Origin of the sequence: Elstera cyanobacteriorum (assembly GCF_002251735.1) — a bacterium.
Classification (GTDB): domain Bacteria; phylum Pseudomonadota; class Alphaproteobacteria; order Elsterales; family Elsteraceae; genus Elstera; species Elstera cyanobacteriorum.
Genome location: NZ_NOXS01000033.1, coordinates 277438 through 331961, shown reverse-complemented (window position 1 = coordinate 331961; position 54524 = coordinate 277438). Strand labels below are relative to the sequence as shown.

At 63.5% G+C, this 54524-nt stretch carries 58 protein-coding genes and 1 other RNA gene (2 of these 59 only partly in view); 30 read left to right on the top strand and 29 right to left on the bottom strand.

What is annotated here, in order from left to right; genetic code table 11:
• Positions 1 to 195: the 5' portion of an RNase adapter RapZ gene (gene rapZ, locus CHR90_RS13785; RefSeq protein WP_229671497.1), read on the bottom strand. Its footprint begins 732 nt before the window's first position; the window shows 195 of its 927 coding nt (coding positions 1-195); it begins with the start codon at positions 193 to 195; the stop codon falls past the left edge of the window.
• Between the two features lie 85 nt (positions 196 to 280).
• Complete coding sequence (locus tag CHR90_RS13780) at positions 281 to 847, bottom strand: HPr kinase/phosphorylase (protein WP_094409592.1); 567 nt, start codon at positions 845 to 847, stop codon at positions 281 to 283.
• Positions 848 to 1041: 194 nt separating this feature from the next.
• Here CHR90_RS13780 and CHR90_RS13775 point away from each other — a divergent pair, with 194 nt between their 5' ends.
• Positions 1042 to 1311, top strand: a complete 270-nt coding sequence (locus CHR90_RS13775) for a ribbon-helix-helix domain-containing protein (protein WP_094409591.1) — start codon at positions 1042 to 1044, stop codon at positions 1309 to 1311.
• Complete coding sequence (locus CHR90_RS13770; protein ID WP_094409590.1) at positions 1308 to 1613, top strand: type II toxin-antitoxin system RelE/ParE family toxin; 306 nt, start codon at positions 1308 to 1310, stop codon at positions 1611 to 1613. Before CHR90_RS13775 ends, CHR90_RS13770 begins: the two co-directional genes overlap by 4 nt.
• 9 nt (positions 1614 to 1622) lie before the next feature.
• Here the strand turns inward: CHR90_RS13770 and CHR90_RS13765 are convergent, their stop codons facing one another.
• Together CHR90_RS13765 and CHR90_RS13760 are read right to left on the bottom strand one after the other, a co-directional pair.
• Positions 1623 to 3329 (bottom strand): sensor histidine kinase, encoded by a 1707-nt coding sequence (locus CHR90_RS13765; RefSeq protein WP_094409589.1) that lies wholly within the window; start codon positions 3327 to 3329, stop codon positions 1623 to 1625.
• On the bottom strand, positions 3301 to 3984 hold the full coding sequence (locus CHR90_RS13760) for a response regulator transcription factor (RefSeq protein WP_094409588.1): 684 nt from the start codon (positions 3982 to 3984) through the stop codon (positions 3301 to 3303). Before CHR90_RS13760 ends, CHR90_RS13765 begins: the two co-directional genes overlap by 29 nt.
• A gap of 79 nt (positions 3985 to 4063) precedes the next feature.
• Here CHR90_RS13760 and CHR90_RS13755 point away from each other — a divergent pair, with 79 nt between their 5' ends.
• Positions 4064 to 4504, top strand: a complete 441-nt coding sequence (locus tag CHR90_RS13755; RefSeq protein ID WP_170941412.1) for a pyridoxamine 5'-phosphate oxidase family protein — start codon at positions 4064 to 4066, stop codon at positions 4502 to 4504.
• Between the two features lie 70 nt (positions 4505 to 4574).
• On the opposite strand, the gene CHR90_RS13750 is transcribed toward CHR90_RS13755, so the two are convergent.
• The 6 genes from CHR90_RS13750 to CHR90_RS13725 all read right to left on the bottom strand — a co-directional run bounded on the left by CHR90_RS13750 (position 4575) and on the right by CHR90_RS13725 (position 12488).
• Complete coding sequence (locus CHR90_RS13750) at positions 4575 to 6530, bottom strand: PhoX family protein (protein WP_094409586.1); 1956 nt, start codon at positions 6528 to 6530, stop codon at positions 4575 to 4577.
• Between the two features lie 266 nt (positions 6531 to 6796).
• Positions 6797 to 7780, bottom strand: coding sequence for a dipeptide ABC transporter ATP-binding protein (locus tag CHR90_RS13745; RefSeq protein ID WP_094409585.1), 984 nt, complete (start codon positions 7778 to 7780; stop codon positions 6797 to 6799).
• Between the two features lies 1 nt (position 7781).
• Positions 7782 to 8795 carry an ABC transporter ATP-binding protein gene (locus CHR90_RS13740; RefSeq protein WP_094409584.1) on the bottom strand — a complete coding sequence of 338 codons (1014 nt, stop codon included), beginning with the start codon at positions 8793 to 8795 and terminating at the stop codon, positions 7782 to 7784.
• Positions 8792 to 9691, bottom strand: coding sequence for an ABC transporter permease subunit (locus CHR90_RS13735; protein ID WP_094409583.1), 900 nt, complete (start codon positions 9689 to 9691; stop codon positions 8792 to 8794). The genes CHR90_RS13740 and CHR90_RS13735 overlap by 4 nt, the downstream gene beginning before the upstream one ends.
• A 12-nt stretch (positions 9692 to 9703) precedes the next feature.
• Entirely contained in the window at positions 9704 to 10714 is a 1011-nt protein-coding gene (locus CHR90_RS13730; RefSeq protein WP_094409582.1) for an ABC transporter permease subunit, read from the bottom strand.
• Positions 10715 to 10886: 172 nt separating this feature from the next.
• Entirely contained in the window at positions 10887 to 12488 is a 1602-nt protein-coding gene (locus CHR90_RS13725; RefSeq protein ID WP_276526805.1) for an ABC transporter substrate-binding protein, read from the bottom strand.
• 246 nt (positions 12489 to 12734) lie between these two features.
• Here CHR90_RS13725 and CHR90_RS13720 point away from each other — a divergent pair, with 246 nt between their 5' ends.
• Entirely contained in the window at positions 12735 to 13760 is a 1026-nt protein-coding gene (locus CHR90_RS13720) for an asparaginase (protein WP_094409580.1), read from the top strand.
• A 527-nt stretch (positions 13761 to 14287) separates the two neighbouring features.
• Here the strand turns inward: CHR90_RS13720 and queF are convergent.
• Both queF and ffs read right to left on the bottom strand, forming a co-directional pair.
• Positions 14288 to 14746, bottom strand: coding sequence for a preQ(1) synthase (gene queF, locus CHR90_RS13715; RefSeq protein ID WP_212668687.1), 459 nt, complete (start codon positions 14744 to 14746; stop codon positions 14288 to 14290).
• Positions 14747 to 14789: 43 nt separating this feature from the next.
• Positions 14790 to 14887: signal recognition particle sRNA small type (ffs, locus tag CHR90_RS13710), an RNA gene on the bottom strand.
• 114 nt (positions 14888 to 15001) lie between these two features.
• On the opposite strand from ffs, the gene nudC reads away from it, so the two are divergent.
• Positions 15002 to 15898, top strand: coding sequence for an NAD(+) diphosphatase (gene nudC, locus CHR90_RS13705; protein WP_094409579.1), 897 nt, complete (start codon positions 15002 to 15004; stop codon positions 15896 to 15898).
• Entirely contained in the window at positions 15891 to 16691 is an 801-nt protein-coding gene (locus tag CHR90_RS13700) for an alpha/beta fold hydrolase (RefSeq protein WP_094409578.1), read from the top strand. The genes nudC and CHR90_RS13700 overlap by 8 nt, the downstream gene beginning before the upstream one ends.
• Here the strand turns inward: CHR90_RS13700 and phhA are convergent.
• On the bottom strand, positions 16688 to 17560 hold the full coding sequence (gene phhA, locus CHR90_RS13695) for a phenylalanine 4-monooxygenase (protein WP_094409577.1): 873 nt from the start codon (positions 17558 to 17560) through the stop codon (positions 16688 to 16690). The two genes, CHR90_RS13700 and phhA, sit on opposite strands and share 4 nt — an antisense overlap.
• A 49-nt stretch (positions 17561 to 17609) precedes the next feature.
• On the bottom strand, positions 17610 to 18377 hold the full coding sequence (locus CHR90_RS13690; RefSeq protein ID WP_094409576.1) for a class I SAM-dependent methyltransferase: 768 nt from the start codon (positions 18375 to 18377) through the stop codon (positions 17610 to 17612).
• Positions 18378 to 18437: 60 nt separating this feature from the next.
• Here CHR90_RS13690 and CHR90_RS13685 point away from each other — a divergent pair, with 60 nt between their 5' ends.
• Complete coding sequence (locus CHR90_RS13685; protein WP_094409575.1) at positions 18438 to 19148, top strand: transporter substrate-binding domain-containing protein; 711 nt, start codon at positions 18438 to 18440, stop codon at positions 19146 to 19148.
• On the opposite strand, the gene CHR90_RS13680 is transcribed toward CHR90_RS13685, so the two are convergent.
• The 3 genes from CHR90_RS13680 to CHR90_RS13670 form a co-directional block, all read right to left on the bottom strand.
• Positions 19145 to 19591 carry a CBS domain-containing protein gene (locus CHR90_RS13680; RefSeq protein WP_094409574.1) on the bottom strand — a complete coding sequence of 149 codons (447 nt, stop codon included), beginning with the start codon at positions 19589 to 19591 and terminating at the stop codon, positions 19145 to 19147. The genes CHR90_RS13685 and CHR90_RS13680 overlap by 4 nt on opposite strands.
• 98 nt (positions 19592 to 19689) lie before the next feature.
• The gene (gene aroB, locus CHR90_RS13675; protein WP_094409573.1) at positions 19690 to 20823 is read right to left on the bottom strand and encodes a 3-dehydroquinate synthase; all 1134 of its coding nucleotides are present in this window, start codon (positions 20821 to 20823) and stop codon (positions 19690 to 19692) included.
• A 4-nt stretch (positions 20824 to 20827) separates the two neighbouring features.
• On the bottom strand, positions 20828 to 21421 hold the full coding sequence (locus CHR90_RS13670) for a shikimate kinase (protein WP_094409572.1): 594 nt from the start codon (positions 21419 to 21421) through the stop codon (positions 20828 to 20830).
• A 176-nt stretch (positions 21422 to 21597) separates the two neighbouring features.
• Here CHR90_RS13670 and CHR90_RS19455 point away from each other — a divergent pair, with 176 nt between their 5' ends.
• The 5 genes from CHR90_RS19455 (at position 21598) to grpE (ending at position 25993) form a co-directional block, all read left to right on the top strand.
• A complete protein-coding gene (locus tag CHR90_RS19455) occupies positions 21598 to 21738 on the top strand; it encodes a hypothetical protein (RefSeq protein WP_170941411.1) in 141 nt (46 codons plus the stop codon).
• On the top strand, positions 21719 to 23341 hold the full coding sequence (locus tag CHR90_RS13665) for a hypothetical protein (RefSeq protein ID WP_094409571.1): 1623 nt from the start codon (positions 21719 to 21721) through the stop codon (positions 23339 to 23341). The genes CHR90_RS19455 and CHR90_RS13665 overlap by 20 nt, the downstream gene beginning before the upstream one ends.
• Positions 23338 to 24276 carry a tyrosine recombinase gene (locus tag CHR90_RS13660; RefSeq protein ID WP_094409570.1) on the top strand — a complete coding sequence of 313 codons (939 nt, stop codon included), beginning with the start codon at positions 23338 to 23340 and terminating at the stop codon, positions 24274 to 24276. The genes CHR90_RS13665 and CHR90_RS13660 overlap by 4 nt, the downstream gene beginning before the upstream one ends.
• A 67-nt stretch (positions 24277 to 24343) precedes the next feature.
• Complete coding sequence (hrcA, locus tag CHR90_RS13655; RefSeq protein WP_094409569.1) at positions 24344 to 25399, top strand: heat-inducible transcriptional repressor HrcA; 1056 nt, start codon at positions 24344 to 24346, stop codon at positions 25397 to 25399.
• Positions 25400 to 25426: 27 nt separating this feature from the next.
• The gene (grpE, locus tag CHR90_RS13650; RefSeq protein ID WP_094409568.1) at positions 25427 to 25993 is read left to right on the top strand and encodes a nucleotide exchange factor GrpE; all 567 of its coding nucleotides are present in this window, start codon (positions 25427 to 25429) and stop codon (positions 25991 to 25993) included.
• 59 nt (positions 25994 to 26052) lie between these two features.
• Here grpE and CHR90_RS13645 read toward each other — a convergent pair whose 3' ends face one another.
• On the bottom strand, positions 26053 to 26466 hold the full coding sequence (locus CHR90_RS13645; protein WP_094409567.1) for a type II toxin-antitoxin system VapC family toxin: 414 nt from the start codon (positions 26464 to 26466) through the stop codon (positions 26053 to 26055).
• Positions 26463 to 26711 (bottom strand): type II toxin-antitoxin system VapB family antitoxin, encoded by a 249-nt coding sequence (locus tag CHR90_RS13640; RefSeq protein WP_094409566.1) that lies wholly within the window; start codon positions 26709 to 26711, stop codon positions 26463 to 26465. The genes CHR90_RS13645 and CHR90_RS13640 overlap by 4 nt, the downstream gene beginning before the upstream one ends.
• A gap of 154 nt (positions 26712 to 26865) precedes the next feature.
• On the opposite strand from CHR90_RS13640, the gene CHR90_RS13635 reads away from it, so the two are divergent.
• From CHR90_RS13635 to sugE, 3 genes are read left to right on the top strand one after another with little or no spacing between them, the layout of a single operon-like run.
• On the top strand, positions 26866 to 28242 hold the full coding sequence (locus CHR90_RS13635; protein WP_094409565.1) for a DUF1800 domain-containing protein: 1377 nt from the start codon (positions 26866 to 26868) through the stop codon (positions 28240 to 28242).
• Between the two features lie 11 nt (positions 28243 to 28253).
• Positions 28254 to 29492: a DUF1501 domain-containing protein gene (locus tag CHR90_RS13630; RefSeq protein WP_141210957.1), complete on the top strand. Its 1239-nt coding sequence runs from the start codon at positions 28254 to 28256 to the stop codon at positions 29490 to 29492.
• Positions 29493 to 29520: 28 nt separating this feature from the next.
• Positions 29521 to 29835 carry a quaternary ammonium compound efflux SMR transporter SugE gene (sugE, locus tag CHR90_RS13625; RefSeq protein WP_094409563.1) on the top strand — a complete coding sequence of 105 codons (315 nt, stop codon included), beginning with the start codon at positions 29521 to 29523 and terminating at the stop codon, positions 29833 to 29835.
• Here sugE and ygfZ read toward each other — a convergent pair.
• Entirely contained in the window at positions 29824 to 30612 is a 789-nt protein-coding gene (gene ygfZ, locus CHR90_RS13620) for a CAF17-like 4Fe-4S cluster assembly/insertion protein YgfZ (protein WP_170941410.1), read from the bottom strand. The genes sugE and ygfZ overlap by 12 nt on opposite strands.
• A gap of 80 nt (positions 30613 to 30692) precedes the next feature.
• Here ygfZ and CHR90_RS13615 point away from each other — a divergent pair, with 80 nt between their 5' ends.
• Positions 30693 to 31703 (top strand): hypothetical protein, encoded by a 1011-nt coding sequence (locus CHR90_RS13615; protein ID WP_094409561.1) that lies wholly within the window; start codon positions 30693 to 30695, stop codon positions 31701 to 31703.
• Between the two features lie 18 nt (positions 31704 to 31721).
• On the opposite strand, the gene pyrH is transcribed toward CHR90_RS13615, so the two are convergent.
• Entirely contained in the window at positions 31722 to 32456 is a 735-nt protein-coding gene (pyrH, locus tag CHR90_RS13610) for a UMP kinase (protein ID WP_094409560.1), read from the bottom strand.
• A gap of 126 nt (positions 32457 to 32582) precedes the next feature.
• On the opposite strand from pyrH, the gene CHR90_RS13605 reads away from it, so the two are divergent.
• A complete protein-coding gene (locus CHR90_RS13605) occupies positions 32583 to 33875 on the top strand; it encodes a lipopolysaccharide biosynthesis protein (RefSeq protein WP_094409559.1) in 1293 nt (430 codons plus the stop codon).
• A 23-nt stretch (positions 33876 to 33898) separates the two neighbouring features.
• Here the strand turns inward: CHR90_RS13605 and CHR90_RS13600 are convergent, their stop codons facing one another.
• The 4 genes from CHR90_RS13600 to CHR90_RS13585 are packed head-to-tail and all read right to left on the bottom strand — an operon-like array spanning position 33899 to position 38527.
• Entirely contained in the window at positions 33899 to 34909 is a 1011-nt protein-coding gene (locus CHR90_RS13600; protein WP_094409558.1) for a DUF4340 domain-containing protein, read from the bottom strand.
• 13 nt (positions 34910 to 34922) lie between these two features.
• Positions 34923 to 36836: a GldG family protein gene (locus CHR90_RS13595; protein WP_094409557.1), complete on the bottom strand. Its 1914-nt coding sequence runs from the start codon at positions 36834 to 36836 to the stop codon at positions 34923 to 34925.
• A 3-nt stretch (positions 36837 to 36839) separates the two neighbouring features.
• The gene (locus CHR90_RS13590) at positions 36840 to 37574 is read right to left on the bottom strand and encodes an ABC transporter permease subunit (protein ID WP_094409556.1); all 735 of its coding nucleotides are present in this window, start codon (positions 37572 to 37574) and stop codon (positions 36840 to 36842) included.
• Between the two features lie 14 nt (positions 37575 to 37588).
• Complete coding sequence (locus CHR90_RS13585; RefSeq protein WP_094409555.1) at positions 37589 to 38527, bottom strand: ABC transporter ATP-binding protein; 939 nt, start codon at positions 38525 to 38527, stop codon at positions 37589 to 37591.
• 146 nt (positions 38528 to 38673) lie between these two features.
• On the opposite strand from CHR90_RS13585, the gene CHR90_RS13580 reads away from it, so the two are divergent.
• Both CHR90_RS13580 and CHR90_RS13575 read left to right on the top strand, forming a co-directional pair.
• Positions 38674 to 40392, top strand: coding sequence for an adenylate/guanylate cyclase domain-containing protein (locus tag CHR90_RS13580; protein WP_094409554.1), 1719 nt, complete (start codon positions 38674 to 38676; stop codon positions 40390 to 40392).
• A 14-nt stretch (positions 40393 to 40406) separates the two neighbouring features.
• Complete coding sequence (locus CHR90_RS13575) at positions 40407 to 41456, top strand: COX15/CtaA family protein (protein WP_094409553.1); 1050 nt, start codon at positions 40407 to 40409, stop codon at positions 41454 to 41456.
• Here CHR90_RS13575 and CHR90_RS13570 read toward each other — a convergent pair.
• The gene (locus tag CHR90_RS13570) at positions 41437 to 42207 is read right to left on the bottom strand and encodes a substrate-binding periplasmic protein (protein WP_170941409.1); all 771 of its coding nucleotides are present in this window, start codon (positions 42205 to 42207) and stop codon (positions 41437 to 41439) included. The genes CHR90_RS13575 and CHR90_RS13570 overlap by 20 nt on opposite strands.
• A gap of 250 nt (positions 42208 to 42457) precedes the next feature.
• On the opposite strand from CHR90_RS13570, the gene ileS reads away from it, so the two are divergent.
• From ileS to CHR90_RS13555, 3 genes are all read left to right on the top strand, one after another.
• Positions 42458 to 45283, top strand: a complete 2826-nt coding sequence (gene ileS / locus CHR90_RS13565; RefSeq protein ID WP_094409551.1) for an isoleucine--tRNA ligase — start codon at positions 42458 to 42460, stop codon at positions 45281 to 45283.
• Positions 45283 to 45774: a signal peptidase II gene (gene lspA / locus CHR90_RS13560; RefSeq protein ID WP_094409550.1), complete on the top strand. Its 492-nt coding sequence runs from the start codon at positions 45283 to 45285 to the stop codon at positions 45772 to 45774. The genes ileS and lspA overlap by 1 nt, the downstream gene beginning before the upstream one ends.
• Positions 45775 to 45897: 123 nt before the next feature.
• Positions 45898 to 46671 carry a ferredoxin--NADP reductase gene (locus CHR90_RS13555; protein WP_094409549.1) on the top strand — a complete coding sequence of 258 codons (774 nt, stop codon included), beginning with the start codon at positions 45898 to 45900 and terminating at the stop codon, positions 46669 to 46671.
• Here the strand turns inward: CHR90_RS13555 and CHR90_RS13550 are convergent, their stop codons facing one another.
• On the bottom strand, positions 46672 to 47268 hold the full coding sequence (locus CHR90_RS13550; protein WP_094409548.1) for a J domain-containing protein: 597 nt from the start codon (positions 47266 to 47268) through the stop codon (positions 46672 to 46674).
• A gap of 95 nt (positions 47269 to 47363) precedes the next feature.
• Here CHR90_RS13550 and CHR90_RS13545 point away from each other — a divergent pair, with 95 nt between their 5' ends.
• The 7 genes from CHR90_RS13545 to CHR90_RS13515 all read left to right on the top strand — a co-directional run bounded on the left by CHR90_RS13545 (position 47364) and on the right by CHR90_RS13515 (position 52733).
• A complete protein-coding gene (locus CHR90_RS13545) occupies positions 47364 to 47666 on the top strand; it encodes a BolA family protein (protein ID WP_094409547.1) in 303 nt (100 codons plus the stop codon).
• A 45-nt stretch (positions 47667 to 47711) separates the two neighbouring features.
• Positions 47712 to 48050, top strand: a complete 339-nt coding sequence (locus tag CHR90_RS13540) for an ArsR/SmtB family transcription factor (protein WP_094409546.1) — start codon at positions 47712 to 47714, stop codon at positions 48048 to 48050.
• 2 nt (positions 48051 to 48052) lie between these two features.
• Positions 48053 to 48715: an MIP/aquaporin family protein gene (locus CHR90_RS13535; protein ID WP_094409805.1), complete on the top strand. Its 663-nt coding sequence runs from the start codon at positions 48053 to 48055 to the stop codon at positions 48713 to 48715.
• The gene (gene arsC, locus CHR90_RS13530; protein WP_094409545.1) at positions 48712 to 49122 is read left to right on the top strand and encodes an arsenate reductase (glutaredoxin); all 411 of its coding nucleotides are present in this window, start codon (positions 48712 to 48714) and stop codon (positions 49120 to 49122) included. The genes CHR90_RS13535 and arsC overlap by 4 nt, the downstream gene beginning before the upstream one ends.
• 78 nt (positions 49123 to 49200) lie before the next feature.
• Complete coding sequence (locus CHR90_RS13525; protein ID WP_094409544.1) at positions 49201 to 50205, top strand: YeiH family protein; 1005 nt, start codon at positions 49201 to 49203, stop codon at positions 50203 to 50205.
• 165 nt (positions 50206 to 50370) lie between these two features.
• On the top strand, positions 50371 to 51666 hold the full coding sequence (locus tag CHR90_RS13520; protein WP_094409543.1) for a hemolysin family protein: 1296 nt from the start codon (positions 50371 to 50373) through the stop codon (positions 51664 to 51666).
• A 2-nt stretch (positions 51667 to 51668) separates the two neighbouring features.
• Positions 51669 to 52733 (top strand): S1C family serine protease, encoded by a 1065-nt coding sequence (locus CHR90_RS13515; RefSeq protein WP_094409542.1) that lies wholly within the window; start codon positions 51669 to 51671, stop codon positions 52731 to 52733.
• Between the two features lie 3 nt (positions 52734 to 52736).
• Here the strand turns inward: CHR90_RS13515 and ada are convergent, their stop codons facing one another.
• Positions 52737 to 53813: a bifunctional DNA-binding transcriptional regulator/O6-methylguanine-DNA methyltransferase Ada gene (gene ada, locus CHR90_RS13510; RefSeq protein ID WP_212668686.1), complete on the bottom strand. Its 1077-nt coding sequence runs from the start codon at positions 53811 to 53813 to the stop codon at positions 52737 to 52739.
• Between the two features lie 75 nt (positions 53814 to 53888).
• A complete protein-coding gene (locus tag CHR90_RS13505) occupies positions 53889 to 54242 on the bottom strand; it encodes a hypothetical protein (protein ID WP_094409541.1) in 354 nt (117 codons plus the stop codon).
• A gap of 180 nt (positions 54243 to 54422) precedes the next feature.
• Between CHR90_RS13505 and thrS the strand changes: the two genes are divergently transcribed.
• A protein-coding gene (gene thrS / locus CHR90_RS13500) for a threonine--tRNA ligase (protein ID WP_094409803.1) crosses the window boundary here: on the top strand, positions 54423 to 54524 show its beginning. The gene runs 1827 nt beyond the window's last position; the window shows 102 of its 1929 coding nt (coding positions 1-102); it begins with the start codon at positions 54423 to 54425; the stop codon falls past the right edge of the window.

Sequence of the window (54524 nt, the reverse complement as noted above, 5' to 3'; positions counted from 1 at the left end):
GCGCGTGCGAATATCGATGCCGATGGCCAAGGGTTCGGCGATCCGGTCGTGCAACTGGGCCACCATCGGCAGCAGCGGCAGCGGCAGATTATCGACGGCCTCGAAGCCGATATCCTCCAACGCCCGCAGCGCGGTGGATTTCCCCGCGCCGGACATGCCCGAAACCACGAGGATTGGTGACTCTTTTCCGCTCACGACATCCCCATCGGTCTCGCAGGCTCCCTATCAACCGGCATCTTGCGCGACGATAGCCTATTCGCCCGCCGCACAAAAGCGCTCGTCATACGGTTGGCGGCGCCAACAGCTTCGGGCTGCGTTCCGTCAGAATGCGCACCGCCAGCCGCACCTTGGCGGGGGCGGAGGGTTCGAGCGCATTCAGGCACCAGCGCGGCAAGGTCACCCCCAGCAGCGTTTCCGTATCGGGATCGGGCAGCCGGTCCGGTCGGTCTTCCGGCGGCAGGACGTCGACGATCATCTGGACCGGGCACAGGCTTTGATACGGCAGGCGTACAAGGCCAAGCCCCCGAACCTCCAGCAGCCCCGCCAGGGCGGGCGGCGGCGCCGCCACCAGGATCGTTCCGCCTGCTGTAATCGCCGTTGAAATCAGCGTGCGGTCATCGGCCACCAAGGTCGCCCCGCCATCGATCAGCCGCAGGGCAAGATCGGATTTACCGAGGCCTGACGCCCCGCGCAGCAGCAAGCCAACCCCGTGCAGGGCAATGCAGGTGGCATGCAGGCTGGGCGCTTCGGGCGACAAATCGAGCGGCTGCACCTCCGTTCCCCGCCGTGCGGGTGGCGACGCCTCGGTATGGGGATCGACCGGCAGGGGGGCAGGGGATTCGGGCATGGCGCGGCTCCTCCGGGGGTCTTGTTGCTGGTTCTCAAACCATACACTGCCCTTCTCTAGGGGAAAATCGCAGCGGAAATAAGGCGTTCAATCTTAGGAACAGCCCAGCCACCCCCCTTGAGTTCGCGTTGCTAGACTCCCTCGCCTCCTTATAGATAAGATTAAATCCTACTTTGCTTAGGAAGGTCGCCGCGATGCGCACAACGCAGCAACTGAGCATCACCCTACCCAATGAGATGGCCGATATGGTGAAAGCCAGGGTACGGACCGGGGAATATGCGTCCGAGAGTGAAGTGATCCGGGATGGCTTGCGGGTGCTCCTGGCCCGTGACCGCGCGGTCGAAACTTGGCTGAATGCACAAATTGGCCCGGCCTATGATGCGCTGAAAGCCGATCCATCCCGCGCCCTGACAGCCGATGAACTCCGAACCCGCCTCACCCGCGAGCACGCGAAATCGGAATGACCTATCGCGTCGTCTTCGCCCCTGAGGCGGAAGCGCAATTGATCGACCTTTACCGCTTCATCGCTGAGGCCGCCGCGCCAAGCATTGCCGCCGCCTATACGGAAGCAATCATCCGATCTTGTGAAACGCTGGCACATTTTCCCCAGCGCGGCATCGCACGCGATGATATTCGCCCCGGTTTGCGGATGACCCATTTTAAGAAGAAAACGATGATCGCCTATTCGATCATGGACGAAACGGTCGCGGTAATCGGCATTTTCTATGGCGGCCAGGATTACGGCGCACTGCTTGGAGGCACTTAACCCCGCAAGCTACCCCTTCAACCCGCGCGCCACCGGCAAGGTGACGGTGAAGACCGCCCCCAGGATGCGCCCGTCGAAATCATGGGCATTGCTGGCCTTCAGCGTTCCGCCGTGCGCTTCGATGATCTGGCGAGAGATGGAGAGGCCGAGGCCGGAGTGGGTGCCGAAATGCTCGGACTTCGGGCGTTCGGAATAAAAGCGCTGGAAAATCGCTTCCTCCTTCCCCGGCGGAATGCCAGGGCCATCGTCTTCGACAGTAGCGATCACCCGGCTGCCTTCGCGGCGCACGGTCAGGCGGAGGCTGCCGTTTTCCGGGCTGAAGCTGCGGGCGTTATTGATCAGATTGCGGAAGACCTGCACCAGCCGGTCTTCGATCCCGAGGATCGTCAGCAGCCCGCCGCCACGCGCGACGCTCAGACGGATCGGCACCGCGCCTTCCGGGTCGGTTTCCTCATAGACGGCGACCAGCGCCCCCATCAGCCGCCCGAAATCCAGCGGCACCGGTTCGGCGCGGGCCAGTTCGGCATCAACGCGGGAGGCGGCGGCGATATCGGTGATCAGCCGGTCGATGCGCTGCACGTCGAGTTGAATGATCTTCAGCAGCTTGGCCCGTTTCTCAGGGTCTTCGATCCGCCCGACGACATCGACGGCGGAGCGGAGGGAGGAGAGCGGGTTCTTGATCTCGTGGCTCACGTCCGCCGCGAAACGCTCGATGGCTTCAAGCCGCTGGTGCAGCGTGTCGGTCATCGCCTTCAGGGCCACCGACAGATCGCCAATCTCATCGCGCCGCTTGCTGAAATCGGGAATACCGGTGTTCGACCGGCCCTGGCGCACCCGTTCCGCCGCCAGCGCCAGCCGCCGGATCGGCCGCCCGATGGTTCCGGCGAGATAAAGCGACATCAGGATCGTCACCAGCAGCACCGCGCCGCCGAGGATCATAATATCCGTGCGTACCCGGCGCAGGGATTCGTCGATCTCGGTCGAGGCGCGGGAAAGCATCAGCACGCCCACCACTTCGCGATAGCGCTGGATCGGCATGGCGATGGTGAAGATGAAGTGCCCGTTTTCGCTAATATAAGCCGCCGCCGCCGGTTCCCCCAGCAGGGCGCTGGCGCCTTCGGGATAATCGGACGCGCGGCGCAGCGGGCGTATATCATAGCGCGGAAAATTATCGCGCCGAGGCAGGGCGTTGAACACCCAATCATAAAGGCGCAGCAAGAGCGGGCCGACGCCGTCCGGCTCCCCCGGTAAGGGCGCGACGCTGATCATACCATTGGGGTGCAAGACCAACTGACTGTCGATCAGCGGTGAACCGTCGCGTTCGAACACCTGGGCGCGGGCGCGGGTTTGCAGGGCAAAGCGGCGCACCATCGGGCGGGCGACCGATTCGACGATGCGGATTTGTTCCTGCGTCGTAATCCCTGTCGCGCCTTCGCCGATCGCCCCCGCCATCAGCCCCGCTTGCATGCTCAGCGCCTCGATCTCTGCCCGCACCAGGGCTTCCTGATAGCGGTCGAGATAGAGCAGCCCGGCCCACAGCATCAGCGGCGCCAGCAGGTTCACCGCCAAAATGCGCACCGTCAGCGTCGAAATTCGGCGCTTTTTGACCGGCGCATCGCGCACCTCGGCGGCGGCTTTCTGCTCGCCGACGAGCGCGATATGCGCCGGAGCCACGCCGCGCGGCGGCTCAGGCGGAGAAACGGTATCCGACGCCATAGAGGGTTTCGATTTCGGAAAAATCGTCGTCGGTCGCTTTGAACTTTTTGCGCAGGCGCTTAATGTGGCTGTCGATGGTGCGGTCATCGACGAAGGCGCTTTCGCCATAGGCGGCATCCAGCAACTGATCGCGGCTTTTCACATGGCCGGGGCGCTGGGCCAGTGCCTTCAGGATCAAGAATTCCGTCACCGTCAGGTCGATGGGCAGGCCCTTCCAGGTGCAAAGATGGCGCTTTTCATCGAGCGCCAGATTGCCGCGCACCATCATCGCCGGATCGCTGGCCGCCGCCGCTTCCCGCCGCCGCAGCACCGCGCGGATACGGGCGAGCAGCAGGGTTTGGCTGAAGGGCTTACGGATATAATCATCCGCCCCCAGCGACAGGCCGGTCAATTCATCCTCGTCGTCGTCCTTCGAGGTGAGGAAGATCACCGGCAGCGTGCTGGTCTTGCGCAACCGCTCCAGCACCTCAAGCCCATTGAGGCGCGGCATTTTAATGTCGAGCACGGCCAATTCGGGCGGCTTGCCGAGGATGCCCTGCAACCCCGCTTCGCCGTCGGAATAGGTCCGCACCTCAAAGCCTTCCGCTTCCAGCAGCATGGAAACAGAGGTGAGGATGTTCTGATCGTCGTCGATCAACGCAATGGTCTGCGGCATTCTCTGCCCTTCTTGTTGCCCGAGGATCACACTAGCTTGGGTCTCGCATCAGTTTACGGCAAAAAAAGGAAGCATCACCATGGATCTCACCGCCGAAGCCCGCCGCATTCTGCTCGGCGCCCGCCGGGGTGCGCTGGCAACCCTGTCTGGGGAGGCCAAAGATCCTTACGCTTCGCTGGTTTCGACCGTCGCGGGGGAGGATTTGGCCCCGCTGCTGCTGCTCTCAACCTTGTCACAGCACGCGCAGAATTTAGCGGCCGATCCGCGCGCCTCGCTGCTGCTGGAATCGCCGGAAGTCGCCACCGCGCCAGACGCTCTCGCCGCCGGGCGGGTGACGCTGCAAGGCACGGTAGAGAAAGCCGATAAAGACGGGCTACGCGCCGCCTATCTCGCCGCGCACCCGGAGGCGGAGATGTACTATCAGTTCACCGATTTTCACCTCTACCGCCTCGTCGCCCCGCGCCTGCATTTTGTGGCGGGGTTTGGGCGGGTGGTGTGGCTCGAAACGGCGATGCTGTAACCAAAACGCCGGGACCATCGGCCCCGGCGTTCGGTCAGGATGGGGGCCGAAGCCCCCGCCCCTATTTGTCTTAGGCGTGCGGCAGCGTGATCGCCGTGGTCGCCAGCGTCAGATAACCGACGGCGGCGCCGTAGCGGTCCTTATAGTTGGCACGGACCAGCGGATCGAGCGTGGCTTGCACTTTGGCGTGCAGGCTCTTGCTCCAGTCACCGACGTGCTGGAAGTTGCTCATGATGTAGGTCCAACCGTTGAGTTCATCGACGGCATGCAGACCGGTCGACTCGCCGCCCGCCGGGACCGACAGCAGACGCGACAGTTCCTTGGTATCGACGTTATAGGCCCAGAGGAAGTTGTTCACGTGGCTGCCGCTGTCTTCGCCGATGAAGAGGGTGCGCAGCTTTTCCGAGAACTTCAGATTATCCGGGTTGCCGACGATGTTCGGGTTCGACAGGTTGCCGAGGTCATCGGCCTTAATGTCTTCGCCGATCAGCAGCATCTTGCTGCTCTGCGGTACCCAGTCGCTGTTGATCTTGGCGCCCGTGCTGTCGGTCGTATTACCGCCCAGCTTATGCTCCATGACGCCGCCGGCGTTCAGGGCCTTCTCGAGGGTAATATTGCTGTCCTCGTGATGGCCCTTGCCGCCCTTCACCATCGAATCGACGATGTTCTGCAGCGCCGAGTAAGCGACCTTATCCTTCGCGTTGACCGTCGTGCCTTCCATCTTGGTGAAGGCCATCGAGCCGCCGACGTAAGAGGCATAGCGGTGGGTTTCGAGGAAGGCGGCCGCCTTTTCCATACCCGGCTTAATCTTCATCCAATTGGCCGCGCCGCCGATCCAGACCTTCTTGTAGGAAGCATCGTTCGGATCTTCCTTCTTCACATCCAGAATATCGGTCGGCTTCAGGCTGTTCGCCATCGCTTCGATTTCAGCGCTGGTGGCATGGCCCAGCTTAATCCAGGTGATCTTCGTGCCCGGCGCATTGGTATCGAGCGAGAAGCCCGGCGCGTATTTGGCGACATAGAGCGTGCCCGCCGACAGATCCTTCGCCTTATCGGCAACGAACAGGAACAGGCCGGAGTTGGTGGCATCGTCGCCCATCAGCACGGTGCGATTGTCCGGCATCACCTGCACGAGTTCGTGCGAGATGCGGCCCATATTGTAGTGCTTCTTGATCGACCCGGTGCCGTCGGCGTGAACAGTCACTTCCGGCAGATGGCCGTAGTGATAGGGGTTCGCCTTATTTTCATCCCCGAAGGTGTTCTTGCTGAACGCCTTAAAATATTTCACGCTGTCGATAAAATACGCATCGGGTTCATATTCTTCCGACGACAGATGCGTACCCCAGGGCGACAGGCTGGCGCCGCAGGTGATCCACAGACCGTGAACCTTCGAGGTATCGACATTGTGATACTTCACCAGCGACAGTTTGCCGGTCTGCGGGTTTTGGTCGAGCGTCAGCACGGCGATCGGCGACGGCAGGGCGCCATAAGCATCCTTCCCGGCCTGATCCCAGGTGGTGTATTCGAACTGCACGACGGCGAAAACCGTATTGCCCTTCACGCCCTTCACTTTGGCGCCGGGAACCTTCAGCAGCGAGGTTCCGTCCGGGCTGTCGGAGAAGAAATGGCGTTCCTTGCCCGGCACCGAGCGGTCGATGATCGGCTGATTGTTGATGTCGTAATAGCCACCCGCCAGGATCTTGCCGCCCTTGCCATCGGGAACCATGTCGCCGGTAATGAAGAACGGCTCGTAGCTCAGCGGGAACTGCTTACGGCTCTTGTCCGACAGTTCGAATTCGATGGCCGAATTCACATAGGTGGTAGCCATCGCCTGCGGATTGGACAGGGTCGGCGCCGCCATGCTGACGAAGCGCGCGGTATTCGGACGGATCGTCGCGGCCAGGGCGGTATTATTGCCGAGGCCCGCCAGGAAAGACCCGACGGTCCCGACCGCCAGCGGCAGCAGCGGCACACCGGCGGCAAATTTCAGGGCCTGGCGACGGGACGTATTGATCGTTTCAGTCATGGCTGAGCATCCATTCGGCTGGGCATCAAATAGGGAGGGCGGCCAACCGGATTATTCCGGCATGCCGTCCCACGCCGCCGGACTTTAGTGGCTGCGAATGACTGTTTTATGACTACCGGCACCCTGACAGGGGCGTCTTGCCGGAACGATATTTACTTCCTGATACTTTATACAGGGCTGTCGATCATTCGAGACTGGGCCGTCATACGCGCGCAGGCAGGGGGCTTTTCCGACGGTCCCGTGGCAAAGCCCCCTTACGCCTGGACCTAAGCCGCCTCGCCCCGCAAGACCACCGGGCAAGCGACCGTGCGGTTGCCGACCAAGACCGGATCAGGGCGGGTTTCACTGCACGAAGGCTGCACCAGCGGGCAGCGCTTGTGGAAGGCGCAGCCGGAAGGCGGGTTGAGCGGCGAGGGCAGTTCGCCCGAGAGTTTCGGGCGGTCCTCGACGGCATGGCCCGCCAGCCGCAGGCGCGGACGGCTGCCCAGCAGGGCTTGGGTATACGGGTGGCGCGGATCTTCGAAAATCTGCTCCACCGGCCCATATTCCACCGGGCGCCCGAGGTACATGACCATCACGTCCGAGGCAATATGCCGGACGACGCCGAGGTCATGGGAGATGAAGACATAGGCCAGATCCAGCTCGTCCTGCAAATCCATCAGCAGGTTCAGTACCTGCGCCTGGATCGACACATCGAGCGCCGACACTGGCTCGTCCGCCACCACGACGCGCGGGTTCAGCATCAGCGCGCGGGCAATGGCGATGCGCTGACGCTGCCCGCCGGAAAACATATGCGGATAACGGCCATAGAAGTCGGGCCGCAGCCCGACCTTCGCCATCATCGCTTCCGCCGCCGCGCGCCGGTCCGCTGCGCTCATCTCCGGGCGGTTGATCGCCAGCGGTTCTTCCAGCGCCTTGCCGATGGTATGGCGCGGATTCAACGAGCCGTAGGGGTTCTGGAACACCATCTGCACACTTTGGCGCAAGCGCTTGCGCGTGGCAGCATCGGCCTGGGTCACCGGCTTGCCGTCGATGAACAATTCGCCGTCCGACGGCTCTTCGAACAGCGCCAGCATGCGCGCGAGCGTGGATTTGCCGCAGCCGCTTTCCCCAACAATAGCGAGCGTTTGCCCGGCATTGAGGGTGAAGGACACGCCATCCACCGCCTTCACCGTGGCGGTCGGCTTCAGGAAGCCCCGGCTGACGCTATAATGGCGGCGCAGATCGACCGCCTTCATCAAATCGGTCATCTTACACAGCCTCCACGGCCATCGGTTTGCCGTCAGCATCGAGCGGCGAATGGCAGCGAACAGCCCCACCCGCGAACTCCGGGCGCAGGGCCGGGCCGTCGATCCGGCAGCGGTCGGACACAAAACCGCAGCGCGGGTTGAACAAGCAGCCCTTCGGCCGGTCGCCAATCCCCGGCACAACCCCTGGGATCGTCGGCAACCGCTGCCGCCGCCCGCCGTGGGCCGTAACCGCCGCATGTTCGGGCAAGGCATTCAGCAGCGCCGCCGTATAGGGGTGACGGGGCGCCGAAAACAGCCGTTCGACCGGCGCCTGCTCCACCACCTGCCCCGCGTACATCACCTGCATGCGGTGCGCGGCTTCGGAAACGACAGCCATATCGTGGGTGATCAGTACCATCGCCATATTCTGATCGCGCTGGAGATTGGTCAGCAGGTCCATGATCTGGGCCTGGATGGTCACATCCAACGCGGTCGTCGGCTCGTCGGCAATCAGCAGACGCGGACGGCAGGAAATCGCCATCGCGATCATAACGCGCTGGTTCATCCCGCCCGAAAGCTGGTGCGGATAGGCCGAGAGGCGCGAGATTGGGTCAGGAATGCCGACTTGGGTCAAAAGCTCCAGGATACGCTCGCGCCGCTGCGCCTTGCTGCCACCCATATGGACTTGCAGGGCCTCGTCGATCTGATGACCGATAGTGAAGCAGGGGTTGAGGCTGGTCGTCGGTTCCTGGAAGATCATGGCAATATCTTTGCCGACGATCGCCCGGCGCTGCGCCGGGGTCAGGGACAGAAGATCGCGCCCATCAAACGCCAGCTTATCGGCGCGGACGATGGCGTAATCGGGCAGTAGCCCCATCGTCGCCAGCATCGACACCGACTTCCCGGAGCCGGATTCGCCCACGACGCCCAGCACTTCGCCAGCGGGAACGGAAAGGTCGATCCCATCCACTGCGCGGAACAAGCCGCGCGAGGTGGGAAATTCGACGGTGAGATTGCGGATTTCAAGCAGGCTCATGAGCGTTTCAGCTTCGGATCGAGGGCATCGCGCAGACCGTCACCGATCAGGTTAAAGGCCAGAACCGCCAGAAGAATGGCGACCCCCGGCAGCGTCACCCACCAGGCGCTCTGCAAATATTGCGTGGCATCAGACAGCATCGTGCCCCATTCCGGCGTCGGCGGCTGGGCGCCTTGGCCGAGGAAACCCAAGGCCGCCGTATCGAGAATGGCGGTCGAGAGGCTGAGGCTCGCCTGCACGATCAGCGGCGCCAGACAGTTCGGCAGTACCGTGCGGATCATCAGCCGGGTTTTCGACGAGCCGATCATGCGCGCGGCCAGCACATAATCCTTCGACATTTCGGAAATCACCGCCGCATGGGTCAGTCGCACGAAGCTGGGCAACAGCACGATACAGACGGCGACCATCGCATTATTCAGCCCAGGCCCCAGGATCGCGACAATGGTCAGCGCCAGCAGCAGCGTTGGCATGGACTGAAGAATATCCATAAACCGCAGCAGCGCGGTTTCGACCAGCCCCCGGAAGAAACCCGCGATCAGGCCGATAGCGATCCCAACGACGATGGACGCGGCCACCACCGCAACGGCGATGACCAAGGACACACGGGCGCCGTGCAGAATGCGCGACAGGATATCGCGGCCAATATCATCCGTGCCGAGGATATGGCGCCAACTGCCGTCGGCGTACCAAACCGGCGGCTTCAACAGCGCATCGCGGAACTGTTCGATGGGGCTATGGGGCGCCACCCAGGGGGCGAAGATCGCCAAAAACACCATCGTTAAAATCAGGATCAGCCCGGCCAGCGCCCCTTTATTGCTGGAAAATTCCAGCCAAAATAGGCGCAGCGGCCCCGGCGGGGCAGCGGTGGGCGCGGAAGTGGATGAAACGGCGGTCATCGCGTCGCTCTCCTAGCGCTTATGGCGGATGCGCGGGTTGATGATGCCATAGGTCAGCGTCATCACGAGATTAACCAGAATCGTCGTGGTCGCGATCAGCATCAGCGCCCCTTGCAAAATGGGATAGTCGCGGCGCGACAGGGCTTCGATCAGCCATTTACCGATCCCTGGCCAACTGAAGATCGTTTCCGTCAGCACCGCTCCGGAAAACAGCGTTGAAACCTGTAAGCCGATGACGGTCACGACCGGGATCAGGGCATTGCGCAGGGCATGGACGGCGACGACGCGGAAGGGCGACAGCCCCTTGGCGCGCGCCGTGCGCACATAATCTTCCTGCAACACTTCCAGCATGGCGGAGCGCGTCATGCGGGCGATCACCGCCATCGGGATCGTGCCAAGCGCGACCGCTGGCAGCGCCAGATGGCGCAAGGCCGACCAGAAGGCGTCATATTCCCCCAGGATCAGCGTATCGATCAGCACGAACCCGGTGATGGGTTGAAAGAAATAGATCAGCCCCATGCGGCCCGAGACCGGTGTCCACCCGAGGGTCATGGAAAAGATCAAGACCAGGATCAGCGCCCACCAGAAAACCGGCATGGAATAACCCGCAAGCGCCACGGTCATCACGGAATAATCGGTGACCGATTTTCGGCGCACCGCCGCGATCATTCCTGCGGGCAATCCGACGCCGACCGCAAAAATAATTGCTGCGACCGCAAGCTCCAATGTTGCCGGAAAGCGCGAGATGAATTCGCTCAGGACCGATTCTTTAGTATACATCGACCGGCCAAGGTCCCCCTGGGCCATTTTGACAATATAGTCGGTATATTGTTCCCAAATCGGCCGATCGAGACCCAGGGCCGCCATGCGTTCCGCATAGACTTCCGGAGACAATCCTCTATCCCCCGACATGATCTGGACCGGATCACCCGGAACGATCCGTATCATGACGAAGGCCAAGAGGGTCACCCCAATGAAGGTCGGGATGGTTAAGAGGATTTGGCGAAAGAAGAAGGACAACATGGATGTTTTAGTCCAAAAGAAACTCTGTCCCCGTTTCGGTTGAAACGGAAGAGAGAGATACCAGACCCGGAAACAAAGAGAAGCAATGCGCAGGCCCACAGGGTGAAATAACCAAAGGGTCGAAGGCGCCTTCAAGCACCCTCGACCCAGGTTAGATCAAACTTCGGCAGGTTTACTTCATCGAGACGCCGTAGAACTTAAAGCGTCCCAGCGGATCAACCTTAAATCCATCGACATTTTTCGACATGGGCACGGTCTGCACCGCATGGGCAACGGTAACCCAGGGGGCTTCATCCTTGAAGATGACCTGGGCTTCTTTATACAGCTTGCCGCGCTCCGCACGGTCGGACGTCTTGCGCGCCTTCTGAATCAGATCTTCGAAGGCCTGATTGCACCAGCGGGCACGATTACCGCCCGATTTGGCCGACCCGCACCCCAGCAGCTCGTACAGGAAGTTATCGGGATCGCCAGTATCGCCGGTCCACCCCAGCATCATGGTCTGATGCTCGCCTTCACGGGTACGGTTCAGATATTCGGCCCAATCGAAGGAGACGATCTTTGCCTTAATCCCAACCTTCGCCCAATCGGCCTGGACGATTTCGGCCATGCGCTTGGCGTTGGGGTTGTAAGGACGCGCGACCGGCATAGCCCAAAGATCGACTTCCGTATCAGCCGGCACACCCGCTTCGGCCAGAAGCTTCTTCGCCGCTTCCGGATCGAACGCATAGTCTTTCACGTCGTTATTATAGGCCCAGCCGATCACCGGCGGCAGCGGGTTCTTGGCAGTTTCACCAATGCCACCCGGATAGACCGCCTCGATGATGGTCTTTTTGTTGATCGCCAGATTCAGGGCCTGACGAACGCGCTTATCGTCGAACGGCTTCTTCTGAACGTTAAAGGCGATGTAACCGACGTTAAGACCCGCCTGCTGCAGAACCTTCAGATTCGTATCTTTTTTCAGGTTCTCGATATCGGCGGGATTGGGGTAGGCGGCAACATTGCATTCCCCAGCCTTCAACTTGTTAACACGCTGGGCGCTATCGGGCGTAATGGCGAAAACAAGACCATCCAGGCTGGACTTGCCTTCAAAATAGTCCGGATTGGTTTTATAGCGGATTGTCGAGTCTTTTACGTAATCGACAAAAATAAACGGCCCCGTACCGACCGGCTTCAGGTCGATATCGTCCATCTTGCCAGCTTTTTGAAGCTGATCGGCGTATTCCTTGGAATAGACCGACATAAACGGCATGGCGACATTGGTGATGAAGGGCGACAGCGCTTCTTTGATCGTCATGCGGACGGTCAGATCATCGACTTTCTCGATCTTGACCAGATTTTCCGACATACCCAGATCATCGAAATACTGGTACTTACCGCCACCGATGGGATTGAAAGGATGATCCTTCTTTAGCTGACGCTCGACGGAGAAGATGACGTCATCGGCATTCAGCGTCCGCGTCGGCTTGAAATATGACGTGGTGTGGAACTTGACGCCCTTGCGCAGCGTGAAGGTATAAACCTTGCCGTCGGCCGAGACTTCATATTTTTCGGCCAGCGAGTTCACGAGGTTGGTCGTACCGCGCTCGAAATCCACGAGGCGGCTATAGATGGTTTCCGCCGCGGCCGTGCTGGTGGTGCCCGACGTCGCCCGTGCCGGGCTGAAGTTTTCGGGACTGCCTTCCGAGCAGAAAATCAAGGTCTTGGCCTGGACCGTGCCAGCCAAGAGCGCCGCCGCCATCGAAACCGATGCAAGCGTTAATGTGCGATAGTTCACCCTTTATACTCCCGGTAAACAACACTGAAGCCCGCCCCAATCATCTTCGGATCGTGGGCTTACTTTTTGATAGTCTATTTTGCAACCAATTGTCATGCCGAATTTACCAACAAATACCGGTACAAATGCTCGTATTTCCTAAGCAAGCGCTTCCATACAAACTATTTATTTCCGATTAATGTCTAGACGATGACAGGCTTTGGCCCTATCCTAGGCCAATCCGCTTCTTAACCACCGAGATTCCCTATGGTTTCCGCCGCTTATCCCGTTCTTGCCGAAATCACCCGTGGCCCGTTGGTGGAAAGCCGCCATCTCGGCAGCGCTGTGGTGGTCGATGCGGCGGGCGGCGTGGTGGCCGAATGGGGAGACGGCGGGCGCGTCACCTTCCCCCGCTCCTCCAACAAAATTCTGCAAGCCCTGCCGCTAGTGGAAAGCGGCGCGGCGGACCGGTTTAACGTCTCTCCGGCAGAACTCTCCCTCGCCTGCGCGTCACACCGCAGCGAAATCCGCCATGTGGACGCCGTGATCGCCTGGCTTGCCCGGCTCGGCCTTACCCCCGACGCGCTGGAATGCGGCAGCCATTGGCCGATGGACGAGGACGCGGCTTACGCCCTCGCCCGCTCCGGCGGCACGCCGACCCAGGCGCATAATAATTGTTCGGGTAAGCACACAGGCTTTCTCGCCACCGCCCTGCATTTGGGCGAACCGCTGGCGGGTTATGTCGAGTACGATCATCCGGTGCAGCACCGCATCACGCAAACCCTGTCGGAAATGATGGAGGTCGATCTCTTCGCCCAGCCCTGGGGCGTCGATGGCTGCTCGATCCCGACCATCGCCGCGCCGCTGAAATCGCTCGCGCTCGCAATGGCCAAATGCGCCGACCCGTCCCACCTGCCCGCCGCGCGCGCCGAGGCGATCCGCCGTCTGGTCGACGCGATGGCAACCCAGGCCTTCTTTATGGACGGCACCCACGGCTTCGCCACGCGGCTGATGGACCGGCTGGGGCATAAGATCGTCTGCAAGGTCGGCGCGGAAGGCGTGTTCACCGCCATTCTGCGCGACCGCGGTTGGGGCGTGGCGCTGAAGGTCGAAGACGGTACCGCGCGCGGGGCCGAAATGGCGCTGGCCGCCGTGCTGCGCGCCCTTGGTATCCTGACCGACGCCGACCTGATCGCCGTCCAGGATATTTTCCCCGCCCCGATCAAAACCCGGCGCGGCCTTGCGGTGGGGGATGTGCGCCCGGTGGATTTGGGAAAACCGGGGGCGTTTTAAGCCGGTTCTTTGGATTGAGGAGGCGATGGCTGGACCCAGTTATCACCTCTCAAGGTTTCTCTAAACTGCCAAACGACAGCAAAGCATAAAGGCACCAACAGAAAAACCACATCCTCTGCGCTATGTTTTTTCAAATTAAATTTTACGTACATAATAAAAATGGCGGCCGCATTCAAAGGAATTAGCCCCAAAAAAGTTCTATACATAATCGGTTTTTAGAGGATTTTTATTTTTTTATACAAATATGATTCCATAATTAAACATAGAGCCCAAGAAGAAAAATATAATTCCAGCAGAAATTTACCAAAACGATATCTTGAACAAATACTATCCCATGAAGAAAAATAACAAAAATCAATACCTATACTATAAAAAATTCCATTCCCCATCCAGAGGTCTGTAAAAATTTGACCAATGACAAACCCATACAGCATAAAACAACAAGTGAGGCGAATCTTTTTCTCAACCCACATAAAACTCTCCCCAAAATGAAATACCCCTAAAACATCTTGAGGAGAGTACTGTAGCTACCCCCGCCCGCGATAGGACGGCACGGCCTGATCCGGCACCCAAACGCCAGCAGGCGCCGGGCCGGTTTGGTAGAAAACGTCAATCGGAATACCGCCGCGCGGGTACCAATAGCCGCCGATGCGCAGCCATTTCGGTTGGATCGTCGCCACCAGGCGGCGGGCGATGCCGACCGTGCAATCCTCGTGGAAAGCCCCGTGATTGCGGAACGACGTAAGGAAGAGTTTCAGCGACTTGCTCTCCACCAGCGACGGGCCGGGGATATAGTCGATGACGAGATGGGCGAAGTCTGGTTGGCCGGTCAGCGGGCAGAGCGAGGTGAATTCCGGGGCGACAAAGCGCACGACGTAATCCACGTCCTGCGTGTTCGGCACGGCTTCCAGAATGGCGTCTTCGGGGGTCTGCGGCTGCTGCGTCGCGTGCCCTAGTTGGGTCAGGCCTGAATATTTGCTGGTCATGATGACCGCAGTATATAGAGCGCCCAGCGCTGGCGGCAAGCGGGTGGGAGGCTGGCGGCACGACCCGACACGAAACTCGTTACGGCTGCTTCCTTCCGGACCTGACCGGGTTGGCGAGGGCATCGCCCGTGGCCAACCTCCCGAGGCTCTATATCGTCGGTTGATGCGGGAAACGCAAGGGGGGTTGCTCAGGCTGCCCAGTTGCGGCGCAGCCAGGATCGCGCCACACTGCGCCCGAATTTTCGAGAGACGCCGATGAAGCCCCTGTTTTATAGCCATTCCGGCCTGATCCGCGACCCGCTGGACCGCAAGGCGTTCGATGGTTTTTCTGGCGATGGTTGGCGCACGGCCCGCGCCCGCTGGCATCTCTATTGGCAGGGCAAAAGCCTTTTTGCCGGGGGGCAGGCGGTCAGTTTCGACCAGTTCGACCGCGCCCCGACGGTGCTGCTGGGGCGGCACGACAGCGTGCAGATTTTCGCGCTCGACCTCACCGACTGGGACGAGGCGCAGGCCACCAACTTTGCCGAGCAGCATGGGGCCGAATGGGCCGATCTGCGCCGCTATGGGCCGGGGTTGGCCGAAGATTTGGCCGCCACCCTCGCCTATGGGCGCGGCATGGCCTACTGGCACCAGCGCACGCGCTTCTGCGGAGTCTGCGGCGCCCCCACCCTCTCGGCGGAAGGCGGGCATGTCCGCCGCTGCACGAACCCGGAGTGCGGCACGCCGCATTTCCCGCGCACCGACCCCGCCGTCATCATGCTGGTGATCGATGAAACCGGGCCGGAGCCGCGCGCCTTGCTGGGGCGGCAAGCGATGTGGCAGCCGGGCATGATGTCCACCCTTGCCGGTTTTGTCGAACCCGGCGAAAGCCTGGAGGAAGCCGTGCGCCGCGAAGTTTGGGAGGAGGTGGGCGTGCGCGTCGGCGCCGTCAGCTACCGTGCTTCCCAGCCCTGGCCCTTCCCCTCCTCCCTGATGGTTGGGTTCCGGGCGGAAGCACTGACCACCGAGATTACCGTGGACCCCACGGAAATCGAAAGCGCGCGCTGGTTCACCCTATCGGAATTGCGCGATCCTGCGATTGCCCAGCATGTGGCGCCGCGCCCCGATTCCATCGCCCGCCGCCTGATCGAAGAGTGGCTGGCCGATGCTTGACGCGGCAACCGAAGGCGTCATCGCCCTATCCGGCGCGCGGCTGGAATATCGCTGGTTGCCCGCGTCCCATCGGCCAGAGGCGCCGCCCATCGTGATGCTGCACGAGGGGCTTGGCTGTATCGCCATCTGGCGCGACCTGCCGGAGAAAATCCGCGACGCCACCGGCTGTGGCGTGCTGGTCTATTCCCGCGAGGGCTACGGCAACTCCAGCCCCGTCACCCTGCCGCGCCAGCCGGATTATCATACGCGGGAGGTGGAAGCCTTCCTATTGCCGCTGCTCAACGCCCTCGGCCTGCCGCGCGTCACCCTGTTCGGCCATTCCGATGGCGGTACGATTGCCCTGATCGCGGCGGCCCTCGCGCCGGAGCGGGTGGCGGGCGCGATGACGCTGGCCGCCCATGTGTTTAACGAGGACATGAGCCGGGCCGGCATCCGCGCCGCCGAACAAGCCTTCCTCGACGGCGACCTGCGCGCCCGCCTGAAGCGCCTGCACGGCGAGAATGTCGATGGCGCCTTTTGGGGCTGGTGCCGAACGTGGCTGGCGCCGGAGTTCCACGACTGGGACATCACCGCGCTGCTGCCCGCCATCCGCGCGCCGCTGCTGGTCGTACAGGGCGAAGACGACGAATACGGTACGCCCCGCCAAGTGGCGGCAATCGTCGAGGGCACCGCTGGCCCCGCCGAAGCCCTGATGCTCCCCGGCGTCGGCCACTCCCCCCACCGCGACCAGCCGGGCACGATCTTGGCCGGGCTGGTGCGATTAGTGGCGGGGGAGGTCGCGTTCAAACCCTAATGCCGCTTCACCCGCCCAGTGCCGCGCGTAAAGACCCGATCACTCGCCAGCACCGTACCCGGCTCTAGCTCCGGTAAGGTTTTCAGCGCCTCATAGTGCGGCGTGAAATCCGGCAGGGTTGCATCGAATAATTGCCGGTAGCTGTCGATGACGAAGTAGGTTTCCTGGAAATCATCGATGCGGTAGCGGGTGCGCAGCAGGCGGCGCACGTCGAAGCCCAGGCGGTTCGGCTCGGCGCTTTCCAGGGAAAAGCGGCTTTCCCCTTCGGAGGAGACGATCCCGGCGCCATAGATGCGCAGCCCCTGCGGCGTCTGGATCAGGCCGAATTCCACCGTATACCAATAGAGCCGCGCCAATTGGTCGAGGGTGCCGAGGCGCAGGGCCTTGAGGCCGCCCTCGCCATAGGCCTGCATATAGTCGGCGAACACCGGGTTCGACAGCAGCGGCACATGGCCGAAGACATCGTGGAACACATCCGGTTCTTGAATGTAATCGAACTGATCTTCGCGCCGGATAAAGCAGGTGGAGGGGAAGCGTTTATGGGCGAGGTGATCGAAAAAGATCGCCTCTGGCACCAATCCCGGCACGGCGACGATCTGCCAGCCGGTGCGGCGGGAGAGTTCGTCGTTCAGGCGACGGAAATCGGGGATACCGTCGGCGGCGATGGCGAGCGCGTCGAGCCCGGCCAGAAACTCCGGCGCGGCGCGGTCTTTCAAAATCTCTGCCTGCCGCTCGAACAGCCGCCGCCAGCGATCGTGTTCCTCCGGCGTGTAGGCATCCCAGGCCTGGGTGATGGTAAAATCCGCCGCCGTTTCGGCGGGGCGGTGGGGATTGGGGGCGGTAAAGCCGCCCTCCGGCTGGGTTTGCATGATGGTTCCTCCCAAAACTCGGGCTTTGGACGGATAGTTACATCAGAAACTAAATAGGTCCAGGCTTTTCCGCATCCTCTTCCTCCCGCCGTTGCGGGGCAATCTGCGGAAAGACGGGCAAAAGCGCGCCGCGCCGCTTCGGCGCCCGGCGCAGCGGCGGGATGGCGTAAAGCTGTTTGGAGGCTTCGACTAGAATCACGCCCGAAAAACTGGGAAACCAGCGCTGGCCGAAGGCTTCGAACGCCGGGGCGAGGCGCAGCATCATCCGGCTGTTCGACGGCGGCAGCGACAGGGCGAGGCTATGGCGCGTCGGGGTAAACAGATTATCGCGCAGCAGGCGCGACACTTGCCCCGGCGAATAGGGCGACCCCGCGCCGAAGGGTGTGCGTTCCAGCCGCGCCCAGATGCCGCGCCGGTTGGGGACGATGATCAGCAATCGCCCGCTGCCGCTCATCACCCGCCAGATTTCCCGCAGCATCGGGCGCAATTGTTCGGTGCGTTCGAGGGCATGCACCAGCAACACCCGATCCACCGATTCATCCGGCAGCGGTAGATCATCTTCATCGGCCAGCGCCACCCGGTTCGGCCCATCCGGCGGCCAGCGCATCACCCCCTGCGCGGCGGGCATCAGGGCAATCGTGCGGCCCGTATCGTCGCGATAATTGCGCAGGTACGGCGTTGCGAACCCAAGGCCGAGGACGCTAAGCCCCTCCGCCTCCGGCCAAAACTCTTGAATGCGCCGCCCGATGATCCGGCGGGTCGCCTGCCCCAAGCGGCTGGCATAGAAATCGCGAAGGTCGATGACGTCATCATACATGGGGGCTAAGCTTACCCGAAACGGCGCCCCGCCGCATCCCCTCGCCTCCCGGAACCGCCGATGTCTTTGCCCCAAACCCTGCGTTTCGCGTATCTCATCGAACCGCCCTTTTGCTACCGAACGGCGGATGGCACGGTGACCGGTCACGACGTGGAGATCGCCCGCGCCCTGCTGCCGCGCCTCGGCATCCCCCAGATCGCGTTCATCGAAGCGGAATTTGCCGATTTGCTGGAGGGGCTAGCGCAAAACCGCTGGGATATCGTGACGGGCCTGTTTATCACCCCCGAACGGCAGCAACGGGTGCGGTTCAGTCAGCCAATCTGGGCGCTGACCGATGGGCTGCTGGTGCGGCGGGCGCAGGCAGCGGCGATCACCGGCTATCGCGCGCTGGCCGCGGCGACCGACCTACGCCTCGCCGTTGTCCGCGATCAGGTGCAACACCGCACCGCCCTGGCGCTCGGCATCCCGGCGGCGCGGATCGAAGTTTTCCCGACCTATGCCGCCGCAGCCGAGGCCGTCGCCCAAGGCCATGCCGACGCCTATGCCAGCGTTGCCTTAGCCCATGCCGGTCATCTCGCCCAGCATCCGGCGCCCGATCTTGCAATCGTCCCGGTTCCCCCAGAGGAAAAACCGGCGGAAGCGGGCGGTTTCGCCGTCGCTCAATCGGCCGCTAGGCTGCAAACGGCGATTGATGCGGCGCTGGCCGGATTTATCGGCTCACCCGAGCATCGGGCTATCGCCGCCCGCTTCGGGATGCCGGGGCCGCGTTAACCGCCGTAGCCTGCACCGAAGAGCAGCGTATCGCGCTGTTCCAGATCCTTGGTCAGTTCGGCATTCACCGCCGCAAACAGATCGCGGATCGAGATGATCGCGACAATATCATCGCCATCGACGATGGGGAGATGACGGAATTTGCCCTTTTCCATAATGGTCAAGGCTTCGCGCGGGCTAGCGTCGGGCGGCAACGTATGCGGGTCGAGCGTCATTACGTCGGCCACTTTGGTGGTCACCGGGTTGCGCCCTTGGGCGACGACGCGGGATAGAAGGTCGCGTTCGGAAAAAATCCCGACCAACCGCCCTTGCTCCACGACCATCGCCGCGCCAATCCGGCGGTCAGCCATCATTTCGGCGGCTTCCTGAACGCTTTGCTGGGGGCTGAGCGGCGCGAAGGCCTGGGTTTCGCTTACGATCCCCGGAACGAGGGTGCGCTTCATGATCTCTCTCCTCCTAAAATGGGGCGGGTTGTCCCCGCTCTCCCTATCAACTTGCGTTGAATAGGAGTCCAATTCAAGAGGAGAGTGTTACCATTTTCTTAATGCGCCTCGCTCAGTACCGGCAGCACGTCGCTTTCCGGCACCCCATCGCGCACGATGGCCGAGCCGAGGCCGGTGCAGAGTACGAAGGTCAGCTCGCCCGCCTTGGCCTTTTTATCGAGGCGCATATGGGCGACGAGCGTTGCCGGGTCGAAGGGGCCGCCGCAGGCTTGTTGATCGACCGGCAAGCCGCAGGCGACAAGATGCGCCACCAACCGGGCCTTATCCGCCGCCGGGCACAGGCCGAGCCGCACCGATAGATCGAGCGCCTGCACCATGCCGATAGCCACCGCCTCGCCGTGCAGCAGCGTATCGGAAAAGCCAGTTTCGGCTTCTAGCGCATGACCGAAGGTATGACCGAGATTGAGCAGGGCGCGCTGCCCGCCCTCGCGCTCGTCGGCAGCCACAATGGTGGCCTTGGTTTCGCAGGAATGGCGCACGGCTTTCGCCAGCGCTGCGCGATCCCCCGCCAGCAGCGCCGCGCCGCCGCCCGCTTCCAGCCAGGCGAACATCGCCGCATCGCCCAGCACGGTATGTTTCACGATCTCGGCATAGCCTGCGCGCAGTTGGCGCGGCGGTAGGGTGGCGATACAATCCATATCGGCCAGCACCAAGCGCGGCTGATGGAAACTGCCGACGAGGTTTTTCCCCGCTTTGGTATTGATCCCGGTCTTACCGCCGACCGAACTATCGACCTGGGCCAGCAGCGTCGTCGGGATTTGCACGAAATCGACACCGCGCATAGTGATAGCGGCGGCAAAGCCGACCAAATCGCCGATCACCCCGCCGCCCAGCGCCAGTAACAGTGTGCCGCGATCAACGCGCAGGTCCAGCAGCCGATCAACGAGATCGGCGATCCCTGCCCAACTTTTCGAGCCTTCCCCCGCCGGAACCGTGACGGTATCGACGCTAACCCCCGCCGCTGCCAACCCGGCGGTCAGGCGCGGCAGATGCAGCGGCCCGACGTTCGTATCGGTAATGACAACGACCCGGCGGCGGCCCTTTAGCAACGGCGCGATCCATTCCCCCGCCCGCTCCAGCAGCCCCGCGCCGATCAGGATAGGATAAGCGCGCTCGCCCAAGGCAACTTCAAGGCGGATAGGATCGGCAGCAGTTAGCGTATCGACGGACATGGTTCTACTCGCTCGGCGCGGGAAACTGGGACTGGCAATAGGCGGTCAGGGCTTTCAACACGCGCTCCGTCATCTCTTCGACGTCACCCGCGCCGCCATCAACCGTAATATCGGCATCGGCATAGACGGGGTAGCGCTGTTCCATCAACCCGGCCAGGATTTGGCGCGGGTCGCCCTGGTTCAGCAGCGGGCGGTGATTGCGGCGGGCGGTGCGGCGAACCAATTCATCGAGATCAACGCGCAGCCAGATCGAAATGCCCCGCGCCGTAATCGCGTCCCGCGTGCGGGCATCCATAAAGGCGCCGCCGCCGGTCGCCAGCACATGCACCGGCTCCTCCAGCAGGCGGGCGATCACCCGGCGCTCGCCATCGCGGAAATGCGCTTCGCCGTGGGTCGCGAAAATCTCTGGGATTGTCTGGCCCGCCGCCTGTTCGATCTCGATATCCGCATCGCGGAACGGCAATGCCAGCCGTTGGGCCAAGCGGCGCCCCACCGAAGATTTGCCCGATCCCATTAATCCGACTAGAACGACCGTGCGCGCTGGCACAAATCGGCCCTGGCGGGCGGAGGCGGAGTCAGGATCGGTCGAACGGGCCATCAAAAAAACGTCTTCGCATTGCGAGAATTCAGTGGTTGCCCCACTATGCGCGGGAGACTGCGGGCGAACAAGCCCGCATCACAGGAAAGACCGGCCGTCAGCGCCGGTAAGACCTACGGAGGACGGAGTAATTTTCCAACAGGAAAACCCGCCCCCGCAGGGATGGAGGAGTGAGAATGGCGCGTTTGGGAATGATCGTCGGCGGAATTCTGGCCCTGGCCTTGGTAGGCGCCTTCGTTCTCTTCGCAACGGTTTCGATCCCGGCCCCGAAAACCCCGATCGAAAAACAAATCCCGAATGAAAAACTGGCAAAATAGCCGGTCCCGAACGGCGGCCCTGCTGCTGGTTCTGCTGACCGGCGCCGCCCAAGGGGCCAGTCTACCGCCTGCCGATCTTGATGCTTTGGGGCTGCCGCCGGTCACCGACCCGACCGCGCCGCCGCCCCTGCCGCCCGATCTGTGGCAGGATACCAGCCGCCAAACGCTGGCGCAGTTTCTGCAACGGCTGCCGCGCGATATTCCGTCGGTGCCGCTCCGGTCGTTGGCGCGGCGGTTGATGACGGTCGAAGCCGATCTGCCGCCCGGCCCGCCGATCCAGCCCAGCGATGCGGGCGCCCTGCTGGGCGCAAGGTTGATCGCGCTCGCCCAATGGGGCGACGGGCCGGCGGTCGATGCCATCCTGGCGCGCGTGCCGTCGCGGCGCTTGACCCAGGAAGATCTGATCCGCGCGCAGGTCTTGCGCAGCTTCACGTCCGGCCAGCCGGAAGACGCCTGTGCCCGCCAGGACCAACGCCAGGGGCCGGACGATGGGTTCTGGCTGGGGGTGCGTATCGCCTGCCTGCTGATCCGCGATCAAGCGAAAGAGGCGGCAGCGCTGCTGAAACAAACGCGCGACCAGACCGCGCTCAACCCCTTGCTGTCGATGCTGGCCGAACGGTTGGGCAGCACCAAATCGCTGGCCGATCTGCCGTGGCCGGAGGGGCAGCCGATTTCCGTTCCGTCTGCCGTGGTGCTGCGCACCTATGGGCTGATCCCGCCCAAGGCCGAAACATTGGACGGGATGGGGGCGGGCTTTGCCCTGCTGGCCGACGCGCCAACCGTTCCCGCCGCCCAGCGGTTGCCCGTCGCCGAAGCCGCCGCGCTGCGCGGTGCCCTGCCGCTCGCCGTGCTCGACCGACTGTATCGGGAGGTCGGGGCCGGGCAAGACCGCGCCGCCGCCCATGTTGCGCTGCTGAGGGCCACGCAGCCGCCGCAGCAAGTCGTCGCTCTCGCTGATGCGTTGATGAGCGCCCAACGCGCGGGCCTGCTGCCGCTGGCCGCCAAACTCTATGCGCCGCTGCTGCGCGCCCTGCCGGTCCTGCCGGGGGCGGTGCCGCAGGCCTCGATCATCACCCGCGCCCTACTGCTGGGCGATACGCCCCGGCTGGCCGCGCCGTGGGTGTCGTTGCTGCGCCGGGCTGCCGAAAAAGACGCGGGCGCCCGCGCCGATCTGCCCCGCCTTGCCATTCTCGCCCGCCTGGCGTTTGGCGAGGAAGCGGCGCTGCTCGATACCCCCTTGTTGCAAGATTGGGCGGAAACCCCGCCCGCGCCCGACCCGGCGCTGATGAGCCTCGTCTTCGCCGCCTTCGATGGACTGGAAGAACCGCTGCCGCCCTATGCCTGGGATTTCCTCGCCGCGCCCACCCATCGCACGGGCGAGAGTTTTGCCGATGCGGCGGGCTGGCTACGGCTACGGGCCGCGGCCTTAGCGGGCCGGGTCGGCGAGGTCGCGGCCCTCAGCCTGATCTTGTCGGACGGCAATACCCCAAAACCGGGGGAGGCGCTGCGCCTCAACGCCCTCACCGCCGCCCTGCGCTATGCGGGGCTAGAGGATACTGCCCGCGCCCTGGCGCTGGAAAGCATCATCCAGGCCGGGCTATGAGCAGCGGCGCCCATCTCGATGCGTTTTTCGAGATGCTGCTGGCCGAACGCGGCCTTTCGGCCAATTCCCTGCGCGCCTACCGGGACGATCTGGCGGCTGCCGAGCGCTTTCTGGCGCTGCGGGCACGCGATTTGCTGACCGCGAGCGCTGCCGATCTTGGCGCTTATCTTCAGCAGCTTGGCCAGGAAGGCTATGCCGCTCGCACCGCCGCCCGACGCCGCGCTGCCCTGCGGCAGTTCTACCGCTTCCTTGCCCTTGACGGGCGCCGGGCCGACGATCCATCCGCCGCCCTTGAAATGCCGCGCCTTGGGCGCCCATTGCCGAAACTTCTGTCGGAAGCCGAAATCGATGGCTTGCTGGCAGCGGCCTCCGCCCGCCCAGAGCCGGAGGCAACGCGGCTTAAGCTGATTATCGAGTTGATCTATGGTCTCGGGCTGCGCGTCAGCGAACTCTGTACCCTGCCGCTCGCGCCGTTTCGCCCGCGTGGCAATAGCCCGCCGCCCGATATGATCACCGTGCGCGGCAAGGGGGAGAAAGACCGGCTGCTGCCGCTGACCCCCGCCGCCCAAACCGCGCTGGCCGCCTACCTGCCGCTGCGCCCGCAGTTCCTCGCCGAAAAACAAACCTCCCCCCATCTCTTTCCGCAAAAGGGGGAGGCTAAGCCGATCAGCCGGGTCTGGGTGACGATGACCCTGAAAGCGCTGGCAGTAACGGCAGGGATCGACCCGAAGCGCGTTTCCGCCCACGTCCTGCGCCATAGTTTCGCAACCCATCTGGTGGAGGGGGAGGCGGATTTGCGGACCGTGCAAACCCTCCTGGGCCATGCCGATATTGCCACAACGCAGATTTATACCCATGTCGCGGCGCCGCGCCTCAAAGCGATGGTCAATGCCCATCACCCGCTCGCCCGCCGCAGCAAACCGGGGGACGATTGACGCTGGCGGTGCGGCTTCCTAAATTTACCTCGGTTACTGCATTCACATGAAAGGACGTATAGGCGGCATGGTGTCGGTTATTTCGGAACTGAACGACCGATCCCGTGAGATTTTCCGGCATATCGTCGATGCCTATGTGGAAACCGGGGAGCCGATTGGCAGCCGCACCCTGTCGCGCCGCCTCGGCACCAACCTATCGCCTGCCACCATCCGGAATGTGATGGCGGACCTGGAAGAGTTCGGCCTGCTCTATGCCCCCCATACCTCCGCCGGGCGCGTGCCGACCGAAGCGGGGCTACGGCTGTTCGTCGATGGCCTGCTGGAAGTCGGCGCGATCACGCCCGATGAACGTCGGGCGCTTGATGCGCAATGCGCGGTACGGGGCCGGTCGCTGGAACAGGTGCTGGAAGAAGCCTCCTCCGCCCTCTCCGGTCTCTCCGGCTGTGCGGGCCTCGTGATGGCGCCGAAGCGCGAAGGCGCTTTGCAGCATATTGAATTCATCCCGCTCGGCCCCGGTCGGGCGCTGGTGGTGATGGTCAGCACTGACGGGCAGGTGGAAAACCGCATTCTCGACCTGCCCCCCGGTCTGCCGCCCTCGGCGCTGACGATGGCTAGCAACTACCTCAATGCCCGGCTGACGGGCGGCCATACGCTTAGCGAAACCCGGGCGGTGGTAACGGCAGAGATGGCGGCCCAGCGCGCTGATCTCGATAGTCTCACCTCCCGCCTTGTCGAGCAGGGGTTGGCCGTTTGGGCCGATAGCACCGCTGATCGCAGCGACGGCTATTTGATCGTGCGCGGCCAGGCGCATCTGCTGGAAGATGTTACCGCCCTCGGCGATCTCGAGAGGATTCGCGGCCTCTTCCAAGCCCTTGAAGCGCGGGAAGGGGCCTTACGGCTACTCGAAGCCGCCCATCTGGCCGAGGGGGTGCAAATCTACATCGGGGCGGAAAACCCGCTGTTCGCGCAAGCGGGTTGCTCCGTCGTGCTCGCCCCCTATACAAACGCCCGCGACCAGATCATCGGCGCGATCGGCGTTATCGGCCCTACCCGGCTGAATTATGCCCGCATCATTCCGATGGTCGATTATACCGCCAAGCTGATTGGCCGAATTTTGCGCTAACCCGCGCCCTAGAACCAGGAGAGACCCATGTCCGATACGACCGAGTCGCCGGAAACGGTGGCAGAGACCGAAACCATCCCCACCGGCGATCAGCAGCCGCATCCCGCTGATGTTATCGCCGCCCTGCAGGCCGAAATCGCCGGTCTGAAAGACCAAGCGCTGCGCGCCCTGGCCGAAGCGGAAAACACCCGCCGCCGCGCCGAACGCGACCGGGAAGACGCCTCAAAATACGCCGTTTCGTCCTTCGCGCGCGATCTTTTGTCGGTGGCCGACAATCTGCGCCGGGCGCTGGATGCCGTGCCGCCGTCGGAAGATGAAACCGTCAAAGCGCTGGTCACTGGCGTCGAAGCGACCGAACGCGAACTCTTGGCCGTCTTCGACCGGCGCGGCCTGACGCGGATCGAGCCGATGGGCCAGACCTTCGACCCGAACTTCCACGAAGCCGTGTTCGAAGTACCGAACACCGGGCAGCCGACCGGGACCGTGGTGCAGGTGCTGCAAGTCGGCTACCGCATCCACGACCGCCTGCTGCGCCCGGCGATGGTCGGCGTTGCCAAGGGTGACGCGGGCGCGCAGGTCAATACCTCGGCGTAAGATTGGTCTCTTCCGGCCACCGAAAAGCGGCTTCGGCCGCTTTTTGTGTTTTTGGAACGTCAGCTATTCCAGGGGGAGATTAGCTCAAGTCCAGTGGTTCTGAAGTCGGTTAGATTCCGGGTTGCCAACCGTCCGCCGTTGACCTTGGCAATCGCAGCGATCAGACCATCGGGAACCGACATAGGGACGCCCTGCCGAGCGGCCTTTCCCATGATGTCGCCATAGGCAAGCGCCGCCTGCTCCGTCAAGCCAAAGAGCCGATCCGTAAAACGATGCCGCCAATCCCTGAGGCCCTGATCTAAGCGACGTGCCCGCTGATCGGGATGGATTTTGGCGATCCCATAGGCGATTTCTGCGATGACGATGGTTGATAGGGCTAACTCGGCATCATGGCGAATCAGCCAAGCAATAACGCCAGTATCTGGCGTTTTACGCAGTGTTTCCGAAACCACATTGGTATCGAGAAAAATCACAACTCCGGCCCCTGATACGGTCTGCGGTTCTCTTGCAAAATTGCATCAAGATCGACATCCGTACCCGCCGTTGCGGTCAAACGCGCGTAAAAGGCCGATGCGGGTTCGTGCCCATATTCCCGGCTCTCGTAGCTCTCAAGCGCACGTTCAACGATTTCGGCAATCGTCCGCTGTTCCCGCTGAGCAAGACGATGCGCCAGATCGCGGGCTTTCGCACTTCGGACGGATAATTGCGGTTCGGCCATCGGCGCCTCCTTACTTCACCATCAGAATGCGAATGAGCCATCACGATAACAAGAGGACACATCAGAAAAGGTCAAAATTCGCACGCCTACCCGATTCTCGCCACACTCCATCGGTAAAGAAAGCGTTAACGTAGCTTTCCGATAGGAAGGAGGCATGATGGTTTCGCTGTCCCCGCGCCGCTCTCAAACGGCTTGGCTGGGTCTGGTCATCGCCCCGCTGCTCGCCCTACCTGCAAAAGCACTCTCCCCCGCCGACACCCGGCACCTGCTGGACCGCACCGGTTTCGGCGCGACGCCGGAGGATTTCGCCCGCTTTGCCCCGCTGAGCCGGGCTGAGGCGGTTGAAAGCCTGATCAGCGGCCTGCGGCGCACGCCGGTCACGCCGCTACCGGCGTTCGTTGGCCAAGACCGGGCCGACTTTACCCGCATCGGCCAGATGCCCGCCGAGGAGCGCAAAGCTTGGGAGGAGAAGATTTCCGCCCAAGGCCGCGCCATGAAGGCGTGGTGGATGCAGGAAATGCTCGCCACCCCCTCGCCGCTGACCGAACGCATGGTGCTGTTCTGGCACAATCATTTCGTTTCCAGCTTCAATAAGGTGCGCGATCCCGAAGCGCTGGTCCGGCAAAATCTGACCTTTCGCCGCCTCGGGACCAGCGATTTTCGCGGTCTGCTAACGGCCACCGCCCGCGACCCGGCGATGATGAAATATCTCGACACGACCCAGAACCGCAAAGGCGGACCGAACGAGAATTTCGCCCGCGAGCTGTTCGAACTCTTCACATTGGGCGAAGGCCATTATTCGGAAGACGATATCAAACAGGCCGCGCGCGCCTTCGCGGGCTGGACGGTGGACGAGCCGACGGGCAAGTTCAAACTGAACCCCGGCGCCATCGACCCAGAAGTGAAGCAGGTCTTCGGCCAATCCGGCCCTTTCGACGGGCAGGATATCCTCGATCTGGTGCTGAACGATCCGCAAACCGCCCGCTTCGTCGTCGGCAAACTCTGGCAGGAGTTTGTGTCCGACATGCCGGACGAGAAAACCCTGGCACCCATCGCCGCCCGCTTTGCCGGGGATTGGCGGATCGACCAAGCCCTTGCAGACCTTTTGACCTCGGACGCCTTCTGGAGCGAACAAAATCGCGGCACGCTGGTGAAATCGCCGGTCGATCTTGTTGTCGGCACGGTTCACCGGCTGGGGCTGACCAACCTGCCACCCGATCAAGCCGTGGAGCAGGTGCGCCGCCTGGGGCAGGATATTTTCGAACCGCCCACCGTGCGCGGCTGGCCGGGCGGCACCGCCTGGATCAATACCGATACGCTGCTGCAACGGCGTGAGGTCGTCGATCGGTTGATCCGGGGGCAAAGCCTGTCGGGCGACGGGCTGCGTGCCAAAGCGCCGCTGACCGTCGCGCTACTGGCCCTGCCGCCGCGCCAACCGCTGCCCCCCGCCCCGGCGGTCCCCGTTCCCGCCAATAGTATTGCCCCCGACCTCGACGGGATTCTGCGCGATCCCGCGTATCAGGTGAAATAGGAGTGGATGCCATGACCAAGATGGACCCAAGCCGTCGCCGCCTGCTGCGGGGCCTATCGGCCACGCTCGCCCCCTTCATTCTGCCCTGCGGGGCGCTGATCCCGAATCTTAGCCTCGCGGCAGCCCCCGGAAGCTGGCAGCGCATGCTGATCCTAGTGGAACTGCAAGGCGGCAATGACGGGCTGAATACGCTCGTTCCCTATCGGGACGATGCTTACCGCGCCCTGCGCCCCACCCTCGGCCTGCCCGTCGATCAATTGGTGACGATCACCGGCGATGCCGCGCTACATAGCGCGCTGACACCGCTGATCGGCACCTGGGAGGCGGGGGAACTCGCCATCGTCCAAGGTATCGGCTACGAGCGGCCCAATCATTCGCACTTCCGCTCGATTGAAATCTGGGACGCCGCGTCGGGGTCGGACGAGGTGATCCCGGAAGGCTGGGTTTCGCGCCTGTTTGCGGCCCACCATCCGCGGTCCGGCGATGCCGATGGGGTGATCTTCGGGCGCCCCGTGCTCGGCCCGCTGCTACCGACCGCGACGGGCGATAGCCAAGCCCCCCGGCGTTTTGTCGTGATGGACTCGGTCAAGAACTTCACCCGGCGCGGCCTCGCCCTGCCCGCAAATCAGGCCACAACTGCGGAAACCCCGGCGCTTCAACATTTGCTGACCACCCAGGCGATTGCCGGGCAGGTCGCGCAGGGCGTCGCCGAAGACCTGAAAAAGCTCGAGGGGAACGAGGCTCTGGAGAAACGCCTCGCCGCTTTCCCGCAGCATGGTTTCGGCAAGCAATGCGCCGAACTTGCCCGTCTGCTCGCCGCCGATAGCCGCATTGCCGTGGCGAAACTCAGCCTGGGTGGCTTCGATACCCATGTGAACCAACTCGGCACCCACGCGCGCCTCTTGGGCGAACTCGCCTCGGGTCTCGCGGCCCTACGGACCTTCGCCAAGGAACAGGGCCTCTGGGACCGGCTGGTGATCGCCAGCTATTCCGAATTCGGGCGCCGGGCCGGGGAGAATAAAAGCGCTGGCACCGATCACGGCACGGCTGCGCCGCATTTCGTGCTGGGCGGTCAGATCGCGGGCGGCGTGAAGGGCGAGGCGCCGAGCCTCACCCAATTGCAGGCAGGCGACTTAATCCACACCATGCCGATGCAGCGCTATATCGGCAGCCTCGCGAAAGAAACCTGGGGGCTAACCGAAACCCTGCCCGCCCTTGACCGCTACCCGCCCTTGCGCTTGATTGCCTGAGGGATTTCTCAGGCAGAAAGAACGGATCATGGCGTGGCTGTATCTACTGGTCGCAGGCGTGCTGGAAGTGGGCTGGGCCATCGGGCTGAAATATACCGATGGCTTCACCCGCCTTTGGCCGACCGTTGGCACGGTCATCAGCATGATCCTCAGCGTCGGCTTCCTCGGCTTGGCGCTGAAGGAGCTACCGGTCGGCACCGGCTACGCGGTTTGGACCGGCATTGGCACGGTTGGCACCGTCATCCTCGGCATTGCCCTGCTGGGGGAACCGGCAACGGTAATGCGCCTCGCCTGCGTTGGGCTGATCGTGGCCGGGATTATCGGGCTGAAGCTAAGCCATTAAGGTGACGGCCGTTCCATCGGCCGTCAGCCCCGCCGCTGGGTCGGCATCCAGCCGGATCAGCGCAAGACCAAGGCCGGGAACGGCGAAGCGTAGTTCGCCCGCCTCCTTCTCCCCCGCTAAGATCGGCGTGCCCGGCGGCGGCACCGGGCCGGTCAGGCGGACGGGCTGGGCTTTGCGCTTCAAGACCGCGCGATATTTGGTCCGCGCCGTCAGTTCTTGGCCGATATAGCAGCCCTTGGCGAAGTCGATGGCGTTGAAACTATCGAGGTTGAATTCCAGCAGGATCGAGCGGTCTGGCTCCAGATCGCGGCTACCGTCCGGCACGCCCAGGCCGATGCGGTGGCGGTGATAGGCTTCGGCATCTTCCGCAGGCGGCGGCGGTTCCGAGACGGGCCACCAGCAACGCCACCCCAGGTTGGGGTGACGGGGATCGGCGAACGCAATCCCGCCCTCCGGGACCGGCCCGTCAAAACCCACCAGCACTTTATACCCATCTTCCGCCGCCAGCGTTACATCGGCGCGCAGCTTGTAGAGCGACAGGCGGCGCAGGCAATCGGCCCGGCGGGCGGCATCGACCTCGAGCAGTAACCGATCCCCCTCCGCTCGGATGAAGAAATCGAAGAGATATTTGCCCTGCGGGGTCAGCAGGCAGGCATAGACCGCCGCCCCGCTTTCCACCGGGCCGAGGTTATTGGTCAATAAGCCATTGAGAAAACTCACCCGCTCCGAGCCGGTGACGACAATCAGCGCGCGGTCTGATAGGGTGCTGGCAGGCATGATCTTCCGCTTACTCCACAAAGGGTATGGAAGCGACATAGGCGCCATCGCTGCGGCGCGCAAGAGGATGGTAACGCACAATGGGTTTCGGCGTCGTTCGAAAGGCTGGCGGTTTGCTGCTGGCGGGGGTTTTGGGAGTGGCGGGCGTAGGGATCAGCGGGATCACCGCCCCCGCCCAGGCGCAGGCCGTGCGGGGCGCCAGCGGCGACGGGCCGGAAGCGGTGAAGACCGCCAGCACCATGCTGCTCGACCTTAAAGGCTCCTCCCTGCCGCGCTGGTGGCGCGCCCTGGCCGTCGCCCGCCTCGCCCGCACCCAGGCGCGCTATGGTGACGAGGAGAGCGCCCGCGTGCTGGCGCGCGATGCCGTGCTGTTAATCAACGAGCCGGGACCGGCGGCACCGCCCGCCCTCGGCCCGGCAACGATCTTCGCTATTCTCAGCCAAGCCTATCTTGATATGCGTGACCCGCAAAGCTCGGTCCAGCTTGCCAATGAGGCGCTAAAGGCGATGCAGACCGTGACCGATGGGCCGACGCGCGCCAATACCTTCAGCTATCTCGGGCTGATCATGGCCGACGCCAGCGGGGTGGATGGCGCCCGCCCGCTGCTCCTGCAAGCCCTGCGCGATACATCGACTCTCCCGGCGGGGCGGGAACAGATCGCCGCCTTGGCGCTGATCGCCCAAGCACAAGGCAAGCTGAACGATAAAGCCTCCGCCGCCGATACGCTGTCCGCCCTGACCTCCGCCCTCGCGGCGATCAGCAAGCCGGGGGATATCGCCCTCGCCCGCGCCCACGCAGCCCGTGCTGCTGCTGCGGCGCAGGATATGAACGCCGCGCGTAATCATGTGCGGGAAGCCATCGCCGCCTACGACCGTTCGACGCAGAATAACGAAATGCCGATGACCGAACGGGTCGCTGCCCTTGGGCTGATTGCGCTGGCGGAAAATGAAATCGGCGACAAATCCACCGCCCGTCAGATCGTCCGCACCTTGAAGCAGACGCTGGCGACGATCACCGAGCCTTACGATAAGTTCCAGGGCCTGCTGACCCTGGCCGATGCAGGCTTCGAGGTGGAGCAGCAGAAGCGCTAACCCTTGGGAGGGGCTGGGTTAGACGAGTTCGAGCCCCGCCCCCGGCCCCACATAGGTGCCCACGTCTTCGCCCAAGCAGATGCGCTTGATGCAGCCCGGCTTGTCGAAATTAAAGAGGTGGATGGGCAGATTATGGTCGCGCGCCAGCAGCATGGCCGATTGATCCATAACGCGCAGATCCTGGCCGATCACTTCGTCATAGGAAATGCTGCGATAGCGCTTGGCATCAGCAAACTTCTTCGGGTCGGCGGTATAGACGCCATCCACACCATGCTTGGCCGCCAGAATAGCGTCGCAGCGCAGTTCCAGCGCGCGCTGAACGGAGGGGTAATCCGTCGTCACATAGGGCTGACCGATGCCGCCGACGAGGATGACGATGGAGCCTTTCTCCAGATGCCGGGCGGCGCGCAGGCGGATATAGGGCTCGGCGATCTGGTTGATCTGGATCGCGGTCATCACGCGCACATCGGTATCGGTGCGGGCGTTGATCGCGGCGCGCAGCATGACGCCGTTGATGACGGTGCCGAGCATGCCCATATTATCGGCTTCGGCGCGTTCGATCTTCCAGGTTTCGGCGATATTGCCGCGAAAGATATTGCCGCCGCCGACGGTGATCACCACCTCGCAGCCCAATTCGACCGCCGAGACGACTTCGGCGACGATATGCTCGATCGCGTCCTTGTCGAAGATGCCGCCGCCACTGCCCATTGCCGCCCCACTGAGCTTAATCATCAGGCGTTTGTAGCGGCTCATGGGCAGACTCCTCGATTGCAGCGGCCGGGAATGCGGGCGTAGTATCGCCGCCGCCGGGCCGAGTGCAAGGGGAACCTGAGTGCTCCTGTCGTCTGCCCGCGTTTTGATCCAGCCCGGGCCTATTTTATGAAGACAATCCTGCTGACCCTGCTCACGACGATCCTGGTGCAGGGCGGAAACTTCGCGTCCGGCGTGCTGGCGGCGCGGCTTTTGGGACCGGAAGGACGCGGCGATCTGGCCGCCGCCCAGCTTTGGCCGACGACGGTCGCCTATATGCTGCTGCTCGGCCTCAATGATGCCGCGCTTTATTTCAGCGCCAATGCCAAGCTGAAGGACCGGCAGGTGTTTGCGACGGGGCTGTGGTCGGGTCTGATCGTGAGCGCGGCGGCGATCCTGATCTGCTGGTTCGCCGTGGTGCCGCGCGTCTACCCCACCGACCGGCCGGAGCTGTTGCAGGCCGTCTTCCTACTACTCGGGCTGATCCCCTGCCATATCCTCGGGCTGATCTTTCAGGACATGCTGCGCGGCAAGGGCATGCTGGGCCTCTGGAACCTGATCCGCATTACTCTAGCGCTCGGCTATCCGCTCGCCATCGCTGGTCTATGGCTGATGGGGGAACGCGGGTTGCTGGCCGTCGCCGGGGCCTATCTGCTGGCCCATATCCCGACTGTCCTGATCCCACTGACGGCGCTGATCCGGCGCGGCTGGGGCGGGATCAAACCCGAAGCCGAAGCCGCCAAGGAAATGCTGGCCTATGGCGGGCGCATCTATGCGTCGGGCCTGATCTATCAGGCCAATGGCCGGATCGACCAATGGCTGATTCAAACCTATCTGCCCTCGGCATCGCTGGGGTTCTATGTGGTCGCCACCAGCGTCAGCCAAATTCCGGTAACGCTGGCCTATTCGGTCGCCCAGGTCGCCTTTCCGCGCGCCTGTGCCGAAGCCGACCCTACGGCGCGCGGGGCGGTCGTCGGTCTCTATCTCCGCCTAACCCTGCTGTTGATGATCGGGGCTTCGGTGGTTCTCTGGCTGATCGCGCCGCTGTTTCTGCGCTTGGTCTTCGGCGCTGGCTTTGCCGACGCCAGCGAGCTTGTGCGCTGGCTGATCCTCGGCATTTTACCGCTGACCATCCGCGAGTTTCAGGCGCTGGCCTTCAAGGCCTGGAACAAGACGCTGGCCTTGTCGATCAACGAAGGCCTGACCCTGGCGATCAATGCCGGGTTGCTGCTGGCGCTGCTGCCCGGCTACGGGCTGAACGGGGCCGCCTTCGCCTTCGTCACGGTACGCTGGGCGCAGGTAATCGTGCTCGGCGCCCTGGCCTGGAAGCACCTGCACCTCTCCCCCGCCGCCCTATTTCTGCCGACCCCCCGCGATGGGGAGTTGATCCGGCAGGCGTGGGGGCGGTTGCGGTGGCGGTGATCGGGGGGAAGCCCCCCCGATCCTCAGTTGGTCTTCGGCTCTTCCGTCAGATCGGCAAGGCTTTTGGTCAGCCGTTCGATCTTATAGCTTGGCAGTTTGAAGGCCCAGCCTTGGGTTGGCTTCAGCAAGTCATTCTCGCCCGAGAAGATCGCCCAATCGGCACCGTCGAGCTTGCGCAGGGTCACGACGACCGGTCCGCCCTCGGCCAAGGTGAAGCGGGCTTCCGTCGCAGGGCCGTCGACCGGAATATCCTGCGCCGGGCGCACGTCCTCGAAGCTCATGCCTTCGAGGGCAGCAACGACGCCGCTGACGTCCCAGCCTTTTTTCGATACGCGGCCTTCCGGCGGGTTCAGCACGGCGACATCCGGCGGGGTGGCATCGCCCGGCGCCCGGCCGATCTCGACCGCAGGCCCTTCGGCGGGGGTTAGGGTGACGGTCGCCACCTTATCCTGAGCAATATCGAACAGGTCTTTGGTCAGATACTCCAGCGCTTCAACCTTCGGGTTGAGGCGGCTTTCCACCAACCACGCCTGCCCATCACCCGCCTTGCGGAGATAGAGCATCGGTTTATCGAGACCCAGAGCGGCGGCATTGATCGCGGCGCTGCGGAGCTTGCCGAGGAAGACATCGGCCAGCACGGTTTCCCCGGAATACAGCGTCAGGTGACGGGCGCGCGATCCATCGCCTTCGCCAAGGTCGAGCCGGGGCAGCAAATCGGCTTTGGCGGTCTTGCCTTCCAGGGTTTCGACTTCCGTCAGATCGACAAGGATCTGCCGGATCTTTTCCGGCGCGACCGGGTAGCCACTCTTTTCCGCCAGGGTCCAAACGTCGCCCTTCTTCTCGAAGGTCAGGCTATCCTTGCCTTGGGTTAGGCGAATGCGCGTCACCTGCCCCTGCTTTGCCGCCAGATCGGCGAAGAGTTTTTGCCCGGCGGGCAAGCTGCGGACCGGCTGGTCGGCGGTGATCACCATCCCAGCGCCGATGACGCTGGCCCCGGCGAGCGCGATGAGGATCAAAAGCGAACGGCTGTGCATCCTTGTCTCCTCCTTAACGCTGGGCCTGGGCGGCGCGGCGGGCGCGTTGGCGCCGCCACACACCGAGACCGAGCGCGAACACCACCAGCGCCACCGGCACCGCCCCGATCACCCACAAGCGGATGCGGGTTTGCAGCGCCTCGATATCGGTGCGCAGGGCCAGTTGCACGTCGCGCAGTTCGGCGCGGGTGCGGATCAGATCGGCGCGGAAGGTTTCGATTTCCTTCGCCTGTTCCGGCGTCAAACTGGCCGTTTGCGGCTGACCTTTCTTCGGCGCCTCGCGGCCCCGCAGATCGGCGAGCTTCTTTTCGGTTTCCTTGATGCGGTCCTGCAACTCCTGCTCTTTCGCGCGGAAGCTGTTTTCCGCCGCCTGTTCCAGCGCGCGGATGGCGGTAAAGGGCCGGTCGATCACCGTGCGCGCCGTCAGGCCCGACAGGGTGGACCCGCCCGCCAGATTATCCAGCGTATTGGCGATAAAATCGCCATTGCCCGCAACCGGCACGGCAACTTTCTGGCCGAAGAAATTCTGGGTCTGCGCCCAGAAGCGTTCTTCCAGCATGTCGGTATCGGCGACGATGACGAGGTTCAGCGGCTGCTGGCTCTCCATCACCCGCCCCTCGGCAGCAGCCCCCTCCGGCAGCGCGTCGGGATAGGCGGTCTTGGCCGGACCCGTCACGCGCGCCGCCATCGTCAGCGCTTGGCCTTCGCTTTGGAAGCCGCGCAGGATGCCAAGAATATCGGGCTGACCGCGCACCTTATCGGCGGCGAGCTTCATCGAGACGACGGAGGAGGAGGCCAGCGGCGTCAGCTTGGTCGTCGCACCCTCAACAGGTTCCAGAATCCCGGCGGAAGCAAAGGATAGGCTTTGCAGATCACCGGTCAGCGAGTCGTTTTCCGCCAGTTGCGCTTTCGGCACCGACAGCCACGCCAGATAGTCGGCGGCCTGCACGCGCGTCGCCGCCCCACCCGCCGAAACCTTACGGGCATTGCGGCGGTCGGCAACAACCTTATCCGCGACCAGTTGCACGCCCCAGGCTTTGAACAGGGGCTCCAACGCCGAGGCCGAGGCCGGGCCAGGAACGCCCTGCATCGCCAGCATACGGCCCCGGCTGACGGCAGCTTCCGAAACCGGATCAACCATCACCAGCGCCCGCCCGCCCTTCAGCACGAACTGATCGATGGCGTAGAGGGTCGCGGGCGGCAGATTGGCCGGATGAACGAGCCACAGCACGTCAATATCCGCCGGAATCTGCGTCACCGTGGTTTCCAGCATCTGCACTTTGAAGTTCTGGCTGATCTGATCATAGATCAACCATGTGCCGCTGCCGCCCTGCTGCTGGGCCGCCGGGTCGGCGGTGATCGGCAGGGTGGAGATCAAACCGACCGTGCGTTGTTTCGGGCGCGCCAGCTTGGCGACCATCTTGGTCAGATCATATTCCAGGAACCGTTCCCGCTCCGGCGCGAAGAAGGCGATCACCTCCTGATCATCGGTGGAGTTAGCACCGACGAGGCCGAAATAAACCTGCTCCCCGCCCTGGTCGATGGGCACGCCTTGCAGGCCATAGGCAACGGCGCGGTCTTCGATGGGGGAGAAGGGATCGGGGCTCAGCACTTCGACGGTCAACCGCCCGCGCGACCCGGCAGCGTAATCGCGCAGCAAATCGCGCACGCGCTGGGCATAAGCGGCGAAGCTCGGCACTTCGCGGGTCAGCCGGTCGGAGATGAAGAGCCGCAGGGTAATCGGCTCCTCGATTTGCTGCAACGCCCGTTCGGTGGCGGGCGAGAGGGTGTAGAGCTTAGTCTGGGTCAGGTCGAGCCGAACACCGCGCAGCAGATTGCCGCCGATGATATTGACCGTGATGATCAGAACGAGGGTGGCGAGAATGCCGAGGCCCAGCAGGGTCTTGCGAGCAAAAAGACGGGACATGGCTTACTCCGCCTTCTTCAGATCGACGATCAGGGCGGTGATCAGCAGAAAGCCGACGATCAGCGACCCGAAATAGAGAACGTCGCGCGCGTCGATGACGCCGCGTTGCAGATTGGCAAAGCGCGTCAGCACCGAAAACCCGCTGACGAATTCGACCAGCGCCGTCGGCGCCCAAGCGGCAAAAGCGCCCGAGACCAGCCCAGTGCCCGCCGCCGTAATCAGGAAGCAGACCGTGGCGGTCAGCACGAAGGCGATCACCTGATTGCGCGTTAGGGCCGACATGGCCGACCCGATGGCCAGAAAGGCGCCGCTCATCAACAGTGCCCCGATGGCGCTGGAGATGATCACGCCGTAGTCCGGTTGCCCCAGTACCGCAACGGCAATCACCAGCGGAAAGGCCAGCAGCAGCCCAACGGCGCAGAAGGCCCAGGAGGCTAGGAATTTGCCAACCACGGCCTGACACACTTCCAGCGGTAGCGTCAGCAGCAGTTCGATGGTGCCGCTCTTGCGCTCGTCCGCCCACAAGCGCATCGACAGCGCCGGGACGAGAAACAGATACAGCCACGGCAGAAAGCCGAAGAAAGGCTGCAAATCGGCCTGCCCGCGCTCGAAGAAATTCCCCATGTAGAAGGTCAGGGAACTGGCGAGCACGAGAAAGATAACCAGAAACACATAGGCAAGCGGCGTTGCGAAATAGCTCGCAATCTCGCGCTTGAAGACAGCATAAGCCGGATACATGCCAGTTTCCCCGTTCAGGCGGCGCGCGACGCGGGCGCGGTGAGACTGCGGAAGACGACATCAAGCCGTCCGCGCTGCTGATAGACTTCCGACACGGGCCAGTTTTCCGTGCGCTGGGCTTGGCTGAGGCCCGCCAACAGATCGGCCTCGCGCCCCGGCACCGGGCGGACGATCAGCCCGTCTTCGCTGGCTTCGACGGCCAAGGCACCGGGAATGAGGTGCAGTTTCGGCAGCAGCGCCGCGCGGTCGGCCTCCGCCACCGCCAGCACGACCGCCCCATGCAGCGGGTCGCGGCGCAGCAGATCGAGCGGCGTACTGTCGGCGACAATGCATCCACGGGCGATCACCAGCGTACGAGAGCAGAGGGCTTCGACTTCCTCCAAAATATGCGTGGAAATCAAAATGGCTTTTTCAGCCGCCATCTCGCGAATAAGGGTGCGCACGTCATGCTTCTGATTGGGGTCGAGACCGTCGGTCGGCTCGTCGAGAATCAGCACATCGGGATCGTGCAGCAGCGCCTGCGCCAGCCCAACGCGGCGCTTGAAGCCTTTCGACAGCGTATCGATGGGCTGATGGGTCACGCTGCGCAGTTGCGCCGCATCCAGCGCGGCATCAATGCGCTTGCGGCGTTCCGCCCCGAAAAGCCCGCGCACATCGGCCACGAAGCCCAGCAGGCCATAGGGCGTCATATCGCCATAGGCCGGGGCGCCTTCCGGCAGATAGCCCAGGCGGCGCTGCGCAGCGCGGGTCTGGGTCAGAATATCCTGCCCGCAGACCTTGGCCGTCCCGCGCGTTGGCGCCAGAAAGCCCGTGATCATTTTCATTGTCGTCGATTTACCGGCCCCGTTCGGCCCGAGGAAGCCGAGGACTTCGCCCTTATGAACGGTGAAGCTGACGTCGCGCACCACATCGGTGCCGCCGAAGGTCTTCGTCAGGGCCTGGGTCTCAATCATGGGAACCAAGGTACCACTCCTTGCCTGGCTCGTCGTTCGAGCGCGGCCAATTGCCGCCGCTGGTCCGCCGATTTAGACTGTGTTGCGAAAATTGCAAGCCGCTTTGCGTTACACGCGGGGCGTTCCGCCAGGGAAGGGGACCAGGAATGACCGCGAGCCTGCCGCCGATGCCGTCCGCCGCCGTCTGGAAACTCTCGGGCGCCCAGGTGATCAACCGCCTGCGGTTAGTGACCGGACTGATCCTCTTTACCTACGTCCTGACCCATTTCAGCAATCATCTGCTGGGGCTGGTATCGCTTGATCTGATGCAGGCCAAGCAGGGCGATTTCATGGGGTTCTGGTGGTCGAAACCCGGCACCTACACGCTGCTGGGCGCCGTGCTGATCCATCTCGGCCTCGCCTATTGGGCGCTCTACCGCCGCCGGTCGCTGCGGCTAAAACGCTGGGAAGCGATGCAACTGCTGACCGGCGCGCTGATCCCCTACATGCTGATCGAACACGTGATCACCACGCGGGTGGCCTTCGAACTCTACGATCTTCAGGATAGCTATACATATGTGCTGTGGATGCTGTTTGGCGGCGAGAAGCAGGCCCTGCAAGCGGCGACCTTGGTTTTCGCCTGGCTGCATGGCTGTATCGGCCTGCACTATTGGCTGCGGCTAAACCCCTGGTACGACCGGGTGAAACCCTGGTTGTTCGCCCTGGCCATTCTGATGCCGACGCTGGTGCTCATCAGCTTTTTCCAAACCGGGCGCGAAGTGATGGTGATGATGCGCGATCCGGCGTGGCAGGCCCAGACCATCGCCGCGATGAAGCTGCCGCCGCCCGACAAAGCCGCCCATCTGATCGCCCTGCGCGACGGGATCCGCTGGGGCATGCTTGGGCTGCTGGCGCTGGTCTTTTTTGCTCGCTACGCCCGGAACCTGATCGAAGCGCGGCAACAACAGGTGCGCGTTCATTATCACGGCGGCAAGGCGGTCGCGGTGCCAAAGGGGCGGACGCTGCTGGAAATCAGTCGCATGAACAATATTCCCCACGCCTCGGTCTGCGGCGGGCGTGGGCGCTGTTCGACCTGCCGGGTGCGCGTTGGGCAGGGGGCGGAGCATCTGCCGCCGCCCGACGCCAATGAAGCCCGCGTGCTGGCCCGGATTTCCGCCCCGCCGGGCGTGCGTCTCGCCTGCCAAGTCCGGCCCGATTGCGATCTTGAAATCGCGCCGCTGCTGCCCGCCCAAGCCATGCCGCACGATGGCTTCGCCAAACCCGAGCAGACCCACGGCGTCGAAATGGAAATCGCCGTATTGTTTGCCGACCTGCGGGGCTTTACCACCCTGTCGGAACAAAAGCTGCCGTTCGACGTCGTGTTTATCCTCAACCGCTATTTCGCGGAGATGGGGGAGGCGATTGGCGCCGCTGGCGGGGCGGTGACGCAGTTTTCCGGCGATGGGGTGATGGCGCTCTTTGGCTACGAGCGCGAAGACCCCACCTATGCCGCCCAATCGGCCCTCAAGGCCGCCCGGCGAATGGCTGAGCGGCTGGAGGCGCTGAACCAGGACTTTAGCCATGATCTGGATGCCCCCCTGCGTATGGGGATCGGCATCCACCAGGGCCTGGCGATTGTAGGGGAAATGGGGCATGGGCGCGCTACCGGCCTGACGGCCATTGGCGATACGGTCAATACCGCCTCCCGCCTCGAAGGCCTGTCGAAAGAGTTCCACGCGCAGCTCGTCGTATCGGAACAGGTACTGGCCCGTGCCGGAATAGGGCTTGAAGGCGCCGCCCGCCACTCTATTGTCCCCCGGGGTCGCACGGTGCCGCTAGAGATTTTCGCCCTGGCGCGCGCCCTCGACCTGCCCCTATTGCGTTAGACCAAAGGCCCGTTATGACCACCCTCGCCGCCCCCAGCCTCGTCCGCCCCATCCCACCCGCCCGCCGCGCCGTGGCGCTGTGGCTGCTGATCGGGGCGGCGATGATCTTTGCGATGGTGGTGATCGGCGGGATTACCCGGCTCACCGAAAGCGGCCTGTCCATCGTCGAATGGAAACCGGTCAGCGGCACGCTCCCCCCGCTGACGGACAGCGACTGGCAGGCGGAATTTCAGAAGTATCAGGACAGCCCGCAGTACCGGCAGGTGAACCGCGGCATGAGTCTCGCCGAGTTCAAAACGATCTTTTGGTGGGAATTCATCCACCGCCTGTGGGGGCGGTTGATTGGTGTCGTCTTCGCCATCCCGATGCTGGTCTTCTGGCTACGCGGCGCGTTCGATGCCGCCTTGAAGCGCCGGGTGCTGCTGCTGTTCGTGCTGGGTGGGATACAGGGCGCCATCGGCTGGTGGATGGTCGCGAGTGGCCTGAAGGATATTCCCGCCGTCAGCCCCTATCGGCTCGCCACCCATCTTGGCATGGCGCTGGTGATCTATGGGATCACCCTCTGGACCGCCTTGGGCCTGCTGCAACCGCGCCGTCAAGCCGCCACGCCGGGCCAAGGCGCCGCCCTGGGGCTGCTGGCCGCCGTCAGCGTGACGATCCTGGCCGGGGCCTTCGTGGCGGGGCTGGACGCCGGGATGATCTATAACGAGTTCCCGTACATGGGCGCCGGGCTAGTGCCGCCCGACTATTGGCACCCCAGCCTGTCGGCTCTACGCAATGCCTTCGAAAATCACGCCGCCGTGCAGTTCCACCATCGGGTACTGGCGGTCGGAACGGCGGGGGCGGCGCTGATCTTCGCGCTTTGGCTCGCCCGGCGCGGCCTTATCGGCTGGGCCGGGGCCTTGGCGGGATCAGTCGCCCTTCAGATCACCCTGGGCATCCTAACGCTGCTCCATCAGGTGCCCGTCGATCTCGGGGCTGCCCATCAAGCCGGGGCGGTGCTGGTGCTGAGCGTCGTCATCGGCGTGCTGCACCGGCTGAAAATCAGCTCGACGGCAGGGTAAGCCCGTAGCGGGAGAGGATTTCAGCGAACTGCCCATTCTCCCGCAAGGCGGCCAAGCCACGGTCGAAGGCCGCGATCAAAGCCTCCCCCTGCGGGGCGTGCCGGGAGACGATAAAATGTAGCCCGGTTTCCTCGAACGCGCGCGGATCGTCACCGCCGACCGGGACGACCGCATCGGCGGGTTGTTCCAACTGCCGCATCGCCCGCTTCGCTAGATGCTCGTGCGTTTGCACCAGATCGACGCGCTTGGCCAGCAGAAGCTTGAAACAGGTCGCGACATCGCTGCCATTCACCAGGGTCGCCTGCCCCGAGAGAAGCAGGCGGGCCGAGGGGACTGCAGGCGAGGTGCCGCGCGCGATGCACAAGGTCTGGCCGCTGGCCGCGCCGAGCGGTAAATCGGCGAGCGGCACGCCCTTGCGGGTGAATAAGCGGATGCGAATGGTGGCCAAGGGGCGGGAATAGCGGTAGAGGGTTAACCGTTCCGGGTTCGGCACATAGGGAAACGTGCCGTCGATCTGCTGGCTTTGCAGCCGCTCCTGCCCGCGCATCCAGGGTTCGATCTCAAGGGCAATCGGCTGCTTGAGTTCGGCGAAAACGGCTTTCACCAAGGCGACGGCGGCCCCACCCCCCGCTTCGGTCGAGGAGGAGAACGGCGGATAATCATCGCCAGTCGAAAGGCGCACGAGCGGCGGCAACGGGGTTTGTGCCCTGACCGGCAGCGCGATTGCGGCCAACAGGCCAAAAACCGCCAAAAACCGCCCCCCCTGTCGTCGGGAGGCGGGGGAGGCCCCGGTGTTGACAAGATGAATCAACCCCATGCTCCTGCCCTCGTCGTTGCGGTGGCTGTCGCAATTTCGCCTAAAAGGTTATGCCTTTCTTAAGATAAAGGCTAGCGATTCCCATCGCTGCCGGATCGGCCATGCGCACGTGGGACTTGCGCCGCCCGGGCGTTTCTGGAACGGTCTGCCTTCCTTTCAGCCATTTAGCGTGTAAAGCCCGGCCATGACCCGCGATTATAAAGCCAGCGTCTTCCTGCCCACGACCGAGTTTCCGATGCGCGGCGATCTGCCGAAGCTGGAGCCGTCGATTTTGGCGCGGTGGGAAAAGATCGGGCTTTACGATCTGATCCGCCAAGATAGCGCCGGGCGGCCCAAGTGGGTGCTGCACGATGGCCCGCCCTACGCCAATGGCGATATTCACATCGGCCATGCGGTGAATAAGATCCTGAAGGACGTCATCAACCGCTCGCAGCGCATGCTGGGCCAAGATGTGTCCTATGTGCCGGGCTGGGACTGCCACGGTCTGCCGATTGAATGGAAGATCGAAGAAAAGTATCGCGCCAAGGGCCAGGATAAAAACTCGGTTCCCGTGGTCGAATTCCGCCAGGAATGCCGCGCCTTTGCCGAACATTGGGTGGGCGTGCAAGCCGGCGAGTTCAAACGCCTCGGCATCATGGGCGATTGGGCGCAGCCTTACCTGACGATGGCCTATCCGGCGGAAGCACAAATCTTCCGCGAGTTGACCAAGTTCCTGATGAAAGGCGCGCTCTACCAAGGCTTCCGCCCGGTATTGTGGAGCGTCGTCGAACAGACCGCCCTCGCCGACGCCGAGGTGGAATATCACGACCATACCTCGACGCAGATTTACGTGCGCTTCCCGGTGGTCTCCTCCCCCAATCCGGCGCTTAGCGGCGCGAGTGTGGTGATCTGGACGACGACCCCCTGGACCATCCCGGCCAACCGCGCCGTCGCCTATAATCCCGAACTGGCTTATGTGGTGATCGACGTCACCGAAACCGGGGATGATGCCCTCGCCAAGGCGGGCGATAGGCTGCTGATCGCCGAAGCGCTGCTGGAGGCGGTGACCGCCGCCACCAAGATCACCGGCTATAAAAAGCTTGCCGATCTGCCGGGCACCGCACTTGAAGGCGTGATCCTCGCCCATCCGCTGCGCGGCAAAGGCTATGAGTTCGACGTACCGCTGCTCCCCGGCGCCCATGTGACGGCGGACGCCGGGACGGGCCTTGTCCATACCGCCCCCAGCCACGGCGAGGACGATTTCCAACTGGGCAAGCAGTTCGGGCTGGAAGTGCCGCGCACCGTTGCGGGCGACGGCAAATATTACGACAGCGTGCCGTTGTTCGCGGGCGTCCATGTGTTTAAGGCCGATGGCCCCGTTTGCGCGGCGCTGACCGAGGCCGGGAACCTGCTGGCGCAGGCCAAGCTGCTGCATTCCTACCCGCACTCCTGGCGCTCCAAAGCCCCGCTGATCTATCGCGCCACGCCGCAATGGTTCATCTCGATGGAGACGGATGGGCTGCGCGAGAAGGCATTGAAGGCGATTGACGATACACAATGGTTCCCGCCGCAAGGTAAGAACCGCATCGGCGCAATGATCGCCCAGCGTCCGGACTGGTGCGTCTCGCGTCAGCGCACCTGGGGCGTGCCGCTTGCGCTGTTCATCAGCAAGAAAACCGGCGAGCCGCTGCGCGACCCAGCGGTGAACGAGCGCATTGCCGCAGCCTTCGAAGCGGAAGGTGGCGACGCGTGGTTTGCCTCCCCCGCTGCCCGCTTCCTCGGCAATGAGTATAACCCCGAGGATTTCGAGCAAGTCACCGATGTCGTCGAAGTCTGGTTCGACAGCGGCTCCACTCACGCTTTCGTGCTGGAAGCCCGCCCGGACCTGAAATGGCCCGCCGATCTCTATCTCGAAGGGTCGGACCAGCACCGGGGCTGGTTCCATACCTCCCTGTTGGAAAGCTGCGGCACGCGCGGCCGCGCGCCCTATGACGCAGTGCTAACCCACGGCTTCACGCTCGACGAGCAGGGCCGCAAAATGTCCAAATCCTTGGGCAATGGCGTCGATCCGCTGGTGGTGATGAACGAGTTCGGCGCCGATATTCTGCGGCTCTGGGCGATGCTGTCCGATTATTCGGAAGACACGCGCATCGGCAAATCGATCCTGCAATATACCGCCGACCATTACCGCCGCCTCCGCAATACCCTGCGCTACCTGCTGGGTGCGCTGGCCGGGTTCGACGATGCTGAACGCCTGCCCGAAGCGGAGATGCCGGAACTGGAACGCTGGGTGCTGCATCGCTTGGCGGAGTTGGATAAGGATCTGCGCGCCAGCATCCAGCGGTACGACTTCCTGTCCTTCTACACGGCGCTGCATACCTTCTGCGCCAATGATCTCTCGGCCTTCTACTTCGATATCCGTAAGGATGCGCTCTACTGCGATGCGCCGACCAGCGCCCGCCGTCGCGCTGCCCGCACGGTGATGGCGGAATGCTTGCATAAGCTGATCCTGTGGCTGGCGCCGGTCATGCCCTTCACCGCCGAGCAAGCCTGGGGCCTGCGCCCCGTTGGCGTCGCGGGCGGCAGCCAGGGCGAGGAGGATAGCGTGCATCGCCAGCTCTTCCCGGAACCCCCGGCGGTTTGGCTGGATGCGGCTTTGGGCGAAAAATGGGCGCTGATCCGCTCGATCCGCCGCGCGGTGACCGGGGCGATTGAACTGGCCCGTGCGGCCAAGGAAATTGGTTCGTCGTCGCAAGCCGCGCCGGAAGTCTATGCCGCCCCTCAGTATGTCGCGGCGCTGTCCGGTCTCGACTTTGCCGAAATCTGCATCACCGCCAGCATAGACCTGCGCCCGCTGGCCAGCGCGCCGCCCGATGCCGTGCTGTCGGTGGATGTCGAAGGCGTCGCCGTGCGCTTCGCCAAGACTGACCACGCCCGCTGCGAGCGCTGCCGCAGCCATTACCCGGAAGTCGGCACTATCGCCGATCACCCGGACCTCTGCTTCCGCTGTGCCGAGGTGGTGGGCGGCTAATGTCGAAAACCGTCAAACAGGGGTTGCTGATCGCCGCCCTCGTCATCTTGCTCGATCAAATCAGCAAGATTTGGCTGATGGATTATCTGGGGGTGGCGGGGCCGGATCAGCGCGCGGCGGGCTTCCCCGTGACCGGGTTTTTCGACATCGTGGGCGTGTGGAATAAAGGCGTCAGCTTCAGCCTGTTTTCCAATCATGATGGCAGCGGCGCCTGGATTTTGTCGCTGGTCGCCCTGGTGATTACCGGGGCGATGCTGGTCTGGTTGTGGCGGGCGCAGGGGCTGCGGCTGGCGCTCGGCCTCGGCATGGTCATCGGCGGCGCGCTGGGCAATGTGATTGACCGCGTGCGCTTTGGCGCGGTCTTCGATTTCCTGTTTTTCTACTATCAGCAGTATAGCTGGCCCGCGTTCAATATCGCCGATACGGGGATTTCGGTGGGCGTCGGGCTGCTGCTGATCGACTCGCTGCTCGACAGCCGCCGCAAAGGGTAAAGGTCTGCCATGCAGCCCCGAGACATTTCACCATCTTGCCGCGCTGCGGAAAGCCGGGCATAAGCGGGAATTCCCCAGACGGCGACAGGAAACGTCGTCATTTCACAGTGCGGTGATGAGATTATGTCGAACTTCCTGGAAGAGCGCGTTTTAAGCGTCCACCATTGGACCAACCGGCTGTTCAGCTTCACCACGACCCGCGATAAAGGGTTCCGCTTCCTGAACGGCCAATTCATCATGATCGGCCTGCCGGTGAACGGAAAGCCGCTGCTACGCGCCTACAGCATCGCCAGCGCCAATTTCGAAGAACATTTGGAATTCCTGTCGATCAAGGTCGAAAACGGCCCGCTGACCTCGCGGCTTCAGCATATCCAGGTTGGCGATACGATCATCGTTGGCAAAAAGCCGACCGGCACGCTGGTTATCGATTATCTGCTGCCGGGTCGCCGCCTCTATCTGCTCTCGACCGGCACCGGCCTTGCGCCGTTCATGTCGATCATCCGCGACCCGGAAACCTACGAGAAGTTCGAGCAGGTGGTGCTGGTCCACGGCGTGCGCGAAGTCGCCGAACTCGCCTACCACGATTACATCACCCAAGAGCTGCCGAACGACGAAATCTTGGGCGAGATGGTGGCCGGAAAGCTGCTCTATTACCCGACCGTTACGCGCGAGCCGTATAAGAACCAGGGCCGCGCAACCGAGTTGATTGAAAGCGGCAAGCTGTTCACCGACCTCGGCATCCCGGCACTCGACCCAGAAACCGACCGCGCCATGATTTGCGGCAGCGCCGCGATGCTGGCCGATCTGAAGGCGATGTTGGAAGCGCGTGGGTTTGTTGAGGGCAATACCTCTACCCCCGGCGCCTTCGTTATCGAACGGGCGTTTGCGGAGAAATAATCACTCCGTCACGAAGGCCCGCAGCACCGTATAGGCTTGGTTAATCACCTTGATCCGCTCTTCGGCTTTCTTATCGCCACCATTCGCATCGGGATGGTGGCGTTTGACCAGCTCCTTATAGCGGGTCTTCACATCGGCGAGCGTGATAGGGTGCGACAGGTTGAAGATCGCCATGGCCTTGGTTTCTTCGGCACTGGCCGACCCGCGTGCGGCGGTGCGGTCGGCCTCCGCATCGTCCTCGAAGAAGCCGAACCCGTCGGTAAAGCGCGGGCGGCGCCCGGTGCCGGGCTGGTACTGGGTCTTGCCCCCCGGCTTTGATTGGCCGAACGGCCAGGTCGGGCGGTTCCAGGTCGCATCGGTGCGGTTTTCCGCCTCGATTTCCTCCGGCGACATGCCCGCATAATAGTTCCAGGCGAGGTTATATTCGCGAACGTGATCGAGGCAGAACCAATAGTAGCTATTGAGGTCGCTGCGCGATTTCGGCGCCCGGAACTCGCCCGCGTTTGGGCAGCCCGCATGATCGCAGGGGCGAACGGGGGGTTTTTCGATCTCATCGAAAAATGAGACCGTAAACCGGGACGGTCGACGGGTGGCCATGACGCTAGTATGAAAAGCCAAAGCAGGCGGCGCAAGCCATGAGCCTTCGGGGCTGCCTGCATTTGTAACCGCTTGACGTTTTCAGGAATCCGCCTATGCCGCACGACGCCCACGAACCGACCGGCCCGATGGCTGCCCAAATGCAGAAGAAACTGCTGGCCGCCTTCGCCCCCGCCGAAGTGCTGATCCACGACGATAGCGCCCGCCACGCCGGTCATGCTGGCGCGCGGGAGGGGGGCGAGAGCCATTTCCGCGTCGTCGTCATCTCCCCGCAGTTCGAAGGCCTATCGCGGGTCGAACGCCAGCGGCGGATCAATAGCGTGCTGGCGGAAGAATTGGCTGGCCCGGTCCATGCCCTGGCCCTGATGGCACGGACGCCGGAAGAAGTGGGCAGCTAACCGCTCCCCCTTGACGAAATTGCATATTTCTAAGATCATGGAAATATGGAATCGATTGTCGCCGTCAAACGTCTGTCCGCGCTGGCGCAGGAAAACCGCCTCGCCGTCATCCGCCTGCTGGTGAAAGCCGGGGCCGAGGGGCTGCCTGCTGGGGAGATTGCCCGCGCCTTGGCGGTGCCGCCCAACACGCTGTCGGCACAATTGGCCCTGCTGACAAATGCCGGGCTGATCGCCAGCCGCCGCGACGGGCGCTCGATCATCTATACCGCCGATATCGGCGGCCTCAGCGATTTGATCCTCTATCTGATGGAAGATTGCTGCCAAGGCCGCCCCGAGATTTGCGCCCCTCTGGCGGAAGCGGCGCAACGCGCCGTTTGCTGTTGATCATGCGCCGCCGCCTGATCGCCGAAGCGCTCGGCACGGCCCTATTACTCGCCATCGTCGTCGGGTCCGGCATCATGGGCGAACGGCTGGCGGGGGGAAATACTGCGCTGGCGCTGCTCGGCAATACGCTGGCGACCGGCGCCGGGCTGGTCGTGTTGATCACCCTGTTCGGCCCCATCTCCGGCGCGCAGTTCAACCCCGCCGTGACGCTGGTCATGGTCCTGCGCGGGGAAATGGGCGGGCGGGCGGCCCTCGCCTATGTCGGCGCCCAACTCCTCGGTGCGATCCTCGGTGTTTGGGCGGCGCACCTGATGTTTGACGATACGATCTTGCAAGTGTCGCAAAAACTGCGGGCGGGGCCGGGGCAACTTGCGGCGGAACTGCTAGCAACCTTCGGGCTGATCCTCACGATCCTGGGCACCCGGCGCACCCGGCCCGATGCGGTCCCGCTGATGGTCGGCCTCTATATCACCGCCGCCTATTGGTTCACCGCCTCCACCTCTTTCGCCAATCCCGCCGTTACCCTGGCCCGCATGCTGAGCGATAGTTTCGCCGGGATCGCCCCGGCCTCCGCTCCAGCCTTTCTGCTGGCCCAAATCGCCGGGGCCGTCCTTGGTTCTTGGCTCGGTGGCTGGCTTTTTACACAGGAACGCCCCGCGTCATGAGCGATTTTCCCATCACGATTTACCACAATCCCGCCTGCGGTACCTCGCGCAATACCTTGGCCATGATCAAGGCCGCCGGATATACGCCGACCGTGGTGGAGTATCTGAAAACCGGTTGGACCGAAGCACAGCTCAACGCGCTTCTGACCGGCAGCGGCCTGACCGCGCGCGCGTTGCTGCGCGAGAAGGGCACCCCCGCCGCCGACCTCGGCCTGCTCGACCCTGCCCGCAGCGATGCCGACCTGCTGGCGGCGATGATCGCGCATCCGATCCTGGTCAACCGGCCCATCGTGGTGACGCCGAAGGGGACGAAGCTCTGCCGCCCGTCCGAAGCGGTGCTGGATCTGCTGGAGCGCAAGCCCGACAGTTTTACGAAAGAAGATGGGGACGTGGTTATTCCCGGCTAGGCGCTGACATGTCATGAGCCTTGACCGGCCCCCGTCGCAGGGTCTATTCCCACTCCGTCTCTGTATTTTGCGGACTGGATGATGGGCCTTTCCCGACGCGGCCGCGCGATTTTCCCCGGTGTTTTGCTGAGCCTGACCCTGGCGCTGGCCGCCAGTTTCGTCGCGGCGAGCCAAGGGGGGCCTGCGGTTCTTTATGCCCTGCTGCTGGGGATGGCGTTCAACTTCCTGGCCAGCGATAGCCGCTTTGCCGAGGGGATCGCCTTTTCCGCCCGCAGCATTCTGCGCATCGGGGTCGCCCTGCTGGGCGGGCGGATTACGCTTAATCAGATTTCGGCGCTGGGCTGGCACACGCTGGCGGGAATCGCCGCCGCCGTGGCGCTGACCATCGGGTTCGGGCTATTGGCCGCGCGGGCCTTGGGCCTAAAGCAGCGCTTCGGCGTGCTGTCGGCGGGCGCAACGGCGATTTGTGGCGCCTCTGCCGCCGCCGCGATTTCCGCCGTATTGCCGCGCTACCCCGACCATGAGCGCGATACCGCCTTCACCATCATCGGCGTCACGGCCCTGTCGACGCTGGCGATGGTGCTCTATCCGGTGCTGGCGCGGCTCATCGGTTTTGATGCGACCGATACCGGGATTTTCCTAGGCGGCACGATCCACGACGTCGCGCAAGTGGTCGGCGCGGGCTATAGCGTTGGGCGTGAGACGGGCGATGTGGCGACGATCATCAAGCTCTGGCGCGTCGCGCTGCTGGTGCCAACCGTGCTGATCGTCGCGCTGCTCGCCCGCCGCATCCCGGCGGAGGGGGAGGATGGCCCACCCGGGAAAAGCCCGCCGCTGGTGCCCCTCTTCCTGATCGCCTTCGTCGTGCTCGTCGCCCTCAATAGCGCCGGGGTTTTGCCTGCTTGGGCAGGGAGCGCGATGGGTGACGCCTCGCGCTGGTGCATCACCCTGTCGATTGCCGCTTTGGGGGTCAAAACCTCCTTGCAAGCCTTAGGCAAGGTTGGCGCGCGGGCGGTTGGGCTGATGGCGGCCGAAACGCTGCTGCTGCTCGGGCTGGTGGTGGCCTTGCTAAAGCTGACGTGACTCCTGTAGCGAAACCGCGCCCGTTTCGGTATAAAGGCGCGTCCTTGCACCAATTGAACCGGACCCAATGTCCAGCGACAGTCCTAGGCGTCCGCGCCTGACCGTGTTTTCCCGCCGCGAGAAGTCTCTTGGCTCCGCGCCCCTTCTGCCGGGCGATGGGCGGCGATGATTATCAAACTTCTGCTCGTCTTCCTGCTCATCCTGGTGAACGGCCTGTTCGCGATGGGCGAGATGGCCGTTGTCTCCGCCCGCAAGGCGCGGCTGCAACGCTTGGCGAAAACCAGCCAAGGCGCGCGGCGGGCGCTGACCCTTGCGGAAAAGCCGACCGATCTTCTCTCGACCGTCCAGATCGGGATCACCCTGGTCAGCGTCATCACCGGCGCGATTGGCGGCGATGCGCTTTCGGGCGAGTTTGCGGCCATCCTGGCGCGGAATGAGACCCTGGCACCGATTGCCGATACGCTGGCCTTCGTGCTGGTCGTCATCGGCATCGCTTTCGTCAGCCTCGTCTTGGGCGAACTTGTACCGAAGCGCCTGGGCCTGACCTACCCCGAACGGGTCGCCGCCGCCCTCTCGGGCCTGCTGCTGATCACCAGCCGTATCGCCCGCCCGGCGATCTGGCTTTTGTCCCTCTGCACCAACCTCGTTCTAAAGCTGATCCCCGGCAAGGAAAGCGATGCCGATGCGGTCAGCGACGAAGAGGTGCGCCATCTGATGCGCGAAGGCGCCGCATCGGGCCATTTCGATACGGCGGAACAGCAGATCGTCGATCAAACCCTGCGCCTCGGCGACCGGCGCGTTTCGGCCCTGATGACGCCGCGCACCCAAATCGAAACCATCGATCTAGCAGGCACGCCGGAAAGCTGGCTGGCCGTGATGCAAAACAGCCGCTATTCGCGCTTTCCCATCGTCGATGGCGCGCCGGACAATATCGTTGGCATCGTGCGGGTGAAAGACCTGCTGCAAAAGGCGCTGGCGGGCGAGGGGCTAGACCTGCGCGCCGCCCTGCGCCAGCCGCTCTATATCCCAGAAACCGCCCCGGCGCTGAAGGTGCTGGACCAGTTCCGCCAATCGGGCGAAGACTTGGCCCTGATCGTCGATGAATATGGCGACCTGCAAGGGCTGGTGACCCCCGCCGACCTGCTGCAAGCCCTCATCGGCGGCGATCCTGCCGCCGCGCACGACGAAGACCCGGCCTGGGTGCAGCGGGAAGACGGCTCCTGGCTGATCGACGGCATGATGCCGCTCGACCAAGTGCAAACCGTGACCGGCATCCCCGAATTCCCCGGCGCCGACGAAGCCCATGTGCAAACCCTCGGCGGGTTCATCATGAGCCAGTTGAAACGCATCCCCGAAGCCGCCGACCGGGTCGCCCTCGACGGCTTCACCCTCGAAGTGATGGATATGGACGGGCGCCGCGTCGATAAGGTGCTGGTGACGGCCCCGACGGATGACGATTAGCCATGCGCTTCTCCCGCCTCCTCCTCCTCGGCCTTCTTCTCATCGCGGCCCTATGGGTTGGCGAGCGGTTCGTTCGGTCGGTCTGGTTGGTGGTGGATCGGCCCCGGCCCGTCGATGCGCGCGGGTCGCTGACTGAACATGAGCAGCACACCATCGCCCTGTTCGAGAATGCCGCCCCCTCCGTCGCCTATATCTTCACCGGCGATCCGGGCAGCGATGGCGGCGCCGGGTCGGGGTTTGTGTGGGATGCCGCCGGGCATATCGTCACCAACTACCATGTGGTCGAAGGGGCGCAGAGCGTGCGCGTGCGCCTAGATCGCGGCGACGCGCTGGACGCGCGGGTCATCGGCGTCTCGCCTGATCACGATCTTGCCGTCATTAAGCTGGTCGATGGGCGGGTGCCGCTGCGGCCCATCCCTATCGGCAGTTCTGCTGAGTTGAAGGTCGGCCAGAGCGTCTACGCCATCGGCAATCCCTTCGGCCTATCGCGCACGCTGACCTCCGGTCTGATCTCCGCCCTCGACCGCCGCCTGCCGACCGCGCCGGGGCGGGAGGTGATCGGCGCGATCCAGACCGATGCCGCCATCAATCCCGGCAATTCCGGCGGGCCGCTGCTGGATAGCGCCGGGCGGTTGATCGGCATTACCACGGCGATCCTATCGGCCACCGGATCGTCCGCCGGGGTAGGGTTCGCCGTGCCGGTCGATACCATCAACCGCATCGTCCCTATCCTGATCCGCGATAAGCGCATCCCGCGCCCCGGCATCGGCATTCTCGCCGCGCCGGATGAACTGGCTGCCCGCTTCGGCGTTTCCGGTCTCGTCGTCGCCTCCGTCCTGCCCGGCAGCCCTGCCGCGAAGATCGGCCTGCGCGGCATCGATCGCAGCGCCGGGCGCTTGGGCGATGTCATCACCCATGTCGCCGGGCAACCAATCAGCGGCATCGCCAGCCTCGCAGCGCTTCTCGATCAAGTCGGCATCGGCAAGCCCGTCGATATCACTGTCCAGCGCGACGGGCGCGTGCGCAACGAACGGCTGACCGTGGCGGACATTGCCCCGGCGGAGTGACGCCTACTCCCCCGCCTCCCGCGCCAGCAGCTTCTTCTTGCGCTCGACGCCCCAGCGGTAGCCGGAGACAGCGCCGCCGTCGCGGATAATGCGATGGCAGGGGACGGCAACGGCGATGGGGTTGGCGGCGCAGGCCCCGGCGACGGCGCGGGCGGCTTTTGGTTGGCCGATGGCGGCGGCAATCTCGGAATAGCTGGCGGTTTGCCCCGGCGGAATGGCGCGCAGGGCCTGCCAGACGCGCTGCTGAAAGGCGGTGCCTTGAATATCCAGCGGCAAGGAAAGCCCGACGGCGGGCGTTTCGATGAAGCGCGCGACCACGGCGATGGTTTCGGCGAACCCGGCGTCGGCAGGAACAATCTGGGCTTTCGGAAAACGGGCGTGCAGATCGGCGATCAGCGCGTCGGCCTCGTCGCCGAGGATCAGGCAGCAGAGACCGCGTTCGGTTGACGCCACAAGCATCAGGCCGAGCCAACAGGGGGCCACCGTATAGCGGATCGTCAGCCCGTCGCCGCCCTGGCGGAAGCGGGTGGGGCTCATCCCCAGCATCCCATCGGCGGCCTCGTAGAACCGACCGGAGGAGTTGAAGCCGGCGGCATAGACCGCCTCGGTCACGCTGGCCTCGCGCTGCAAAGCTTCCTGCACGCGCACCCGCCGCTGGCTTTGCGCGAATTGCTTGGGCGTCAGGCCGGTGATTTCCTTGAACAGGCGATGGAAGTGGAAGGGGCTGAGGTGTGCCTCCGCCGCCAAAGCATCGAGGTTCGGTTCGGTTTCCGAGACCTCCAGCAGACGGCAGGCGCGCGTGACGGCGGCGATGTGATGGGCGCGGCTAACGGCGGCATCCGGGCGGCAGCGCTTGCAGGCGCGTAACCCATCCGCCTGGGCCTCGGCGGGGCTGGCATAGAAGCGCACATTCTGACGCTTTGGCGCGCGCGAGGCACAGCCGGGACGGCAATAGACGCCCGTGGTCATCACCCCATACCAAAACAGACCATCCTGGCTGGCATCGCGCGCCAGAACCTGCGCATAGCGCCGGTCGTCAGGGGAGAGGGTATCGTCGGGCAGGGTCATAGCGTCGAGCATAGCATCACCAGACAGGGGGAGAAGATGCCCGACGATAGACGCGCTGCCCGGTCGCCGCGTCCCGGTCCTTGCGGTTTACTCCTTCGGCGCGACCAGCTTTACAGTGGCGCCTAGGGTGACCGGCTCCAGCCGCAGACTATCGGTTTTAAAAATCACCACCCGGCGCAGCGGGGCTTGCTCCAACGCCCCATCGCTGCCCTTGCGCATGGCATACTGCCAGGCGCTCAACTGCCCCTGCCGGGTGAGGAGCGTTGCCAGCGCCTCCAGTACCGGGCCTGAACCGAGCTTGGCCGCTTCCGCCGCCGTGACGCCGATGGTGATCTCGTCCTTGACCGTCACCACTTTGAAAAGCTGCACCGGCGCCGTCTGCGCCAGGGCCGTTCCCGCCGTTACCAAAACCGCGATCAGTGCTGCGCCGAAAGCCCGCATTTCGCCCTCCGATTAAATCTTGAGTCGATTTATAAGAAGAACCCCCGGCTAAGGCAACGCACCGCTTGCAGGAAAGTCTGGGGAACCCCGCGCCGCCAAGGCTTGACAGCCCCCCTACCACTCTCGCACGGTCTGCCGTTGCAGGACTTCCCCTGCAAACGATCTTTTTGAGTGAGTATGATGATCAGGATTACCCTTCCCGATAATAGCGTGCGGGAGTTCCCCGGCCCGGTCACGGGCGCGGCGGTGGCTGCCAGCATCGGGGCGGGGCTGGCAAAGGCT

What these genes read in the sequence shown, in the direction of transcription:
- CHR90_RS13780 (WP_094409592.1), bottom strand. Translation starts at nt 847, where the DNA reads ATGCCCGAATCCCCTGCCCCCCTGCCGGTCGATCCCCATACCGAGGCG.
- CHR90_RS13775 (WP_094409591.1), top strand. Translation starts at nt 1,042, where the DNA reads ATGCGCACAACGCAGCAACTGAGCATCACCCTACCCAATGAGATGGCC.
- CHR90_RS13770 (WP_094409590.1), top strand. Translation starts at nt 1,308, where the DNA reads ATGACCTATCGCGTCGTCTTCGCCCCTGAGGCGGAAGCGCAATTGATC.
- CHR90_RS13765 (WP_094409589.1), bottom strand. Translation starts at nt 3,329, where the DNA reads ATGGCGTCGGATACCGTTTCTCCGCCTGAGCCGCCGCGCGGCGTGGCT.
- CHR90_RS13760 (WP_094409588.1), bottom strand. Translation starts at nt 3,984, where the DNA reads ATGCCGCAGACCATTGCGTTGATCGACGACGATCAGAACATCCTCACC.
- CHR90_RS13755 (WP_170941412.1), top strand. Translation starts at nt 4,064, where the DNA reads ATGGATCTCACCGCCGAAGCCCGCCGCATTCTGCTCGGCGCCCGCCGG.
- CHR90_RS13750 (WP_094409586.1), bottom strand. Translation starts at nt 6,530, where the DNA reads ATGACTGAAACGATCAATACGTCCCGTCGCCAGGCCCTGAAATTTGCC.
- CHR90_RS13745 (WP_094409585.1), bottom strand. Translation starts at nt 7,780, where the DNA reads ATGACCGATTTGATGAAGGCGGTCGATCTGCGCCGCCATTATAGCGTC.
- CHR90_RS13740 (WP_094409584.1), bottom strand. Translation starts at nt 8,795, where the DNA reads ATGAGCCTGCTTGAAATCCGCAATCTCACCGTCGAATTTCCCACCTCG.
- CHR90_RS13735 (WP_094409583.1), bottom strand. Translation starts at nt 9,691, where the DNA reads ATGACCGCCGTTTCATCCACTTCCGCGCCCACCGCTGCCCCGCCGGGG.
- CHR90_RS13730 (WP_094409582.1), bottom strand. Translation starts at nt 10,714, where the DNA reads ATGTTGTCCTTCTTCTTTCGCCAAATCCTCTTAACCATCCCGACCTTC.
- CHR90_RS13720 (WP_094409580.1), top strand. Translation starts at nt 12,735, where the DNA reads ATGGTTTCCGCCGCTTATCCCGTTCTTGCCGAAATCACCCGTGGCCCG.
- queF (WP_212668687.1), bottom strand. Translation starts at nt 14,746, where the DNA reads ATGACCAGCAAATATTCAGGCCTGACCCAACTAGGGCACGCGACGCAG.
- nudC (WP_094409579.1), top strand. Translation starts at nt 15,002, where the DNA reads ATGAAGCCCCTGTTTTATAGCCATTCCGGCCTGATCCGCGACCCGCTG.
- CHR90_RS13700 (WP_094409578.1), top strand. Translation starts at nt 15,891, where the DNA reads ATGCTTGACGCGGCAACCGAAGGCGTCATCGCCCTATCCGGCGCGCGG.
- phhA (WP_094409577.1), bottom strand. Translation starts at nt 17,560, where the DNA reads ATGCAAACCCAGCCGGAGGGCGGCTTTACCGCCCCCAATCCCCACCGC.
- CHR90_RS13690 (WP_094409576.1), bottom strand. Translation starts at nt 18,377, where the DNA reads ATGTATGATGACGTCATCGACCTTCGCGATTTCTATGCCAGCCGCTTG.
- CHR90_RS13685 (WP_094409575.1), top strand. Translation starts at nt 18,438, where the DNA reads ATGTCTTTGCCCCAAACCCTGCGTTTCGCGTATCTCATCGAACCGCCC.
- CHR90_RS13680 (WP_094409574.1), bottom strand. Translation starts at nt 19,591, where the DNA reads ATGAAGCGCACCCTCGTTCCGGGGATCGTAAGCGAAACCCAGGCCTTC.
- aroB (WP_094409573.1), bottom strand. Translation starts at nt 20,823, where the DNA reads ATGTCCGTCGATACGCTAACTGCTGCCGATCCTATCCGCCTTGAAGTT.
- CHR90_RS13670 (WP_094409572.1), bottom strand. Translation starts at nt 21,421, where the DNA reads ATGGCCCGTTCGACCGATCCTGACTCCGCCTCCGCCCGCCAGGGCCGA.
- CHR90_RS19455 (WP_170941411.1), top strand. Translation starts at nt 21,598, where the DNA reads ATGGCGCGTTTGGGAATGATCGTCGGCGGAATTCTGGCCCTGGCCTTG.
- CHR90_RS13665 (WP_094409571.1), top strand. Translation starts at nt 21,719, where the DNA reads ATGAAAAACTGGCAAAATAGCCGGTCCCGAACGGCGGCCCTGCTGCTG.
- CHR90_RS13660 (WP_094409570.1), top strand. Translation starts at nt 23,338, where the DNA reads ATGAGCAGCGGCGCCCATCTCGATGCGTTTTTCGAGATGCTGCTGGCC.
- hrcA (WP_094409569.1), top strand. Translation starts at nt 24,344, where the DNA reads ATGGTGTCGGTTATTTCGGAACTGAACGACCGATCCCGTGAGATTTTC.
- grpE (WP_094409568.1), top strand. Translation starts at nt 25,427, where the DNA reads ATGTCCGATACGACCGAGTCGCCGGAAACGGTGGCAGAGACCGAAACC.
- CHR90_RS13640 (WP_094409566.1), bottom strand. Translation starts at nt 26,711, where the DNA reads ATGGCCGAACCGCAATTATCCGTCCGAAGTGCGAAAGCCCGCGATCTG.
- CHR90_RS13635 (WP_094409565.1), top strand. Translation starts at nt 26,866, where the DNA reads ATGATGGTTTCGCTGTCCCCGCGCCGCTCTCAAACGGCTTGGCTGGGT.
- CHR90_RS13630 (WP_141210957.1), top strand. Translation starts at nt 28,254, where the DNA reads ATGACCAAGATGGACCCAAGCCGTCGCCGCCTGCTGCGGGGCCTATCG.
- sugE (WP_094409563.1), top strand. Translation starts at nt 29,521, where the DNA reads ATGGCGTGGCTGTATCTACTGGTCGCAGGCGTGCTGGAAGTGGGCTGG.
- ygfZ (WP_170941410.1), bottom strand. Translation starts at nt 30,612, where the DNA reads ATGCCTGCCAGCACCCTATCAGACCGCGCGCTGATTGTCGTCACCGGC.
- CHR90_RS13615 (WP_094409561.1), top strand. Translation starts at nt 30,693, where the DNA reads ATGGGTTTCGGCGTCGTTCGAAAGGCTGGCGGTTTGCTGCTGGCGGGG.
- pyrH (WP_094409560.1), bottom strand. Translation starts at nt 32,456, where the DNA reads ATGAGCCGCTACAAACGCCTGATGATTAAGCTCAGTGGGGCGGCAATG.
- CHR90_RS13605 (WP_094409559.1), top strand. Translation starts at nt 32,583, where the DNA reads ATGAAGACAATCCTGCTGACCCTGCTCACGACGATCCTGGTGCAGGGC.
- CHR90_RS13600 (WP_094409558.1), bottom strand. Translation starts at nt 34,909, where the DNA reads ATGCACAGCCGTTCGCTTTTGATCCTCATCGCGCTCGCCGGGGCCAGC.
- CHR90_RS13595 (WP_094409557.1), bottom strand. Translation starts at nt 36,836, where the DNA reads ATGTCCCGTCTTTTTGCTCGCAAGACCCTGCTGGGCCTCGGCATTCTC.
- CHR90_RS13590 (WP_094409556.1), bottom strand. Translation starts at nt 37,574, where the DNA reads ATGTATCCGGCTTATGCTGTCTTCAAGCGCGAGATTGCGAGCTATTTC.
- CHR90_RS13585 (WP_094409555.1), bottom strand. Translation starts at nt 38,527, where the DNA reads ATGATTGAGACCCAGGCCCTGACGAAGACCTTCGGCGGCACCGATGTG.
- CHR90_RS13580 (WP_094409554.1), top strand. Translation starts at nt 38,674, where the DNA reads ATGACCGCGAGCCTGCCGCCGATGCCGTCCGCCGCCGTCTGGAAACTC.
- CHR90_RS13575 (WP_094409553.1), top strand. Translation starts at nt 40,407, where the DNA reads ATGACCACCCTCGCCGCCCCCAGCCTCGTCCGCCCCATCCCACCCGCC.
- ileS (WP_094409551.1), top strand. Translation starts at nt 42,458, where the DNA reads ATGACCCGCGATTATAAAGCCAGCGTCTTCCTGCCCACGACCGAGTTT.
- lspA (WP_094409550.1), top strand. Translation starts at nt 45,283, where the DNA reads ATGTCGAAAACCGTCAAACAGGGGTTGCTGATCGCCGCCCTCGTCATC.
- CHR90_RS13555 (WP_094409549.1), top strand. Translation starts at nt 45,898, where the DNA reads ATGTCGAACTTCCTGGAAGAGCGCGTTTTAAGCGTCCACCATTGGACC.
- CHR90_RS13550 (WP_094409548.1), bottom strand. Translation starts at nt 47,268, where the DNA reads ATGGCCACCCGTCGACCGTCCCGGTTTACGGTCTCATTTTTCGATGAG.
- CHR90_RS13545 (WP_094409547.1), top strand. Translation starts at nt 47,364, where the DNA reads ATGCCGCACGACGCCCACGAACCGACCGGCCCGATGGCTGCCCAAATG.
- CHR90_RS13540 (WP_094409546.1), top strand. Translation starts at nt 47,712, where the DNA reads ATGGAATCGATTGTCGCCGTCAAACGTCTGTCCGCGCTGGCGCAGGAA.
- CHR90_RS13535 (WP_094409805.1), top strand. Translation starts at nt 48,053, where the DNA reads ATGCGCCGCCGCCTGATCGCCGAAGCGCTCGGCACGGCCCTATTACTC.
- arsC (WP_094409545.1), top strand. Translation starts at nt 48,712, where the DNA reads ATGAGCGATTTTCCCATCACGATTTACCACAATCCCGCCTGCGGTACC.
- CHR90_RS13525 (WP_094409544.1), top strand. Translation starts at nt 49,201, where the DNA reads ATGATGGGCCTTTCCCGACGCGGCCGCGCGATTTTCCCCGGTGTTTTG.
- CHR90_RS13520 (WP_094409543.1), top strand. Translation starts at nt 50,371, where the DNA reads ATGATTATCAAACTTCTGCTCGTCTTCCTGCTCATCCTGGTGAACGGC.
- CHR90_RS13515 (WP_094409542.1), top strand. Translation starts at nt 51,669, where the DNA reads ATGCGCTTCTCCCGCCTCCTCCTCCTCGGCCTTCTTCTCATCGCGGCC.
- ada (WP_212668686.1), bottom strand. Translation starts at nt 53,813, where the DNA reads ATGCTCGACGCTATGACCCTGCCCGACGATACCCTCTCCCCTGACGAC.
- CHR90_RS13505 (WP_094409541.1), bottom strand. Translation starts at nt 54,242, where the DNA reads ATGCGGGCTTTCGGCGCAGCACTGATCGCGGTTTTGGTAACGGCGGGA.